The organism is Psychrobacter sp. 219-2-C (assembly GCF_049560815.1).
Taxonomy (GTDB): domain Bacteria; phylum Pseudomonadota; class Gammaproteobacteria; order Pseudomonadales; family Moraxellaceae; genus Psychrobacter; species Psychrobacter faecalis.
Genome location: NZ_CP186933.1, coordinates 807,398 through 865,068, shown reverse-complemented (window position 1 = coordinate 865,068; position 57,671 = coordinate 807,398). Strand labels below are relative to the sequence as shown.

Here is a 57,671-nt window from a genome sequence, read left to right as displayed (position 1 = left end):
TTGATATTTGCTACGGTCATTTTTGTTGCCACTGTATTTTTCTTGCATAATGGCTTTGATTTGTGCCTGCTGAGTCGCTGTCAAACCCAACTGCGCCATAGGGCCTCTCATGCCACCCTCATGCATACCACCTTTGTGCATGCCGTTTTTCATGCCAGCTTTGTGATGTTTTTGCATGTTGGTTGTTGTTGCTGGCGTCGTATCGGTGGTGGCGTTGACACTGGTACAGCCTGTAACCGTTAAGACGCTAGATATCGCGAGTACTGAGCCTATCAATAATTTTTTCATTATCATTACCTTAATAGTTACCTTAAATTATGGAGCAAACGTTAATTATTACGAAAAGAGGTTTTTTATCTGATAAGTAATGATTATCAAGTGTCCCGGATAGCCACTATGAATTATTACTTGCCGTCAGTGCTTGTTACTGATAGCCCCTATCATACGACAGCTAGAAGTTGCGAACATTTATGAAATATTAAGAAAGGTAACGTTTGTGGCGCATTGATAGGCGCTTGCCTGATAATATCAGCCATATTAATATTATGGCATGCTTGGAATCATTTGGCTGAACGGCAATAAAGTAGAGAGGAGTGAGAGGGTGACGATGGCAAATATTTTATTGGGTGATGATGATGAAGAGTTGACCCAACTGCTGCAAGAGTATTTGCATAATCATGGCATCCAAAGTGACTGTGTTTATGATGGCGAGGCGGTCATCGAACGCTTAAAAGCAGCTATGCATGATGGTGCGCCTTATGATTTATTGGTGCTCGATATTATGATGCCAAAGATAGATGGGCTCAGTGTCCTGCGTCAGCTACCAGCGATTAGCGATATTCCAGTGATTATGTTGACGGCAAAAGGTGAGGAGATTGATCGTATTATTGGGCTGGAGCTTGGTGCCGATGATTATATTACCAAACCGTGTAACCCGCGTGAGCTGCTGGCACGTATTAACGCGGTGATTAAACGTAGCCGTATTACCGCATCGGATGCAGCCACCTCAGAACATACCCCTTTGCCAGAGAGTCGCCTGCATTTGGACCAAAATCAGCGTATCTGTCAAATAGATGGCATTGAGCTACAAGTGACTGGAACAGAGTTTGACTTATTGTTAGCCCTACTGAAACAAAAAGGCGAGGTGGTCAGCAAAGCGTGGCTGTCACAACATGTCTTACAGCGTGAGTTGCAGCCGTTTGATCGCAGCCTTGATGTGCATGTGTCGCGCCTGCGTAAAAAACTGCAACCTTTTCATGACGAGCCTATCAAGGCAATTCGTGGTAAAGGTTATCAGCTGGTGCTGTAATGACGGACGCATCGATGCTTACCTCGACATTCAAGCCAAGAATCACGCTATTTTGGCGACTATTTCTCAGTCTGTTATTGACGGTACTCATCACCTCTATCATCTCTGTTATGGTAGAACGTTGGCTCAATGGTAAAGAGCTCAGCGCTCGGATGGACGTGCAAATTGACAGTCTTTTACTCAAGCGCCAAGAAGTGGTTGCGGCGCTACAGGCTGGTGATTTATTAGCAGTCAGGCAACTTTACCGGCAAGACCGACGGCTGATGAGTCAAATCAGGATTTATGATGAGCAGGGCGCTATTATTTTTCCGCGTTATCGTTATAGAGAAGAGCGTCAAACAAACGGTCAGGAAGTGGAGCGTGACTTACCATCGCATGCCATGTCTGACAATCGTAGAGCGCATAATGATAAAAATGACAGCGCCTATCAAAAGCCTTCTTTCATTAATGAAATCCTGCATCCAGCGATGCCCAATAGAGAAGTGATTTTTGACCCTAATAATCGCCCAGAACTGGCAGATTTAACCGTAGATTTGCCGGACGGGCAAACGGCCATTATACAACTGCGCCCGCATTTGCGTTTTGCTGATGTCTTGGCGCTGCAACGCGGTAATTTTACCGTGCGTTTACTGCTGATTATTCTCTTTAGTACTTTGGTTTGCTTTTGGCTCAGTCGTACGCTGACTCGGCGCATCGGTCAGGTGCAACATACCGTGCACCGTATGATTGATGGTGATTACCAAGTCAATCCCTATTTATCAACATTGGGCTCTGACGAGCTAGGTTTATTGGCAAAAGATGTGGCCCAATTATCAACCCGATTGGCGGAGAGTGAGCTTGCGCGCAAGCAGATGTTAAGTGATATCTCGCATGAGCTGCGTTCGCCACTGGCGCGCCTTGATGTGGCTACTGAGCTGACGCGTGACTTTGCGCCCGATGCCAGCCGTTACCTTGACCGTATCGATAAGGAATCGGCACGTATGAATGAGCTGATTGAGCAAATCATTCATATTCAATCCCTGCAAATGCAGCAATATACCATCGATAATCTAGAAAATGATGCCGTAGATATAGTTGAAATCATCACCGAGATTGGTAAAGACGTCTGTTTTGAGTTTCAGCATAAAAACGTACTCTGGCAATGGACGCCGCCCGATGTTTTATTATCGTCATCATCTGATGCGTCTTTGACTGTGCTTGGCAATCAAGAACAGTTGCATAGCGCCCTTGAAAACATCATTCGTAATGCTTTTATGCACACTCCTGCAGGCTCAACTGTCACGGCTGAAGTCACAAAAACACCGTTAGATAATAAAAGAGATGCTATTCAAATTAGCATCACAGATGAGGGTGGCGGGGTAGCAGAAAAAGACTTAGAGCGTATTTTTCAACCCTTTGTACGCCTTGATAGTGCGCGCCATCGGGAAACGGGCGGATACGGATTGGGATTGGCCATCGTTCATGCGGTCATCATCGCTCATAAAGGTCAAATCAATGTCTATAACCGCAAAGACGGTATTCAAGGCTTGGTGGTGCAGATTGTGTTACCTGTTCAATAACAACGATTAGGATATGTCCTCATGTTAAAAACGAGGATGAATATGAGATAAATCGCAGTCGAATAAAGGAAGTAGTACAGATAATCTCGAGATATTATCTAGCCATTTTTAGCCTATGTAGATGATTATTTTTAGCATGGAGGACAAGCTTTAATAAGAAAAAATCAGTAAGAGAAGTTTACCATCTAGTTTATATTCAAAATTATGAATATATTGGACGAACGGTAGTAAATCTCCGACGAACGGCATTGTTACTCTCTCTATATTCATTAATAATCATATACAGAGAGTTATAATGATTTTACAAAACGAGACCTACTATTTCTTAAGTATCGCTCTGAGTAACATTTCTAAATGTATTGTGCGTTCCTATTAATTTATAACCCGTTTTATCTTGTCGTATTAACTCTCTAAACATGGATTTTAACTTTGATTTTCAAATCTGATGAGTCGGTAAGGGAGTACATGCTATGAACCGGAATTATAAAGTGATATGGAATGCGTCTTTAAACTGTTTTATGGCAGTTTCTGAGTACGCCAAAGCGCGCGGTAAGTCATCACAATCTAGCGTGAGCTCAAACGCTACCATTAATACCACATCCACTCTTTCATCTACAAATGCTTTTCGACTCACGGCTATCGGGCTGGGGTTAATGGCGGCTGGACTTACGATGTCACCGCAAGTTTTTGCGGTAACTGGAGTAGGTAATGGCGTCACTATTGGTCTAGGCACTTCTAATTGCTCTACTGCAGCATCAACAGCCGGTACTAGTAGCGTTGCTGTTGGTTGTGGGTCTATTGCAGATACTACTAATACTGGCATTACATTTTACGATAGAGTAAATCCATATAACACCACTGTTGATACAGCGACTGGTCGTTACTATTCTGTTGCTGTTGGTACTCAGGCAAAAGCATTTGAGGCTGGAACTTCAGTTGGCATGCGTGCTGAATCGGGCGAGCTTGGTGTAGCTTTTGGTGCGCAAGCAAAGTCTAGGGATGTAGCAGCTGTGGCTATTGGACCCGCTGCTCTAGCAGACGGGAATACAGCTCTGGCTTTAGGTCGTCAATCTGCAGCGACAGCTGATTTCGCACAAGCGATTGGCAACGTATCTGCTGCTACTGGCATAGGATCTCTTGCCATTGGGCACTCTGCCACAGCGATCGGTAGTCGCTCAATCGCAATTGGAGCAGCAGATATTGGTACTGCTGGTAGCACTGGTGATCAAGCTGGAGTTAAGTATCAAATGGCGGAGCGGACTTACTCAACAGGCAAAGACTCTATCGCGCTTGGTGCTGGAGCTAATTCAACCAAAGATTATGCTCTCGCAATTGGTGCTAAATCAAAAGCTGATGGTAATAATTCAACTGCCATTGGGTTTAGTTCACAAGCAACAGGTATCGGCTCCTTTGCAATTGGTGCGCAGTCTAAAGCTTTGGCTACTAATGCATTAGCTTTAGGTGGTTCAGCGGAAGCTGATAAAGTAAATTCAATTGCAGTCGGTGTAAATGCTAAAGCGAACTTTATCAACAGTGTTGCTTTAGGTACTGGTTCACAAGTCTTGCATAACAACAGTACAGCAATTGGTGATGGCTCTACAACTAATGCTTATAGCCAAACAGCATTTTTATATAATTCGAGTGACACTGGTGCAATAGCAACTGGTGCAGTGTCTGTTGGTAAAGGTACAGGCACAGGTGCTACTAATGAAAGACGTTTACAAAACGTAGCAGCAGGCGCATTAGATACTGATGGTGTAAACGTTTCCCAGTTGAAAAAATATACAGTAATTACTAATGCTGCAATTAAAGCTTCAAAAACCGAAGTTAAAGCTGGTACTAATGTCAACGTTCCACCTGCGGCTACAGGTAATAATGGCCAAAGCATCTACACCGTTAATGCGAATGGCACGACAGTTTCAAGTGCTGACTCTGGCGCTCTAATGGTCACACCTGGCATTAAAGATACCAACAACGTCACTGACTACAAAGTTGACTTAGGTGCTGACACAAAAGCCAGTTTGGATAGTGCGGACAACGCCTTACAAACAGTTATCACTCAGATTGATGGTGTTGCTGTCAAAACCATTACCAAGACCAACAATACTGCCAACTTCCTCAAAGGTGATAACATTCTGTTGACCCCTGAAACCGGTGGTGGTATTAAAGTTGCTTTAGCCAATACGGTTAATTTAGGTCCTACTGGTAGCGTGACTACGGGTAATACCGTGATGAATAATACCGGCTTTACTTTCTTAGGTGGCACTCCAACCACAACAGTCAGCTTGACGAGCAATGGTCTTAACAATGGTGGCAAGCAAATCACGAACGTTGCCAGTGGTGTTGGTAATGTCACCAACGCGGCAAACATCGGTGACATCCAAACCATCGCTGGCGGACTTAAAACAGAAGTGGTTAAAGGTACTAACGTTACTAGTGTGACTAAATCTACCGCACTAAATGGTAAAGATACTTACACCGTTAATGCGAATGGCACGACAGTTTCAAGTGCTGACTCTGGCGCTCTAATGGTCACACCTGGCATTAAAGATACCAACAACGTCACTGACTACAAAGTTGACTTAGGTGCTGACACAAAAGCCAGTTTGGATAGTGCGGACAACGCCTTACAAACAGTTATCACTCAGATTGATGGTGTTGCTGTCAAAACCATTACCAAGACCAACAATACTGCCAACTTCCTCAAAGGTGATAACATTCTGTTGACCCCTGAAACCGGTGGTGGTATTAAAGTTGCTTTAGCCAATACGGTTAATTTAGGTCCTACTGGTAGCGTGACTACGGGTAATACCGTGATGAATAATACCGGCTTTACTTTCTTAGGTGGCACTCCAACCACAACAGTCAGCTTGACGAGCAATGGTCTTAACAATGGTGGCAAGCAAATCACGAACGTTGCCAGTGGTGTTGGTAATGTCACCAACGCGGCAAACATCGGTGACATCCAAACCATCGCTGGCGGACTTAAAACAGAAGTGGTTAAAGGTACTAACGTTACTAGTGTGACTAAATCTACCGCACTAAATGGTAAAGATACTTACACCGTTAATGCGAATGGCACGACAGTTTCAAGTGCTGACTCTGGCGCTCTAATGGTCACACCTGGCATTAAAGATACCAACAACGTCACTGACTACAAAGTTGACTTAGGTGCTGACACAAAAGCCAGTTTGGATAGTGCGGACAACGCCTTACAAACAGTTATCACTCAGATTGATGGTGTTGCTGTCAAAACCATTACCAAGACCAACAATACTGCCAACTTCCTCAAAGGTGATAACATTCTGTTGACCCCTGAAACCGGTGGTGGTATTAAAGTTGCTTTAGCCAATACGGTTAATTTAGGTCCTACTGGTAGCGTGACTACGGGTAATACCGTGATGAATAATACCGGCTTTACTTTCTTAGGTGGCACTCCAACCACAACAGTCAGCTTGACGAGCAATGGTCTTAACAATGGTGGCAAGCAAATCACGAACGTTGCCAGTGGTGTTGGTAATGTCACCAACGCGGCAAACATCGGTGACATCCAAACCATCGCTGGCGGACTTAAAACAGAAGTGGTTAAAGGTACTAACGTTACTAGTGTGACTAAATCTACCGCACTAAATGGTAAAGATACTTACACCGTTAATGCGAATGGCACGACAGTTTCAAGTGCTGACTCTGGCGCTCTAATGGTCACACCTGGCATTAAAGATACCAACAACGTCACTGACTACAAAGTTGACTTAGGTGCTGACACAAAAGCCAGTTTGGATAGTGCGGACAACGCCTTACAAACAGTTATCACTCAGATTGATGGTGTTGCTGTCAAAACCATTACCAAGACCAACAATACTGCCAACTTCCTCAAAGGTGATAACATTCTGTTGACCCCTGAAACCGGTGGTGGTATTAAAGTTGCTTTAGCCAATACGGTTAATTTAGGTCCTACTGGTAGCGTGACTACGGGTAATACCGTGATGAATAATACCGGCTTTACTTTCTTAGGTGGCACTCCAACCACAACAGTCAGCTTGACGAGCAATGGTCTTAACAATGGTGGCAAGCAAATCACGAACGTTGCCAGTGGTGTTGGTAATGTCACCAACGCGGCAAACATCGGTGACATCCAAACCATCGCTGGCGGACTTAAAACAGAAGTGGTTAAAGGTACTAACGTTACTAGTGTGACTAAATCTACCGCACTAAATGGTAAAGATACTTACACCGTTAATGCGAATGGCACGACAGTTTCAAGTGCTGACTCTGGCGCTCTAATGGTCACACCTGGCATTAAAGATACCAACAACGTCACTGACTACAAAGTTGACTTAGGTGCTGACACAAAAGCCAGTTTGGATAGTGCGGACAACGCCTTACAAACAGTTATCACTCAGATTGATGGTGTTGCTGTCAAAACCATTACCAAGACCAACAATACTGCCAACTTCCTCAAAGGTGATAACATTCTGTTGACCCCTGAAACCGGTGGTGGTATTAAAGTTGCGACTGCTCAAGATATGGTACTAAATAGTGTAAAAATGGGTAATACCACAGTCAGCAAAGACGGTATGACCATAGTCGCCCCAACTGTAGCTCGAACAGTCGTACTCAGTAGCGCTGGCCTAAACAATGGCGGTAATAAGATTACGAATGTCCTAGCCGGTACGCAAGATACAGATGCGGTTAACGTTAAACAGTTAAATCTAGCCAATACTACCATTGATAAAGGCTTAAGTTTCGGTGGTGATAGTGGTGACCCTGTTAACCGTAAACTTGGTGAGACTCTCACTGTCAAAGGCGGCGATACTATCAATGCTGATCCAGCAACGAAAAACATTAGTGTCACGGCCAATGGGAAAGATACTTTAACCGTCAGATTGGCCAAGGATATTAATCTTGGTAATACAGGTAGCCTGACTACTGGAAATACACAAGTCAATAATGCTGGTATTACCCTATATCGTGGTGATAATGACCAAGTAGCGCTGACCAACAATGGCTTAAATAACGGCAATAATAAAATTACTAACGTGGCAGAAGGAACCACAGGTAAAGATGCTGTAAACTTTGATCAGCTCTCGTTGACCAATACCAATGTCTCAACCAATGCAGCTGGTATTAAAACCAACAAAGATGCCATCGCCCTCGGCATTAAGATTGGTGATGGCAATAGCGCCAATGATCAACAGTTTGCTTTAGGAAGCACCATCAATGTGACAGGTGATAGTAATATCACTACCACTGCATCGGCAACTGGCGTCCAAGTTAAGCTCAATAATCAGTTGAACTTAGGCGACGACGGCCGGATGCAAATGGGCAATAGTATCATGAATAACACCGGCTTCACCTTTGTAGGTAATGAGCCCGGTAGAACTGTTATTCTAGGCGCTGGTGGTTTGAACAACGGCTTTAATAGAATCACAAACGTCGCTGCTGGTCTTGCTCCTACTGACGCTGCAACTGTTGGACAGTTAAGTGCTGCAACCTTTGCGTTAGATAAAGGTTGGGCTTTAAGTGCACAAGGTGATGAAGCTACTATGGTGAAGCAAGGAAATGCCTTTGATCTAAATAGTAGAGATGGTAATATCAAGATCTCTAGAACGGCCGCTGCTAGCAGTGTTGGTCGAGTATCCCGAGCTGTTGACCCAAATGATATGACCTTTGATTTGAATAGAGATATTGCGATAGATAGTGTACAAACAGGCGATACCACTATAAATAACCAAGGCCTCACTATCGTAGGTGGGCCTAGTGTCACAAAAGCTGGCATTAACGCTGCTGGTACTAAGGTTACAAACGTTGTGAATGGTGAAGTTGCGGCCAATAGCAAGGACGCTATCAACGGCGGTCAGCTCTATGCTCAAGGTGCAGGTATTAGTAGTATCATAGGTGGCAACACGACCTATGATCCTGCAACTGGCACCTTTACCAATAGCAATATCGGAGGTACTGGCCAAGCTAGTATCGATGGTGCGATAGCTTCTATCAAGCGCGGCGAGGCGGTAATGACTGAAAGTATTCAAACCAATACGACCAATATTACAACCAATACCAGCAACATCACCAAAAACACGGCCAATATCGCAACGAATACTGCAAATATCAGCACCAATACCACCAACATAAAAGCCAACAAGGACAAAATCGATGCTGGTCTTAATTTTGGAGCTGATAGCGGTGCTGTCATCAATAAACCAATCGGTGATGGTAGTGTTATGAGCTTCAAAGGCGGTAATAATATTACAACCACCGCGGAAGGCAGTAGCATCAAGTTTGATTTGAACGGTAATATCAATGTAGAAAGCGTCACGACCGGCAATACGACGGTTAATAACAATGGTGTTACTATTAAAAATGGACCAAGTATGACCGCCGCTGGCATCTATGCAGGTAATGCCGAAACAGCACCTAGCATGACGGCTGCCGGTATCAATGCCGCTGGTACCAAGGTGACAAATGTGGCGGATGGCATGGCGCCTAGAGACGCTGTGAACTACGGGCAACTAGAGGCCGTTACTAGAGGCTTAGGCGGCAGCATTAATGAGCTTGGCTATAAAATTGGCGAAGTCGAAGATGACGCCAACGCCGGTATCTCTGCAGCGATGGCCATGTCTTCATTGCCACAAGCGTACCTCATCGGCAAACCTATGATAGGTGGCGGTATCGCAACCTACAATGGTGAAAGCGCCGTCGCGATTGGCTTCTCTAAAATGTCTAACGACGGACGATGGGTCATGAAGTTAAATGGTACTGCAGATACCCAAGGTAACGTAGGGGGTGCAATCGGTGCAGGTTTCCACTTTGATTAGCTAGCCAGATAATCCGGCCAAATTAATCTAAATAAAGCTACATAGTCATTGAATGATTAAAGTAAAAAAGCAAGACACAAGATGTCTTGCTTTTTTTATGAATGAAGTTTGATTAAAACAGAGGAGCATTTAATGAAGTTAATAAAAGTAAAATTAGTGATGTTAAAATTTATGACTTCAACTGTTTAGCGTACCAAAATAACAGGCGCTAAGGTGCTGGCAATGATTTCTGTCGTGGTACTGCCCAGAAATAAATGCTGAAGCTTAGAGCGCCCATAAGCGCCAATGACGATGATATCGATGTTGTTTTCAAATTGAAAGCTGAGTAAACCCTCAACCGCATCAAGTTCTAAGAGCTGATGGGTATCGACGCTAAAACCAGCTGCCTGTAAGTGTGTAGCCGCGTTATCAAGGCTTTTTTTAGAGGCTTCGTTATGATGACCGACCATAACGATATGACCTTGTAAGTCTTTTAACAGGTTGCTCTTTGCAAGCATGTGTATGGCATTTATCGCCGTTTTACTGCCATCAAATGCCACCATATATGACTGCGGCTCTTTAAATTTCTCTGAACAAATCAACACCGGTATGTTCGAGGCGCGGGCGACCGTTTCGATTTGACTGCCGATATTGATACGACTGTTTTTATGGTCCTCACCGCGCCGTCCCATGACTATGGCGCGATTTTTTTCCTGAAAATGCTCAATCGCTGGCAGCAGTTTACCGCGGCGTTGATAAATGCAAACCTTCATATTTTGAAAGCCATTTTGAATATGACTTTTTGCATCTTGTACCAAGGCATTGCTGTAGTTGTTGACCACCTGCGCCCTTTGCTCATCGAGTTCCGATAACTCATCGAGCAAAAACTGGCGACTATTAATGCCAATAGCACCTGATAAATCGCGTCTGACCGAAGCTGCTACGTCGCTCACGTGCAATAAAGCTACTGAGATATCCAGTTTGCTTGCGTACCACGCGGCATAATCACAGACTGAGCCAGTCACCGCTGAACCATCAATACAAGCCAAAACGTGCTCTTCCGTTATCATAATCTGTCCTTAGTTTTGCATTTATCTTTTGATAAGCCGACCTTTTCATCACATTAAAAATGATCTAGTAGGGGTCATCATCTTACCTCAAATATAGTCATGGCAAGATTAAAGCGCTAGGTTTTAAATGCCTTTTTATAAATATAATTTTCTTTAATTATAGAACAATATTTCACTAAAAAATATTGGTTCTACTAGAATTATAATTAAATATCAGGTTTTATGGCTGATATAAAATAATCTTCTATTTAAAAACACGGTCACTTTTTAGAGAGTGTTAAATAAGCACACAAATTACAAACCAACTCTTAATCCCTGAAGATTTATAGTTAATAGTTATACGATTATTAAAGTAAGAAAAATAATATTTATGTTTATTCTTATAATTTTATTTAAAATAAGCGCTATCTTTTAGATGTTTGCATTTGCTAACTCATTAAAAATCAAAGATATAATTCTCTTTAACACCAAGCGCTTATCTAGGTTTCTCATAAGTTTGGCGGTTAAGCACACGCTACCCTTATTAGACTTCCACCAAGACTAAAATTAATCTTAGAGTATTTTTAAAATTTAGTTAATAGTATTTTTAATTACTGTATAGTTATTTGAGTTTTTTTAACTTTATATAGCTAAAAAGCTTCAAGTTATTGCTTTAGAAATAATCAAAAAACAAATCTCATCTCTTGTAATTTTATGAACTATTGTTAATTGATGAAAGTAGTCTTTAAGGACGTAAATTAAAATTTAAGACAAGCAACTTGTCTTTTATACCAAAGTTGTTAATATACTCCATTGTATTTTATTGCTGTTTCGGTATCAAACGTCTCATTATTTTGAGGGTTTGGTGTTAATAGGGAAGTTACTAGGAAAAAAGGTATGAGTGCAATTAGCCACGAAGAGCGCGTTCGTCACGAAGGTTTGCGTGAAAAAATCATGTCAGCAGAGCAAGCAGCAACATTTATCTTGCATGATATGAATGTTGGAATGAGCGGTTTCACAGGGGCAGGCTATCCAAAAGCCGTCCCAGCTGCGTTAGCAGAGCGTATAAAAGCGGCGCAAGCTCGCGGCGAAGAATTCAAAATCGGTTTATTAACCGGCGCATCGACCGCTGCAGAATGCGACGGCGTCTTGGCTGAAGCCAATGGTATCAAGATGCGCACGCCTTATCAGTCAGAGCCTGCGCTACGTAAGCAAATCAACGCTGGTGAAACGCATTATTTTGACATGCATTTATCACACGTCGCTCAGCAAAGCACCTTTGGTTTTTATGGTGACATGCACATGGCGGTGGTTGAAGTGGCCGGTATTTTGCCAGATGGTCGCCTGATTCCATCTACCTCTATCGGTACCAATAACGCATGGTTGCACAATGCCGATCAAATTATTTTAGAAGTAAATAGCCGCCAAAGCTTATTGTTAGAAGGTATGCACGATGTTTTTGATGACATTGGTTTGCCGCCGCATCGTAAACCGATTCCGATTACCACACCGGGTGAGCGTATTGGCGAGCCGTACCTAACTTGTGATTTGGATAAAGTCGTCGCCGTGGTCTTAACCGATTCACCGGACCGCAATAGTAAGTTTGCCGATCCTGATGAGTGCTCAACCAAAATTGCCGGCTACATTATCGACTTTTTCCATGAAGAAGTGAAAAAAGGTCGCATGCCAGCCAACTTATTACCGATTCAATCTGGTGTAGGTAACGTTGCCAATGCAGTATTGGCGGGCTTACAAGCCAGTCCGTTTGAAAACTTAACTGGCTATACCGAAGTATTGCAAGACGGTATGTTAGATTTGATTATGTCAGGCAAAATGACCCAAGCGTCGGCAACGGCGATGTCATTAAGCCCAGAGGCATTAGCACGTTTTAATGCCAATATCGAAGAATTACGCAAACGTATTATTTTGCGCCCACAAGAAATCACCAACCATCCTGAAGTATCGCGTCGTCTTGGCGTGCTCGCTATCAATGCGATGATTGAGTGTGACCTTTATGGTAATGTCAACTCAACCCACGTCATGGGTACCAATATGATGAATGGTTTGGGCGGCTCTGGCGACTTTGCGCGTAATGCCTTTACCTCAATGTTTGTCAGCCCGTCAGTTGCTAAAGGCGGCGCTATTTCATGCATCACGCCCATGGTGTCACACGTTGACCATACTGAGCATGATGTGATGATTATCGTCACTGAGCAAGGTCTGGCGGACTTGCGTGGTTTGTCACCACGTCAACGCGCGCAAAAAATCATTGATAACTGTGCACATCCAGACTATCGTCCAATGCTACAAGATTATTATGATCGTGCTGCACAGACGGCTGGCATGCAAACGCCGCATTTGCTCGATGAATCTTTATCTTGGCATCAGCGTTATGTTGAAACCGGCGATATGCGCGTCAAAAAAGGTTTGGCTTTGGCGGTTTAGGTTTCAGTGCTTAACTAAATACTTACTGAAAGGCTTAACGCCAAAATCAGCGCCGTAGCTGATAACACAATGAAAAACACCGCTTGTCTGTTAGTAGATAAGCGGTGTTTCTTTGTCTTTTAGATACAGGTAAATTTAAAAGTAAAGGTTACAAGTATGATTTTTAAATGCTTAACTATGGCTGTTTAAATACTCAATCAATGGCTCAATGCCAGAGTCGGCAACCCCAACGCCTTGGGCGACCAAACGACCGTCTTTATCTAATACAGATATCAGATTAGAGTGGTTAATATCACCATTATCGGCAAATTGATATTTGATATTTAAGGTGTTGGCAAGCATGCGGGTGCTGGCTTCATCGCTACGAATCAGGCGCCAGTTATCACCAAGATTATTATGCTCAGCAAAGTTTTTCATCACATCAACGGTATCGCGCTCCGTGTCCAAAGTCGCCAGTAAAAACTCCGTTTGCGCACGTGCTTCAGGCGTCATCTCTTTGTACATCTGTTTCATGGATTGCACCAAGATAGGGCAGGTATGCTGACAGCTGGTATAAGCCATCACCACCACTTGATTTTTACCCTCAAGCTTATCAAGCTCAAAGGTATTGCCACGATGATCTGTCCAGTCGCCGCCTGCTTGATAAATAGAATACTCTTGCCCGAGCGCTTCTGCTGGTTCTTGGGCATTCATATCGGCATGATTCATCTGTTGATGATCCTTACCTTTCATGTCGTGATGATTATCTGTCGCGACTTTAGATTCAGAAGTAGTATCAGCTTGACTGTCTTGCGTCGTCGCCGAATTAATCGCGTCAGGATCGCTACAGGCGAGTAAGCCAATACAGAGCCCAGTAGTCAAAGCCAGTTTGATAGCATAAGCCAGATGAGACAATGGCTGAGTTACTGTATTTTTTGAACTTGTATTTTGCATAGTTTTTATTGTTTTCATAAGGCAATCCTTAAATACCATTAAATTTAATTGAGCATAAAAAGTAGGGCGCTGTGTTAAAAGGGTGCTAGGTTAAAGTAGAGCGCTATGTTAGGGCAAGTTAATTACTAGCACAGCGAAAACCTAGGCTGCTGACCGTGTATTTGGCTTCTAAGCTTGAGCGAAAACCATAGCGCATAAAGGCTGCATAATCACTTGGGTCGACCGCACCTGCTGCACCCGAGCCACAAAACATTTCTTGGTTTAGATTGCTGTCTGAACGTGATTCGCCAGTGACCAAGCTATTATTAAAATTCTCTGTCCATTCCCAAATCAAACCGTGCATGTCTTTGACGCCCCAATAGTTGGCAGGGCTTTGTCCGACATCGGCAAGCTGGTCTTTGTTGCCAGCAGACTTACCATACCAATCAAGAATGCGCTGGTTGTAACCGGCCTCCAAGCTGCCATTTTTATTGCTAGTAGAAGCTTGTGCGACATATTCCCACTGTTCAACCGTTGGTAAGCGCTTGTTTTGCGCACGGCAATACTGATTGGCGGCATACCATGACACATTGACTACAGGCTTACGGAAATCCGCCTTTTTAGGCACAGAGATATTTTTGGTATTGATCCAGTGCTTTAGATAACCAGAATCGGCAAAAATAGGTGCAATGGCACGTTGGCGAAACTTTGGATTTTCTTTTATAAATTGATAAAACTGTATATTGGTGACGGGTAGCTCATCAATTTTGAATGTATCGACTGCCACCAATGGTGAATTTTTGCTCAAATATAACGGACGATAAGTGCCGGGCTGAATAGTCAGCTCTTTTGCTTGCGCTTGCGTGCTTATCAACGCAAAGTCGGTTGTCACGCTCAGAGCACTAACGACCAATAACAGTGCGAGCGGGCGAGCGGTTGTATGCACAATATTCCGAGCGTTCATATTTAGAGTGTTGTTTTTTTGAATCTCAATGCTGCGAGTGTTGCTTTTGCGAGTGTTAGTAATGTAAGTCCATAACATAACTAATCTCCTAGTAAACCAAAAAAAGGACGGTGCCAAACGCTTGTTCAATCAGATACAGTATTGAAAATGACTGTTCAATGAGAGTTTTTTCATCGAACAGTCTAATTGCAACCCTATTAACTAGCGTAGCTTTCTAGGTTATTTACGAGCAGCTTTGACCTCTTCTGGCGTCACTTCACCACCTTTATTGCCCCAACTGTTAATAATATAAGTAACGACGTTGGCGATTTTTTCATCATCTAGGGCAACAGCTGGCATGACACTGTCGTACTCCTCGCCGTTGACGGTAATTTTACCCGTCAAGCCATGCAAGATAGCATCGACGGCGCGTTTTGGGTCTTGGTTAAGGTAGTCAGACTTGGCCAATGGTGGGAAGGCTTTTGGTATACCAGCACCATTTAATTGGTGACAAGCCGCGCAGTTACTAGCGTAAATAGACTCACCCATTTTAATTCTTTCTTGCTTGTTGGCAGCGGTCACGACAGGCGCTGGCGCATTGGTTTTACCAAGACTTTGTGCCGCTGAGCCTTCAGGTAAGTAGACGTCTTCACGCACTTTTCCTGAATATATTTTCTTGTCCTCTGCACCTTTGACATCGATGATACCAAGCGCACCTTTGTTAAATGCCCGGAAAATAGAGTGGTCAACCATCACAAGCTCGCCTGGGACATCTACTTTGAACTGGGTAATCGCAGCGCCCCCTGCGGGGATAAGGGTGGTTTGAACATTATGGTTTTCAGCGCTACCGCCTTCCATATTGACCTTGTCAAATATCTCACCAATCACGTGGAATGAGGACACCAAGTTAGGACCACCGTTACCAACGAATAGACGAACCGTTTCACCGACGTTGGCTTTCAATGAGTTTTCACCGGTGAGCGCCCCAACTGAACCGTTAAATAACACGTAATCTGGCTGCTCTTTTACCGCTTTTTCCATATCAAAAGGCTGCAGTCCTTTATCGCCATAGTTGCCTTTGGTATAAAAATCGCCCTGCATGACATAAAATTCACGATCAACCTTTGGTAAACCGCCTTCTGGCTCAACCAAAATTAGGCCATACATACCGTTTGCGATGTGCATACCGACGGGCGCTACCGCACAGTGATAGACATACAAGCCTGGTTTTAAGGCTTTAAAGTTAAACTCTGAGGTATAACCAGGAGAGGTAAACGAAGCAGCAGCGCCGCCCCCTGGACCTGTCACCGCATGTAAGTCAATATTGTGCGGCATTTTTGAATCAGGGTGGTTTGATAAATGGAACTCAATTTCATCGCCTTGACGTACGCGAATAAATTGTCCTGGTACCTGACCGTCAAATGTCCAGAAGTTGTACTCAACGCCATCTGCTAGACGCATGGTTTTTTCTACAGTTTCCATTTTTACGATGACTTTTGCCGCATAGTCACGATCGATGGGTGGTGGTACTTCAGGCGCATGGGTGATAACCGCATCAATCACTGGTAGCTCGCCATTTTTGGTGGTTGGCGCTTTGCTGTCTTTTGTGGTTTGAGTGGTTTCCACGCTGGTTGCTGTGGCCTTATCAGGGGTTGATTTATCACAACCGACCATTCCTACCGTACCAAGAGCAAGAAGACAAGCTAATGCAAGTTTAGAATAGCTGAGGGCTTGAGGCTGAGAGGTTGTAGAGTTAAAAAGACGCATAAGGCTCTCCAAAAATTGAAAATAAGTGGCTCATTTAACAAAGCTCGATTTATATCGGTTCTTATCATCCTAATGTGATAGTTAGATAAAACGAAAATCACTATAGAAATGATCAGATGCGACAATAAAATTATAAAAGCGGTGAGCTTCTAAATTGGCTTCTATAAGATATATATTAAATGAATGTTTATAAATAAGCGAATTATTTGCGCAATATTCGTTCACGCTTTTTATACTGATGAGTTATAAATTTAATTAGGTGTTCTTAAGATTTGATGCACTAGAAAAGAGAGGAGTAAAGACTTTAAGAATTAAGATTTAAACGCTGAGATAAGCATTTTAGGATTTGAAAATTCTGCTCCAAATTAGTGAAGCTAAGTGGTTATTAAACTTAGCTATTATAGTAAGTTGGGTTAGTATTGTAAGAGTGGCAGACAGTTTATATTCAACGCTGATCGGAATTTTTGTCATTATTGCTATTTTTTCGATAAGACAGACGACGCTTGATGAGTAAACCGATAATAACAACCACGATTGATATACCGATGGCCTTAGAATAGGGGGCTAACACGCCTGCGACAGCGTCATAGTTTTGACCCAAGTAATACCCAGCTAGTGCCAATATCGCGGTCCAAATGCTGGCGCCTAAAGCGGTTAGCACCAAAAACGGTAATAACGCCATTTTATTCATACCGGCAGGGATGGAAATTAGCGAACGCACGCCCGGCACCATACGCCCAAAAAACACTGCCATTTTGCCATGTTTGTCAAACCATGCATTGGCATCGGTAATGTCAGTAGGTTTTATAAACACGTATTTGCCGTACTTTTCAGTGAACTCGACCAAGCGCGGCTCATCGAATTTATGACCCAAATAGTATAAGGGTAGCGCACCCAGTACCGCGCCAAGCGTCCCAGTTAAAATGACTAAGACAATGCTCATATCGCCTTTAGAAGCGGCGAAGCCAGCAGCGGGCATGATAACCTCAGATGGAATAGGCGGGAAAACGTTTTCAGCAAACATGGCAAATATAATGCCAAAGTAGCCAAACTTTGCCATGATGCCGAGTACCCATTCACTCATTTGATCCATAGAATTCCTAAATAATTGACAAATTGATGGCTGTCAGCTTATAACAGCCATCAGCTTATAAAAACTATCGACTGGTAAAGGTAATGGTTTTAGTGCCGTTTGTAGACGGCTGGCTAATCGTTACTTTGCTATCCAGAATATCACCGCGCGCATTGATTTTATAGCATTCTGACGAGCTGCCGTTAGGATCGTTACTGAGTAGTAAGTTAGCCGAGGTTTCTATACAAAACCACGCGGTATTATTGCTGTCTCGGCTCAAAGACCAATCTTGATTATAAGTGCCTATTTTTTGTCGCATGCTTCTATCGGCATAGACATCTTCAGTAATCAATTTGCTTGATGAACCAACCGTTGCCATTTTGGGAATGGTTGTGGTCTGATTAGAGATCGAGTATTTACCTGAGCTGTCAGTGAAACCATGGAATACCAATGGATTAAGGGTAAAGTAATTAATGGCGACTGATTGATCAGTGACTTGATTGTTGACTTTATTAATGGTATTTACTTCAGCGCCTTGGACTTGTTTATTGTTAAATACCATGCTGCCTTTGGGCGTGACTTTGATGTCAGCAGAGGCTTTTTGATTGCCGACGTTCGCCACTAGGCTTTGACTGCGGGCTTTGGTGTAAATATTGAGCATGGCTGCTTCGACGGGATATTGAGTGACAATATTATTTGAATTGCCCGGCGTACTGCCACCGCTCATACCACCTGCACAAGCGCTTAAGCCCACCGATACCGCGACAAGTAATCCTAATTTTTTCATGGTGTATTCCCTCGATTTATTTGAGTTTTTTTATTTAAATAATTATTACCTGCCTACTATAATCGAATTTTTAAGCGCTGACAGCTGCCGTGTATCCTTGTACCTGCTATCCTTACATCATTATAACAACCGATGATTTTGTAGAAATTTATTGAATAAGTACGTAGTAAAAATTTCTAGCCAATTAAAATAGGATAAATCGCTGTTTTTTCTGCTCATACCTCTTTAGTCTGTTATCATTTCGTCCTGTAAAAACGCTAGTTTTACTCTATAAGTACCAATTATAAGCATCATTCGTTAGGACGTTAAAATGATCGTCAAGCAAAAGCCAAGCGCCATCAAACTGCTTTTTACCTTGCGTGGCTCCATTCTGCCCAAGGTCTATCCGCAGATTTTGCTCATTAGCCTGATTAGTGCCTTTATCACCAATATCCAGCACGGATTTCCCAGCTCTTTTTCTTCTTATAGCGTCGCGCCGTTTACCTTGCTTGGGATAGCCTTATCGCTGTTTCTAGGTTTTCGCAATAACGCCAGTTATCAGCGCTGGTGGGAAGCTCGAGGACTATGGGGGCAATTGGTCTATGATACGCGCAGCTTTACTCGTCAAGTGCTGTCTTATATAGATGATGAGAGTGAGAAAGGGCACGATAGCCAACGCCGACTGGTATATTTAAGCATCGCTTTTACTCATGCGCTGCGTCATCGATTGCGTGACAGTGCGCCTTGGCAAGATGTGGAGCGTTTTGTTGAGCCCGTTTATCATGCCAGCATGCAACAGGCGCAAAATTTGCCGGATTATCTGCTGCGTCTGCTCGGTAAAGAGCTTGGCTATTGTCGGCATCAGCGCTTGACGTCAGATCTTATGCTGCAAAATATGGACGAGCGCATCAATTCGATGACGGTGGTTTTATCCGCCTGTGAGCGTATTCATAGCACGCCATTACCGTTTGCTTATACGCTGCTGGTGCATCGCACGACGTATTTGTACTGCTTTATGCTGCCTTTTGGTCTGGTTTCTTCTTTAGGCTGGGTGACGCCTTTGATTTGCGGCGTTATTGCTTATACCTTTTTTGGTTTAGACGCGCTCAGTGAAGAGTTGGAAGAGCCTTTTGGGCTGGCAGCCAACCAATTACCGCTGACCGCTTTATCAAGGAATATCGAGATTAATTTGCTAGAAGCCTTGGGCGAAACTGAGTTGCCGCCAAACATCATGGCTAAAAACGGCTATTTGCAATAATCTTTTTATCATAAAATGAGTATGGCAACAAAATTTATGCTATTAACATTTACGTCATAAAAAAGACCACTCTAGCGGTCTTTTTTATTTCACCTTGTCATAATGATTATTAAATGCCGTTTAAAAAACTTAGCAGCGTTTGTTGTTGCGTGGCAGGTAATTGTCTAAAACGTGTCTTAGTACTTTCTGCTTCACCGCCATGCCAAAGTATCGCTTCTGTCAAGCTGCTGGCGCGACCATCATGCAAAAACCGTGCTTCTGGGTCACGTGCGACAATACCGATGCCCCATAATGGCGGTGTACGCCACTCATAGCTTTCGGCATTTTTTTCTTTAACGCCGTCATCTAAACCTTTGCCCATATCATGCAGCAATAAATCGGTATAAGGATAAATAGTTTGCTGGGCGAGCAGCGGAAAGCGCCCGCTAGCGCCCGTTTTTTGTTTTGGCGTATGACAGCTCGCGCAGCCCACTTGGGTAAAGAGCTGCGCGCCTTTATTAAAGGTCGATAAATCAGCCACTCGGCGCTCAGGCACTGCCAAGGCGGCCATAAAATCGGTCACCGCATCCAAGCTGCTGTCTGAAACCTCAGGCGTGCCGCCATTGGGCGCTGTCCAACAAATCGGCTGATTGGCTGTACAATTGGGATCCATAAATACGGAAGTGGTCAAACCCATATCTTGTGACATGGCATTGGCGTTTTGGGTGCGTAGGCTTGAGTTAATCGCCTTCCAGCCAAAGCGGCCAATGCGCCGCTGTTTGCCATCCTGTACCCAATGTACGCGCCCACTAATGCCGTCTTGATTGTTATCGTCAGGGTCAGCTGCCGCAATGATATCCGCCTCAGGAATTAGGTCGAGCAAACCCATGCCGACCAATTGCGGTGAGATGCGCCCACTGATAGCGGTATCTCCCAGCGGCTGATTGGGGTCGGTTGCGCTAAAGTTAAACTGGATACCGGTAGGTTGGTTGCCATTACTCGCTGTGATGGTGTAGCGCATTTTACCTTCGGCTGCGATGCTGGCATCGATACTTTGATGTTGCATTTGCTCGCCGTAATAAGTGTGCGCAAGCCCTTGTTTATTGCCGAGCCTAAATAATATAGCGTCACTTAGCTCGCCATCTGCCGCATAAATGGGTTTGCGTCCTTCAGCACTATGGCACTGGGTGCAGGCATTGGCGTTAAATAAGGGGCCAACGCCATCAAAGAGCACGCGACCCTGGTTGGCTGGCGTCCATTCGGTGATAAAGAGCTCACGACCTGGCGATACGCCGCCCAAGGCACTGCTTGGCAGATTGGGCATAATCTGTAAAAATGGCCTTGAGATATCGGCAGCGATGGTCGCGTTGCCACCGGCTGGTAGCCAATTGATATCAGTTGCAGGATTGTTTGGGCTGTCTGGGTTTTCAGGTATAGTTGGCGGCGTAGGCTGGCTAGGTAAATTCGGGGTGTTAGAGCTGTCATTGTTTGAGTTATCGGAACCGTCCGAGCCGCCACAAGCGCTTAGTAGTAAAGTTACCGTTAAACAAAATAGCGCACGGCGTATGACAGGGAATAAAAGAGTAGAGAGAGGATTTGAAAGGTTTGGTGAGCAGTGATTTGGTGAATGAGGTAGTAGAGACATGGTAAGACCTAAAATGGCTAAAAATATCATTTATTAAATTATGAAAAAAAATACCAAAGATGAGTAAGCAGAAATTAACAAAACCATAATTTAACAAGGGCAACATGAATTTGGCTGCCCTTGTTCACTACATTTGCTATTGCATACTCATGTTAAAGATAAGTCGCGTTTATAGCTGGCTTGGTAAATTGACTGGCATAGGAGTGTTATACATCCAAACGTGGGTAGTGTCTTTATTACCGAGTGAGCCCTCAAAGCTCCAACCCCATGTAAAGAGTTGACCGTCTCTATGCGAGGTATTGGTATTAGTATTGGTATTTTGCTGCAGAGGTTTTTCATGGGCGATCAAGTGCATGACGCCCATCGCCATATTGTCGATATTTTTTAAGTTAGGTAATTTATTGGTCGGCTCATCTAAATCCTTATAGACAGTTTTGCCTGCGCTATTTGTTTCCCCAAACATACCCCACGCATAAAGGATACCGTCTGTCGCTGAGCCATTTTCTGTTGTTCCATTGTTCGATGGCACATCGTCCAGCAGCGCATAGCTGGCATTGCCATTGGCATAGATACGGCGAATATTTTTATCAGTAAACCATGGAAGTTTGGTTGGCTTAACAATGGTGCTTTTCCAAGCGCTTTGAGTGCCTTTGAAATGCTTACCGTTATAACCTATTTGGCTACTGGCATTAAGCCCCCAAGCGTAGATCGCTTCCTTATTGGTTAGCGCCAATACATGGTCGCGTCCAGCGGCAAGTTGGGTCACTTTTTCAGTGCCAATGCTTGGGTCAGAGGCAAGCTGAGGAGTAGGGACAATAGCGTTAGTAGTATGAACGTCAACATTGGTATGAGCGTTGGTATTGCCGCTCAGAACATCAATACGAATCGGCCTTGCATTAACATTGATACAGTTATTGGCTTGGTTACATTCTTGCCCGCGACCTAGATTGGCATAGGCGTCGCTGCCCCAGCCCCAAACTTGACCTTTATCATCTAAGGCGTACGAGCTATTGGCACTGGCCACCACTTGCACGATATGCCCGATGTCAGAGGCTGCTGAAAAATCAACCTTTACTGGTGTGCTGCTCTCTATCGTTGTCGCATTACCAAGCTGTCCTTGGGTGTTAGCACCAAACGCCCACACGCTGCCGTCTTTGGTCAGTACCAAGTTATGATTGTAACCTGCTGCTACCATCAGCGCATTATCAATACCAGCGATAGCGCCAATATCTAGGCGGCAGTCTTCTGTTTTACTACAGTCATTGCGACCAGTCTCGCCGCGTCCTAATTGCCCAGAAATATCTTCGCCCCAACTATAAACCTGACCTTTAGCATCTAGCGCCAGCGAATGATTTTGATTAAATTTAATAGACACCAGGTCTTTTGGCGCACTGTGCATCAGCATGGGAGTATTTGGATGACCCATAGCGTCGGCAATTTTCGTCGTCATTCCCAGACCTGTTTGCCCATAATTATTGCGCCCCCAACCATACAGTTTTCCATCGCGCAGAGCAGCAGTATGTGAGCCACCCGCCGCGACAGTATCGCCTAGATAGACAGTTTTGGTCGAGCGCATGATGTTGCCGTTATTATCTGTGGCTTCTAAAGTGATTTTATTGCTACCCAATGCCAATAAAATACGCGCGTCAAAATTCCCGTTTGTATCAAAGTCTAAGCTTTGCACTGGCTCTTCGTTGCGCTTATATGTCAACGATTTGATGCCACTGCTATCTTGCACTTGCCCAGAAACAAATATTGCCGCCACCGCGCTATAGCCATCGGTAAAATTGCTATCAGTGGTCAAAAGTGGCGGCGTTCCATCAATGATTGTGGTGTCATCAGAATCATTGCCACAAGCAGTTAGCATCAAAGTCGCGCTGATAAGTGCCACTGCTTGGCTAAGACGGGATAAGCGCATAAAAACCTCAATAAATGATCAATAAAAGAATAGGTGTTTAAATATAGGAAATAGCAACATAGCGTAAAATGGGTGTAACTATGGATGCGAATAATATTACAAATGATAATTATTATCAATATATAAATAAAAATGTTGATTTGATGGATTGAAGATAAGTGTTTTTTATATAAGGGTAGTTAAGGGTTTTAGAAAATGAGTTTTAAGGTAAATAGTCAATACAATACAATGAATATTATTTTTGGATAGGCTTTTATCTATGAAAAAGTGAGGTATATTAAGGTAGAAAGGTAAGTCATTTATACAGACTTGAGTTTTTGAAAATTTGTTCGATAACAAATTATTAATATCGCAATAACCAGCCCCTAATTATGAGGATAATTTGAATAAAATAAGCAAAGAAGCCGCCGCATTTACAGCCTTGCCACTCAACATCCAAAACGCGTTAAAGCAAAATAAACGTATCGTCTTTATCGCCAATAACCCTTCTATTAGCACTGATAAACTTGAGCAGTTATTACGTCCTGACGATGTTTTGGTGCTATTTAACCATTTTATTAATGCTGATTTTTTTGCCAACCACCCGCTTGCCAGTAGCCTGCCTAAATTGTTGTTTTTTCGCCAGATTGGCGATAGTAAACTGCATTTTGGTTTGCCACCAAGGAGCAACAATGTCGCGGTGATGAAGCGCATGGCAAAAGCGGCACCATTAGGTATTTTACTGAGCAATCGGCCTTATCAATTTCCTTTGCCCAGTGATGACCCAAGTCCCGATGATGACCCGATTGATGATGATCGCATACTGACGTTACCACCGGCGGTGCAAGTGTTGTTGCAGGATGCGGCGCATCATAGCGTGTTATCGGAGCGCCATCCGGTCGTTGAGGACTATCCTTACTTTACAGATATTCACTCTTCAGCCCCTTCTTCAGGCTTTTTGTTGTATCGCTTGTTGCTAGCGGCGCGAGAGCATGTGCAGCTGCTGCAAAAAGCACCGCTACCGCTGCAATTATTAATGATAGGTTTTAATGACAACGATAAAACCGCGCATTTTTGGCAAGGGCATAATTGGGAATTTGAGCGCCGTGAAATGAGTTCGCCGCCGCCAGAGGTGGAGATCATACGCCAGTATTAGGCAAGGGGAGATTGGTAATTTAAACGTAGGCGGCATCGGGACAATAAGCCAACTCTATCTCCTTACTGCTAGGCTGGCGTAACAGCGTAATCGAATTTGATTGCTCGTTCGTCCAATCAATCAATCCCATTTTGCAGAACTGTTCAAGCCAGCCGCCCATAGGCCAGCATTGCCATTTTTGATAAAAACGATTGGCATTGACGATAATGCTTTCCAAATGATTGAGAGGCGGGCGATAGACAGCGTGCTGCTGATGATAAATAAGGTCGGCGGTCAGATAAAAATCAATATCTAACTGAAAGGCAGTAAAGGCAAAGTCGGTATCTTCTGCGCCATAACCAGTGTACTGCGTATCAAAACCCCCTATTTGCTCAAACTGTTCACGTTTAATCGCAAAGCATAAACTCCAAAAAGCGCCGTAATCATTTGTTTTTTTAATAGCTGTCGGTGCTGCCTCAGTAGAAATCGATTGTTTCGCATCGAAGTTATCACGATAAGGATTATAAACAGATAGATGGTTTAAGTAATTATTAGTCAGCGCGCCCTTTTGCAACGCCAAGCTTTCCTCGTTTGATAAAGGTCGCGTCAAATAGAGCGGTTGTCCCATCAGTAGAGCATTTGGATACTGGCTTAACTTTGCGCTTAGTTGTTCAATAAAGCTCGGCGCTACGATGCAGTCAACGTCCAAAAATATCAGCGTGTCATGGCTGGCACGCGCGGCGCCAATATTGCGATTATGACCGATATCAAATTCCGTTTTGTCCGATTTTTCTAACGTTTGATGTTCTAACGTTTGATGGTCTGCGCTGTCCACTAAACCTGCGCTCGTCGGAATCTTGACAATGTTTAAAGCAAAATCAGCCAGACGTTTAGGGTCGGCATCATCATTGACAATAATAACTTCATCGGGCTGAACGCTGCCATTTGCGAGGCTACTGAGCAGATTATATAGGTGACGATTGCGTCCATAACAAGTCGTGATCACCGTTACCGGCATATGCTCAGAAACCGCATTGGAATTGGTGATGGGTTTTACGGTCATTGTTTGTCAGTGCCTCTCGTATTAATTTGGCTTTTATATTTTTGCTGTGACGTTATTGATAGTCATTGCTTTTAACGTTCAGGCTTTAAGGCAAGCTGCGGCAGCAACCATTGTTCAAACCAAGCTTTAGTCGTTGGGTACTCGGCCATACTCTGCATAAACGCTTGAGCTGTCTGTACAGATTTTTGCTTAAGTGTTGCATTATCAGGCTTTGATAAGGATTGGATTCGTGCAGATTGATTGACAGTTTTGCCACTTAGCTTGTGTGTGACGCTTGCTATCATTAAGTCTTTAAATTGCTGCCAACTGAATGCGCGTCCTTGGGCTATCAACGCCTCTGCCATTACCTCTTGCTCTTGGTGAGGACGGTCGTCAGGTAGGACGACCAGTGGCGTCGCATAATCATAGGCTTGGGCGACGGCATTTAGACCGCACGCCATCAGTAGATAATCGCTATGTTCGATGAATGGCGTTACATCACTTACGTCGACTGCGATGTCAACATAATGTCGTTTATCCTCGTCGATAGGACCAAGCGATATAATAAAGGCACGTGGCAAAAGCTGCCGCAGCTCGGGCAGTTTTGCATCAATAGCTTGATGCCCACCGTAGCCTTTAATGACGGTAACGATAGTTGGCGTATCTTTATCCTTATCATTTAGCATCAAAGAGAGTGCTTTTTTATCAGTGATCAGCTGCATTAAGTCTTTTATAAAATCTTGGTAAGTTTGCGCATTTTTTTGCTGAGTGTTGATAAAATCAAGATAGAGGGTTTTTTGACTTATCCATTCAGGAGTTTTAGTAGATTCTAATGTGCGAGGATAGGGGGCAAGCAAAGCAAGCGCACCAGCGAAAGCGTTTAGGTGCGGCACATCATCGCGAATACCTGGCAGTCTGACATAAAGGTAAGGAACACTGGCGGCGCGGCATAGCATGGCGACTTCAACGCTGACATCAATAATCATCAAATCAATGCGGCGCTGATAAATCGTATCGAGTATTTTATGGCTGCGCTGCTGAATATCGCTATTACCCACGGGCGAATAATGCAGGCTGGCTGGTTGCCAATTTTGTCCTGCGCGCCCAGCGAGTACATCATCTGCACGTTCATCTTCGGCGGGTAGTCGTACAACTTGCGCTTCATCTATAGCGGCAAACATATAAGCATCAGAGGTTACGCTAGTAAATACCGTTAATTGCTGTCTTGCTTCAGTGGGTAATAAGGCAGCAAGCTTATCGATTTGGCGGCAATGCCCTGAGCCGTGATGATGAGCGTAATAACCAAGCCGCATTAACCTCGCTCCATTATGTTATTTAAGCCACTGCTTGAACCGATTATTGACTCTGCTTTTTTGTTTTTGCCATTTCTGTGGATAAATGGATTCAGTTTTAAATGTGCATCTGTTGGAGCTTCAACGCCTTTTTTCTGCTGAATCTTTTTCTGCTCGCTTTCTGCTACTGCTGCTTTATACAAGTCTAAATAGCCTGCTACCATGGCTGCTACGGAACAAAACTGTAAGGCGCGTTCTCGGCAGGCTTGGCGTGAGATGCTCTTAATCTTAGTAAAGCCTTTGATAAAAGCGTCTTTATCTTCCTTAGCGACGATAACGCCAGTGTTTGGTGTAACAATCTCAGCGCTAGCACCGACATCAAAGCCAATCACTGGCGTACCGCAGGCTAGGCTCTCAGCCAGTGTCAAACCATACGGCTCATCCCATGTGCTGGTAAATAGCATGGCAGTCGCTTGACAAAGGTAGCGATTTACCTCGTCTTTAGTGACATGACCGACATAATCAAACAGTCTTTGCGCGCCATTTTCACCATCTTTAGCCAATAGTGGTGCGACTTGCTCATCAAAATACGCTTCGTTGCTTTTGGGACCAGCAATGATGAGTTTTTTCCCAGCTTCCATACAGTATTGCATGGCCAAATGCGTGCCTTTTTCAGGGCAAATACGTCCGAACCAAAAATAAATTTCACCATTTTCACGGGTAAAATCATTTGCAGATTTAATATTGGCGTCAAAGGATTTTACATCAATGCCGTTATAAACCACTTCTGATGGCACAAACTCAGAAAATAGCTGCTGTTGGTGTTTACTAATAGCGGTAAACTGAGTGGTTGTACCGTGACGCAAGGTCAATAGCGCCAAACGCAACTGCGGGAAAATAGGTGTATGAAAGGTAGTAAAGAACCGCGAGCCAAACGCTTGACCGGTCATCATCGGGATATGATGCAGGCTGTGATTATGCACGATGTCAATCTCACCATGTTCATCGCGCTCGATGATATCGCGTAGCACATCTTGATAGACCAGATACTGATACATCTCCTCGCGGCTCATGCCTAAAGTCTCATGCTCATTCCGATAGACCATCTTATCAAATGCTTCTCGGGTTAGCATCGGGACGAGGCGGGCCTGCGTTTGACTGTCTTTATGCGCATAAAGCAAAACCTCGTGACCTTGGGCGACAAGCTCATCACATATAAGCTGGGTAATCATCTCAAGCCCGCCAGCAAAGGGCTGCGCAATAGGATATAAACAATGAGCAATCATCGCAATGCGTAAAGGTTTCTCCACTAACAGGGCAGGGCGTTCAGCAGTATTATCAATAGCCTCTATAAAATTAACAGGGTCAGCAACGGGCATAAGTACCTCAAAGTAAAACGAGCGATTATGGTAAATAAGTAAAAAAGGATTTAATAAAATCAATGCCTAAAGCCAACCATTAAGAATTAATAATCTTTTTGTCTTCAAATGTCGTATGCATTTTGGGTTGCAATGGTTTTAGACTTTTGGTTGGTTTACGAGGCTGACTAGTAGCCAAGGCTACCGTAGGTTTAGACTTAATACTAATAGTGGACAGATTTTTCTCAGAGACCCTAAAGTTATCAAATGCCACTTTTGCGGCGCCGATTTTTAACGTACAAATGATCAAAGCACAGATAAATAATAACGGAGAATAAAGCGGCGAAAACGGTGCCACTATAACGGCAGTGATGATATTAAGCAGCAAAATCAGCTTGGGTAACGCCACCATATTGGCGCGACGTAATGAGCTTTGAGTGCGAATGTATGCTTGCTTTGGCGTACAGACAAAAGGTTTTTCACTTCCCCATAACACAGGCAACCACGATAGCGCGCCAAGTTCCCAAAAGTTCAGATGCATCAGCCATGCTCTGACACGCATTTTGATACTAGACTGATGGTTTTGATTGAGTTGTTTGTTCAGTGGCGCTTTATCCTGTAAATATGCCCATAATCGCCTTATGGTAAAAATGCCATAGCTTGCATAGACTAAGTACAAAGGTGTGAGTAGCGACATATCGAGCGTGACGTCCGAAAGTTGAGCTTTTAGAAGTGCGTAGCCAAGGATAAATAAGGTCGCTAGCTGCAAAAATACAAATAAACCCGTAAAGTTTATCCAAGCACTGAGCTGCGAGAGGTGCGCGCGCGTATACGCTAAACGGTTACCCAGACTTTTCGTATCTTGGATTTTAGTGGGCAAGGCTATTGAAAAATAGTTGCTTAACACCTGCATATTGCCATAGATCCAGCGCCGACGCTGACACATCAAATCATTTAACGAGGTAGGTAAGAGACCTGTCGCAATGACTTCTGGTATGAACTGACTGCGAAACCCTCTTTTATGCATCAAGACGCCCATTTGCGCATCTTCGGTAATCGAGACACCTGACCAACCGCCTAAGCTCAAAAGATCTGCGCGGCGTATCACTGCATAAGTGCCTGTTGATAGGGCACGCTTACGATTAAAGGGGCGGTATAAATGATGATTAAAATAATGGTTAAGCTCGCTGTGCGTGTCCACTTGCCCAGCACTGCGGTAAAACTGTGGAAACTGCAAAAGCGTATGGTTTGGATATTGCTTAATAGCATTGGCAATAGATATTCTTGCATGCGGAAGTGCTTGATAATCACTATCGACCACCACAATGTGTGAGCAGTCTGGATTCATCAGCCCCAACGCCAAGTTTAACGCGCCTGCCTTAAAGCCTTCTACCGCATCAATATGATAAAATCGGACATTAAGGGCTGAATCTAGACTGGCGCAAAAAGCGGCCAAAGGCTGATATAGTGAGGTGTCTGTATTGTTGTTATCAATAATAAGTATCTCATCAGTCGCCTGTTTAACAGCCAGCAAAGACTGGATAGTCGCAATCACCAGTTCTGGTGGCTCAGACCGTGTCATTAACTGAAAGCTGAGAGACGCAGGAGCTAAAAGATTCTTTTTATGAATTGTCATGGCTTATCCTTAGGCACATACGACGGACGAGAATAGGGGGAAAAAGCATGAATGAAAGGCACATGCGAAAAACGAATGTATTAATAGTTATAATGTAGTATTTATTATTGTCTTTTTGATTACCCGTTAAATAGTAATATAAAACTCAGTAACCTTAAGACTGTTAAGTGTTGGTAAATATTTAAGAGTGTAATACTACGTAATTTATACAGCTAATTTCATAGCTGTCAGTACGTAAAACACGATTTAGAAGAGGTTTGTGTTACTGGACGAGTAGCAAAATCCCCGAAATATAGTGACTTAATAATTTCAGAAAATCTTTAGGAAAAAATGACGAGGGTTTAAGAAAAGGAAAAGAGAAGTAAGGGAAATTCGACGAAGAGGGTAGTGTTAAATCATAATCGGCTATAAATTAATTAAAGATAATGAGCCTTAACGATAAAAGCGCATTAGACACTTATAGGTAAAAACCCACCATGCCCAATACGCTTTATCATCAATAACTAATAAGTCTTAAATGATGTTTAAATCTTAAAATTAATCTTAAAATCTAAGACTAGTAGTTATTACTGCTGCGCCAATCGTCAACTTCACGTTCGGCATCTTCTTTACTATGACCATAACGTTCTTGGACGCGGCCAACCAATTTATCGCGGCTGCCTTCGATGTGCGTGAGATCGTCATCGGTCAAGTCGGCCCATTTCTGTTTTACTGAGCCTTTAAGTTGGTTCCAATCACCTTTTAGAGTATGTTCATTCATAGTGGTATTCCTTTTCCTATTATTAGATTGCATTGATTTTTCTAAAACCCATCAATTTGCTTTGTTATATTTCTCACTTATGGGTTATCAGCAGGCATAAATCCTTAGCTGACAAATCTAATATAAACATGGATAATTGCCTTGTCTGTAGCCCCGATGTGTAGAGTGTTACCCAACTCTTAGCGATAGATTCATTGTGTTAGCAAGGTATACACCGTGTCATAAGTGCACTATTTTCATAAAATCTGTCGCACTTTTTAAAATGAATTACTGTGAATTGCTGGTTTCTAAGTTTGCTAAAAATGCGGCAAACCCTTCTGCCGCTCGCGCTTGTAAGCGGCTGCTAGTAATGACCCGAACGCGATTGCTCCAAGTGATAGCAAAATTTTGCTTCTCAAATTTTTTAACCAAATCGACATCTTCATGGCAAGGCAGGGCAGCAAAACCGCCAACAGCGAGATACGCTGCACTACTAAAGCTCAAATTTGCCCCATGAATATGGCGATGTCCCATCTTATCTTGATAGTGAGCGATATAGTCTTGGCGGGTTTGGGGCGTTAAATGCGCCCAGTCATCAACGCTCACAACGCCGCATATCATAGCAGTCGGCTGATGATTAATATGAGCGATTTGCTGCGTTAGCCAATCTGCTGTGACAAGCGAATCAGCGTCGGTACAGGCAAGCCAAGTCGCGCCAGAGGCAATCGCATGACGAATGCCCAAATCTCGCACTTGCCCCACGCACCGGTAATCACAGCATAAATAATCCACGCCAGCGTGCTTGACCAATGTGAGTGTGTCATCGCTACAACTGTCGAGCACCACGAGCACAGTGGCGGTAATGGTAGAGGGCAGCTGCTCAATGGCCGTCTGCACTGATGCCAAGCATTTAGAGATGGTCAGCGCTTCGTTATGAGCAGGAATGACGATAGCGATATTTGTAGTATTCATGCATTTTATTCGGCGGATTTAACGTTAAACCAAGTTTTCTTGCATAGCCACCGTTTCTACCGAACGTTGCCACACATCCAATAAAAAATCGCTATCGACGACTTTACTTTGATGGGTAAAGGTAGGGTTTTGACTATCAACTTGCTGTATTTGCGCAGAGTTTACCTCATTACTTATTCTATTAAATGCGTGGTGCAGACGTTGGTGTACCGTTTCACCCGTCATGGTAAAGCCATCAATGTTATAGCGCCAATGGCAGCATAGTAATGTGCCACCTACCGCAAGATTTTGCTGAATCCAAGCGATGACGGTATCAATATCATTTGGCGATAAGTAATATAAAATTTCACTAATCACAATTAAATCAAAATGCGATTTCGCAGTCGGTAATATTTCAGGAATGATACCCTGTATAACCTTTACATGTCCGACCTCTGCCAAACGCTGCTTAGCCAGTTGCACGGCCTGTTTATTACCATCGATACTGACCAAAGTCTGACAACGGTTGGCAAGTAGAGCACTGAACACGCCATTACCACACCCTAATTCAATAGCGCTGGTATATTTTGCTTGTGGCAACACCGCTAGACACATATCGCGTTTACGCTTTTCATACCAGCGGGTCTGATACTGCCACGGATCGCTATTGTCGTTGTATAACGCATCAAAATAGCTTTCTGAATAAGCAGTGGCTGTCGTCTCTTTTTTACCATTCGACAAATCAGTATGAACAGTATGTAAGTCGGTTGTAGATACCTGCAAATTACCGACCTCATGCATTGGCGGTGTCAATTTAAGATTGTGGCTCATATAAATAAACTTCCCAAGGTTGGCTGATTCTAGCGATGGTTTGAGCCGATAAAATAGGCGGGTTGCCTGTACTTTCATCAACGGTTATTTGGCTTTTGAAACAGGCGATAGCCTCGGTTTTGCGCTGTAACTGCTCGGGCGTTAAGTCCACCCTGAGCGTGCAGTGCCAAGGAATACGACTATCGGCAGGTTTTGCCCAATGCCATGCCCAAATCAACACTTGATAACAGGCGAGTTGGTGTTGCTTAGCGAAAGCGGCGACTACTTGTCCTGTCGCTTCATGATCGGGATGACCATCATGTACAAAAGGCGTGATTAAAATATCATCAGGTTGAATAATTGCTGCTAATTTTTGGTGAAACTGTGCCCGCTCAGCAAAAACGTCACCATCGGTTAGGGCTAAAGACATACAGGTCACCTGCTGAGCAATGCCTAACACTTCTAATGCCGCTAAGCTTTCTTGCGGACGGATAGTATCAAGCAGGCGCGGCGGATAAATCTGCGAGTCAGGGTGGCTTTGCGTGCCGTTGGTCACGTGCACAAGGACGATAGGATTGCCGTTGGCGGCCAATTGTTGCAGCAGTCCGCCGCAGCCCAATATTTCGTCATCAGGATGAGGCGCAAATACGCAAACGCGTTGCTGCGGCGGGAAGTTTTTCGCTATATCTAGTCGAGGTAAATCGTGCAGTCCCTGCCAGTTTTGCCAAGCATCGGCGCTAGTACCATCGCCTTCAATGACGCGGTCACCGACAATCGGATGATCAGGCTTGACTAAGTGCGCTAAGTGCGTCGACATCACATTATGGTCTGTTAAGGCTTGAGTATTATTTTCTGCCTGATACACATAAAGATCAGAAGAGTCTCGTGCCACATTTACTTTGGGGTTTACAGTTGCCATATATTGTCCTGCCTGTCTGTCAAATCGCTGATTGCGGCGCGGTCGAAAGCGCTAGATAGCTCGCCGATTTTTTGTAAATCAAAGGCACCATGACTTTGACGAATAAATACCGCCAAATCTGCGGTTAACCTCGCAAAATGGGCATTGCCACAAAATGGCGCGGCCCCTAATGCTTGTCCGACTTTTTCCATCACTTGGCGTGCTACTTGCTCTACATTGGCGCGTAATTGACGGATAGCAAGTTCATGGTTTTGCAGCGGTTCACCCTCTATTAAGTCAGCAATATGATAAAAATACTGCTGAGTAACGGCCAATGCTGTGCTAATTTGACCTAAATACATGGCTTTATAGTCATTGGGTTTATGTTGATAAGCAGTTATTAAATAAATGGCAATGCGAGCGGCCGCACCGTACCAGCAAGCCGCAACGCCTGCCGCGCCATGCCAAAATCCTACCCGTTCTAGATACGTATTTGGCGCACCAACGTTATCGGCGTCTACGTCATGGAACTGTATGGTTGCCGTATCAGTGGCTTGCATGCCGACGGCCTGCCAAGCATTGTTATCAATATCAATGCCAGATTGGTGCATATCCACCATCAATAGTTGCGCTTGTCCCTGCTCATCGCGATAAGTCATCAGCCCATAATCCACGAGGTTGGCGCCTGAGCACCATGCTTTGCTACCACTGATTTTTCCCTCTGTATAACGTATCGGGTCGGGGTGTCCTTCTGCTGCCCAAACCGCCCATAAGCCTTGAGGCGCTTTATCGTAGCCGACTTCATGCAAAATACTTAACGCATCTAAATGCGATTCAAACCATTTCGCAAGCGTTAAATCTAGGCTCGACACGTATGCCAAGACTTGCCATCGAATCAAGGTGTTAGACTGATTTGGCTTGCTTGCTTGTTTATTGTTTTGAGCGTTCGTCGTATCGCCTTCGCTTATAACATTTTCAGCACCGGCAATAGCCCTAGCACCACTAGCAGGGTGAGGGATTTCGTCGCTATAACCGACTAGAATCGTTAATATTTCACGGCGCAACTTATCGGTCATAGCCAAACTGCCGATAGTTTGGTTTTCTGCTTGTATAACTTCTTCTATAGCAGATTTTATATTTATTAATAAAGCGTTTTTGGCATCGGGCACTTGCATACAGTCTCCTAATTATTGTTATGAATCAGACATTTGAATGGCATCAAAAGCGCCATCATCTGCTGACCGTTTTTTATTATCATATCGGCCATCTAAATACAAATCGTCTAAAAAGCGTTGCTGCCAAGCGTATAAGTCATCTTGATGTAGCCCTTGTAGCAATACTTGATAGCGTAACTGTCGCTCTTTTAATGGCATTGTCAATGCCGTCCTTAGTCCTTCTATCATACTCGTGGGTTGATGCGGATCGACAATGACCGCTGCTTGCATTTGCTCAGCGGCTCCTGCGTAACGCGAGAGCATGAGCACGCCCGGATCATCAGGATTTTGCGCGGCGATATATTCTTTAGCCACCAGATTCATACCGTCTTTTAAGGAGTTGACCCAGCCGATATCACTTTGCCAAAATGCGGCCATCAAGGGCTCATGGTTTAAGACGTTTTCGCTATATTTAATCGCTTGCCAAGCACCGTTGTCAGTTGAAAATTGCTGATTTATATCACTGACTGTTTGTTTAACTTCCTGATAAAGCTGTTGATAAGTTGGCAAATCTAAGCGACTAGGACAAGCGATTTGTAATAATTGCAGCTGATTTTGATAGCTTGGATAATGCTCTAAAAAATTACGATAGGCTGAAAAACGTCTTAATAAGCCTTTTGAATAGTCAATTCTATCTACCGCGATAATTTGTTGTGTCGTCGTCTTGTCGGTTTTTTTATATACATTATGCTGCGCCAAATGTGCAGGTAGAGGCGAGGCTAACTGACTGACCTGCTGCTGGATTCTTGCGACATTAATACCGATCGGATAGGCGTTAATCAATAAACAATGCTGAGGTTTAAAGTCTAAATTAAGCGTTAGTGCTGTCCCAGATGAGTGGTAAGGGTAAGCATGAGTAAAAGATTGGTTTTTTTGTAAGACATTGATGGGTGTAAGTCCGACATCGCTGTTTTCTGCTAAGCTGTTTGCTAGCACGTCTTCTTTATCTACACTTTCTTTTTCCGCTCTCTCTTCGTTCAAACGATTTTCTGACAACCTGTCTTTTAAATAATGCTGAAAAACGTCAACGCAATTGGTGCATCCTTGCTGGGTTTGGGTACCGAGCACATCATAATGCGCCAGATGATGAATGAGCTCAGCGCTTTGCTTAAGCTGTTGCCAAAAATCCAGCGCCACAAAGGGAATGTGTAAAAAAAGCCCAATACGATTGTTGATGCCAAGCTTTCGGCAATGATACGCCACACTTAAAAAATGATAATCATGGACCCAAATGACATCGTCAGGCTGAATGATACTTTTTAATTGGCGCGCAAATAGACAGTTGACCGCCTGATAACCCGCATAATCATCTGTAGCTTGGCTGATAAGCGCTGTTTGCTCATGCAGTAGAGGCCACAATACATTATTGGCAAAACCGCAGTAGAAATGCTGATATTGCTGGGTGGTAAAAGCGGTGGTTATATAAGTGATTTGTGTGGCGCGGGTTTTTGCCTTGTTGCTCGCCATAAAGCGTTGTTGAATACTGCTAAATGTATTGGCGGCGTCGGTGTTATTGGCGTTGTTGTCATTGACGACTTCGCCATTCCAGCCCATCCAGACGACTGATTTGCCGATTAAGACGTCTTGCAATGCGACAGCAAGCCCGCCCGCCATAGGGTGGTTATCGGGCATCTTTACGCGGTTAGATAAGACAATTAAGCGGCTCATGTCAGTGGTCTCGCTGTATTTTTTAATGGGCGTCGGTTAGTGTCTATTAGCGGCGGTGCCACTTGCTCTTGCTCTGTTAAACCAGATAACTTGGGAGATAAGGTTGGGCGCTGTTGGCAAAACTTTAAAAAGCTCTCAAGCAATACCGTGACCTCAAAAATATTATTGACATAATAATGCGCACACGTTGGCTCAGTGCCGTCATAACCTACTTTCATACCCATACCTTTTATGGGTGGTTTAGAATCCTCTCGTGGTTCGTTATTTTGTATAAAGCGACTTCTTTCTGTCATGTGCTTGTCGCCTTGTACTGCCATAAATCCTGTTTCATCGGTGATGTCGTCGCCAATAAAGATAGGACAAAGCCTATTGTTAGCCTGAAATTTTTTTAGTAAGGTCAAAATCGCACTGCCTTTATCGGCGTCTTTGGGCGCGATTTCCCAGACATATTTACCTTGTTTTACTATCCAATCGCCATGGTTTTTTATGATTGTGGTTATAATGCGATAAGCGATATCGGCTAAGGCGGGATTTTGACGATAATGGAGGGCAACGGAGTAGGACTTGTCTTCTATGATAAAATCGTCATAGCGCAAGCAAGAGCGGATAAGCGCTTGTTTTATAGCAGCAAGCTCAGCGCTGTCGACGGATGAAACGCTCATATTATTATTAGATTCGTTATCTTCAAAGTCTATTTCTAGTCCATGCGTTGCAGCGATGGGTAAGCTTAGCGGCGCCAGCATTCGCTTTGCTTCGGCTAGACTGCGCCCAGTAACAGCGGCGATTTTGACGCCATAATTTTGTATGTTTTGTAAAAGTGTTAAAGTGGTAGCGGGGATAAAGCTGTCTTTCGGGTTCAAGGTAAAGTCAGCAAGCGTGCCGTCGATATCTAAAAACAAGCAGTAGCGCTGCTGATGAGAGAGACAATCAGCGAAGTGATTTGGCGCAATATATATAGGACATCTGATAGGGGCGCTATTTGCTGGGACGCTTCTTCCTGAAGTCACATGTTATCCTTATTTTAATGTGTTATATGATGCTCTAAAACGGGTATTGTTTAATCGAAGTTAAGCAATTAAACCTAAGCAATCAAGGCTAAGCCATTAAAGTTAAGTAAATAAAAATTATTAACGAAGCTTAGTAATTAAGCTTCCTCATAAGTTTGCCATAAAGTCCATCCTACTACGATGGACAAAATATGGTATTTAGTATAAGTTTTTTTAGTATCTGTCTTTTAATTTACAAAAACCATTAGGAAAAGATTATGCATATCAGCGCAAATTTCGATGCCGGTAATATTGAGGTTATCAATGCAGAAGATCAAACCAACATTCAATTGGCAATTCGTCCAGACGTGGGCGGAGAGTTTTTTCAGTGGTTTAACTTTCGTCTATCAGGCGAAGTTGGCGAGCAGTACGTACTCAACATTATGAATGCAGGGAAGGCGTCTTACCTTGCAGGCTGGGAGGATTATCAAGCGGTGGCTTCCTATGATCGCGAGTATTGGTTCCGTCTGCCATCCTCTTATAAGGAGGGTAAGTTAACGATAACGGCAGAGCTTGCGTGCGAAAGTATTCAAATTGCGTATTTCGCTCCCTATAGCTATGAGCGTCATCAAGACCTGTTAGCGGCGGTGCAAGTGCATCCGCTCGCGTGTTTAGAGCATTTGGGCGAAACGCTTGATAAACGCGACTTAACCTTAGTAAAAGTAGGTAATGGTGATAGCAAGAAGCGCAGTATCTGGATTACGGCGCGCCAGCATCCGGGTGAGACAATGGCTGAATGGCTGGTTGAGGGGCTATTGAACAGTTTGTTAGACGAGGATAATGCCACGGCTAAGTTGTTATTAGAAAAAGCCAATTTTTATATCGTACCGAATATGAATCCTGATGGCAGTGTACGCGGGCACCTGCGTACCAATGCGGTAGGGACGAATCTAAACCGTGAATGGGCAAACCCAAGCTTAGAAAAAAGCCCTGAAGTGTTTCATGTCATCAATAAAATGGAAGAAACGGGTGTTGACTTATTTTATGACGTGCATGGCGATGAAGCGCTGCCTTATGTGTTCCTTGCCGGCTCGCAGGGCACGCCAAGCTATAACGACCGCCTTGCCCATCTACGTGATAAATTCTCAGAAGTCTTAAAATTGGCCAGCGCCGACTTTCAATCTGAATTTGGTTATGATATTGACGCACCCGGCACAGCAAACATGACGATTGCTACCCACTGGGTAGCCGAGCGCTTTGATTGTCTTGCCAACACTTTAGAGATGCCATTTAAAGAGAATGCCAATTTACCTTTTGAAGATACAGGTTGGTCACCTGAGCGCTCTATTAAATTAGGGGAAGCCTCGTTAGTCGCTATGCTGGCGGTCGTTGATGAGTTGCGTTAGTCATAAACTTTTTGTGAGTTAATCAGATGGTTTCATGACAATAATTTAATAGTGATGGTTTAATTGGCAGGGTTGAATTGCTTAGAGCAGCGGCTTAAACACTCAGTTTTTAGCTTTTGCTCTAGGCAATTATAAGGTTATTAAATGGCGGGTAGCAGTAATTTTGCATTCTTATTTATAAAATATAACACCGATTATTTTCTATAGACTACATCAGATAATGATTTTGCACATAGTCAATGCATAGCTCATAAAAAGCTTGAGCAGCCACAGAGATGGTTTTGTCCGCACGTTTAAAAATACCAATTTGTCTGTCTAAAGATGGCTCCAGCAACTTTATCCAGACCAGCTCGGGCTCATTAGCTGGGAAAGCCAGTTTTGGTAGGGTAGTGATGCCCAAATCATTCCTTAATAATGAAAACAAGGAGGTAATATTTTCTACTGTATAGCGCGCTTTACGATTTAGGGCTTCAGCAGGCGTGTTTTCAAGTAATCTACAAGTGCCATTATAAATAAAGGGCTGCGACATCAGTTGTTGCCAATGTAATCCTGATGTTTGGTTTGACTCGCCGTTTTCGTTTAACTGGTTTAACTCATTGCTTTTTAAGCAAACCACGCCGATAGGGTCTGATATAAGCGGCGTAAAATCAATGTCAGTTTGGTCGATACTGGTGCAATTGCCCAATGCCAAATCTACTTCTCCCGTCAGTAAGCGATTCGCCACCCCCACCGCATTATCGTCTATCAAGACAATTTCGATATCAGGATATTTTTTAGAATAAGCAACCAAAACGCTTGGCAGCAGTTTTGTGACCAGTGATGGCACGCTTGCAATCCTAATCTTACCTTTTTCACCAGCTGCAATCGCTTGCAAATCATCTTCTAACGTTTGATAAATGCTCAGGAACTGCTGAATTTTGGGCACACAGCTTTCACCAAACGGCGTCAATGTCGCTTTATTGCCAACTTCAAATAAGCTTTGGTTCAATGTTTTTTCTAGCTCTTTAATTGACGCTGATATAGCCGCTTGCGAGCGATTGGCGCGACTGGCAGCTGCACGAAAACCGCCTTCTTCTACCACGATTAAAAAATGACGTAATTGTTGTAATTTCATAATGTTGGCTACCTTTATAAGCGCTGCTGACTGTTTAATTTTATGCACTTTCATAACGTCATGAACCGTTAAATTAATACAAATCTAAGTGATAGATTAAATCTATCATATTTAATATTTAATTAGTTAGATTTATCGTATGTAAATGGGTAGCATAAGGATTAGAAATAAAGGATTGATAAAGCCATCTAAGAAAAGGATTAAAAAAATGAGCACTCACTCAACCAAACAAGCGGTTAATACCGCACTTTATGCCTCAAAATCGCCACTTGAGTGGGCAATCACCAATAATGGCACGTTATACACCGCGCAAATTCCTATTGATGGAAACGGTGAGGTAGTCGCAGGTGGCGACGCTCAAAAAAAGCGCGGCGGCAATATTGGTCGAAGATAATGAGACGTCAAATAAAGGGGCTGGGGGTGTATAAGAGATAAAGTCCAGTCTATATAAATAATCGCTGCTTATTCTATTAATGGAGGATAAGCAGTGACGCAGTCCTCAATCCTTTCTCTATATCCTATGCAAGATCTCATCGCTTTTCTTATCAAGAGCACTGTTATAGCCGCTGCTTTAAATATTGTTATTTGCAGATTGTTTTTAGGGCGTGTCTTCAATTCAATCGATGGACATCTAAATGGGCTAAAAATGGCTAAATTTTGCCAAACTTCATCAAATAGCTAGGTAATATCCCGATATTAACGGCGCTATTTTCCTTGTTTGACTGCAATTTATCTCATTTTTATCACCATTTTTAAAATGAAGACACGCCCTAGTACTGCCCTTTTGTTTTTTCTTAAAAATTGTCAAATAAATTATCTGTGAAAATTTCAAAGTGGGAGAATGACAATATTGTAATCTTAACGTCATCTGTTAGTCAGAAGGATTCATGTATCATGCATGTATGATGATAGTGTCGTGATATCGGGTCAAACGCTTAACGTATTGCTCCAAATTTAAAAATGAAAGACAGCTCTTTTTGATTATAAATATCACATGCGACATTAAACAATAAATGACGAGAGGGTATGTATGAAACCTGATAACCATAACTTAACTTTTAAGCAGCATAAATTGTTTGGTGCGCTTATCCTACTGACAGTGACATCGTCGTTATTTGCTTGTAACGACACCAATACCACTGCTGCAACCACAGCGCCTGTAGAGACGGCAACAGACAGCCAGAATTCAAAAGCCCAAACGTCTAAAACTGAGTCGACGAGCTCTAGCAGTAACAGTGATGCGCTGAGAAACGTCTCTGCGACGGTTTATAAAGATGCCAATTGTGGCTGCTGTAAGGAGTGGATTAGCCATGCCGAACATCACGGTATGACTGCGGCGGGACAAGATGTCGCCGACTTAGCAGTTTTTAAAGAACGCTATGGTGTCCCGAGCAATATGCGCTCTTGTCACACGGCGGTCACGAGCGACGGTTATGTATTCGAAGGTCATGTGCCTGCCAAGTATATAGCCCAGTTTTTAGCCAATCCGCCAAGCGAGGCTATTGGTCTTGCCGTACCCGGTATGCCAATGGGTAGCCCCGGGATGGAGTACCAAAATAAATTTTCACCTTATCAAGTGATGCAAATCAACAAAGACGGTAGCACAGCGGTATATGCTGAGGTTGATAGCGCCAATGCCCAGTTATAGCTGAAAAGGATGATTTTTACTGTCCATCGCTAACTTATTAATAATAAGGAAATTATGTAAAGAGAAAGTATTTACATCAGAAAATTCTTATACCACCTGAGAAAAGATAGGATTAAACCATTATAGATCTCTATTTATGAGGCCTATAATGGCTTTTTTGAATAAGTATGAGAGCGTGGCAAACTCTTGACTAGAAAAGATAGGCATAAACTGTTTTTAATACAAGTAACGGCGCTTAAGAAAGATGTATAACTAAGTATATATAAAGGCCTTGAAGAGGGGTTAATTGAGAAAATTTTTTTGTCTATTTATTAATATTATTACTCATGCCGGCCAGCATCAGTTGTTTGCTGGACGATTTGTTCGACTTGCATAAAATCTGTATGCCGCACATCTTTGCCGCTGGTGTAAAAAATGACCAGTTCAGCAATGTTTTTAGCGTGATCGCCCACCCGTTCTAAGGCGCGTAATACCCAAAGTATGTTAATCACTTTGGACACATGGCGGCTGTCTTCCATAATATAGGTCATCAAGGCTCGAGTGGCAGATTGGTACTCTTCATTAACCACTGTATCACTTTGCAATACCGAAAACGCTTGCTGAGGATTCATATGCGAAAAGGCGTCAATCGCATCAAGCAGCATCAGGCGCACCTGATTGGATAAATGCTGAACCTCTGAATAGCCTCTTGGAGATGCACCATTTTTAATCAATTTGCAGGCCATACGGGCAATTTTTTCTGCTTCGTCACCGACACGCTCAAAATCAACAATGCCTTTACTAAGCGCCATGACTAAACGCAAATCATTGGCAGCTGGTTGGCGTTTGGCGACCAACAAAATGATTTGCTCATCGATTTTAATCTCTAGCTGATTGATCAGATGATCATCTTCAATCACTTTTTTCGCGGTCGCCTCATCTGCAGCTATCAAGGCGCGTGTCGCAACCATGACTTGCTCTGCTGCCATGTGACCCATTTGCATAAACAGCTCAATCACGTCATGTAAGTCATTATCAAAACTCTTTGATAAATGCTTTGCCGTTATCGCCATGCTTGCTTCCTTAATCGTATTGGTGTTGCTCATAAAAATATTGCCAAAATGAGTAGCGTGATAAATGACTGCTAGAAATGATTGCTTTAAGCGAACAGCGACTTAGCCATAACGACCGGTAATATAATCTTCAGTCGCTTTTTGTGCTGGGTTGGTGAATATTTGATCTGTTTCCCCCATTTCTACCATGTCCCCCAAATACATATAAGCGGTGTAGTCGGAGACGCGCGCGGCCTGCTGCATATTGTGGGTGACGATAGCAATGGTATAGTCGTTTTTTAAATCGGTAATCAAATCTTCAATCGCGCCAGTGGATATAGGGTCAAGCGCGGACGTTGGCTCATCTAATAGCAAGACTTCAGGTTTCGTTGCTACTCCGCGGGCAATACAAAGTCGCTGCTGTTGACCGCCAGATAATGACAATCCTGACGCTTTGAGTTTATCTTTGACTTCCAGCCATAACGCCGCCTTTTTGAGTGCCCACTCGACACGTTCATCCAATTCTACTCTGCTGAGCTTTTCATAGAGACGGACGCCAAATGCGACGTTGTCATAAATGGACATCGGGAAAGGGGTGGGCTTTTGAAAGACCATACCGACACGCGCACGCAGCAAATTAACATCGGTATCTTTTGCCAAAATATTTTGGCCATCAAGGGTAATTTGACCTTCAGCATGCATACTCGGATACAAGTCATACATACGGTTAAAGGTACGTAGCAGCGTTGATTTACCGCAGCCTGAGGGACCAATAAAAGCGGTGACCTTTTTTTCTGGAATATCGATATTGATGTTTTTTAATGCTTGAAAATCGCCATAATAAAAGTCTAAATCGCGAATGGTAATCTTGGCAGGCGGCATATTGTCGGGCATGTCCGCCATGGTTTGCTTGATAAGATGGGCAATATCTGGCTGTTTATGCTGACCATTGTTAAACATAGCGTCATCCAGTAAACGGCGTTTGCTGCTGGTATCTGTCATCGGCTTAGTCGCTTTTCTCTCTAATAAATCAGTCATAATGGTATCCATCTGTTTTAAAGTTTTATTAAATGGGGGTGTTTTTTTACTATTAGCTGTGCTTCTGTTAGCCTTGAATTATCTGCTATGGTCTTTGCCACCGATAAAGCGCGCCGCAATATTTAAGAATAATACTGTCGCGGTAATGAGTAGCGCCGCCGCCCAAGCCAGTGCATGCCAGTTATCATAAGGGCTCATCGCAAACTGATAAATCGTGTTGGGTAAGTTGGCCATTGGCTCACTCATATCGGTACTAAAGTATTGGTTGTTTAGCGCGGTAAATAGCAAGGGCGCGGTTTCACCGGTAATACGCGCAAAAGCGAGCAGCACACCTGTGGTTAGACCAGCTTTGGCAGCTTTCAGCGTCACTGTACTGACCAGCTTCCATTTTGGCGTACCCAATGCATAAGCCGCTTCGCGCAGTGTATTAGGTACAAGGTTTAGCATGTTTTCCGTCGTACGCACGACAATAGGAATCACAATTAGCGCCAACGCTAATGCACCAGCCCAACCCGAAAAGCTCTGTCCTTTGACCATCAAGGCATAAATAAACAAACCAATCACAATGGATGGGGCAGACAATAAAATATCATTTAAAAATCGGGTGACTTTACCCAACATACTGCCCTGTGAAAATTCTGCTAAATAAATGCCCGCCATCATGCCGATTGGCGCACCAATCGCTAAGCCCGAAAAAGCCAACATTGCTGAGCCAACAATGGCATTACGTAGACCACCTTCGCCCATCGGTGGCGGGGTATCTGCCATAAAGACAGGCATCTCGATTAAACCTTGCATGCCTTCAACAAACAACGTCATCAAAATCCAAATCAGCCAAACCAAACCAAATACAAGCGCTGATAAAGCAAAACCAAGTCCCAGTCTATTGATAAAACGGCGCTTGTTATAAAGACGCTTGTTGTAGCGGTCTTCAAAGCGTACAGAAGGCTGGCTTGGCTGGGTCGTTTGAGTAGTGACTGGTGCTAAAGTCATGAAGTGTTTGTCCTTCTTGAGTCAAATAATGGCGGCAAATAGCGTGTTTTAGTTTGTTTAGGCTTGTTTTGATTTGATTGGTTTTGTTGGCTTTTAAAATAGTATGTTTAATTACCTGCTTTTTGGTCAATACGCATGAGCATCAGCTTAGATATCGACAAAACGATAAAGGTAATGACAAACAGGATTAACCCTAAATGTAGTAATGACGCTAAGTGCAGCTCACTTGACGCTTCGGCAAACTCGTTGGCCAGCGCTGAGGTAATAGTCACCCCAGAGGTAAATAGGCTTGGGCTGATATTGAAAGCATTACCAATTAAAAAGGTAACAGCCATCGTCTCGCCAAGCGCTCGACCCAGTCCCAAAATCACGCCACCAACCACACCTGCTTTGGTATAAGGTAAGATGATTTTAAACATCACCTCCCACGTAGTGGCGCCCATACCGTATGCGGATTCTTTTAGCAGGTCTGGCACCACAGAGAAAACATCGCGCATGGTAGCGGCGATAAAGGGAATAATCATAATTGCCAGTATTAATGAGGCGGTAAACATCCCCAATCCCATCGGCGCACCGGTAAAAACCTTGCCAATGATAGGTAGGGGACCAATATTTTCAATAAACCAAGGCTGAATGTGATCACCAAAAAACGGCGCAAAGACAAACAAGCCCCACATGCCGTAGATGATAGAAGGGATACCTGCCAGCAGCTCGATAGCAATACCCAATGGCTTTTTCAAAAAATTGGGACAAAGTTCCGTTAAAAAGATAGCAATCCCAAAGCTGACTGGTACGGCGATACAGATAGCGATGAGCGAGGTGACCACCGTCCCGTAAATGGGGGCAAGTGCACCGTATTGATCGTTTACCGTATCCCAGTTATTGCTGGTATAAAACCCCAAGCCAAACTCAGTGATACTTGGCCACGCACCGACAATCAATGACAGCATGATGCCGCCAAGCGACAAGAGCACCAAGATTGCAAATGCTTTAGTGGCATTAACAAAAACCGCGTCAAAGCGTTTTTGTTTTGCCAGTTGGGATTTTAGGTCTGCCATAAAAGCCTCTGTTGTTTATCGCTCTAACTTTTCATTATGTTAATGATTAACTGTGTTAACGCTTGCTAGTGTGAAAGCTTGATTGTAAAAAACCTTAGGGGTTTTAGCTTTAGCGTCTTACCGTAATAAACTGTATCATCTAACGACCGAATCTTAAGTTCACTACGGCTAAGACGTCACCAAGCAAACACGCTTTTCAGTATTTGCTTGATGGCATTAGTTAGCTTATTCTCGACTGGCTTCTTCTCGAATTAATAAGCTTCGAATTAAAAAGCTTCGAGCTACTGTGCTGAGGTATAGACAGGCTTACCTTCGCTGTCTACCACCTCATTCCATTTCGCCTTAAATAAAGCCACGGCCGTATCTGAAAAAGGCACATAATCAAGACTCATCGCGTCATCATCGCCTTGAGCATAAGCCCAGTCAAAGAAGTTAAGGACACCTGCCACTTGTTTGGCATCTTGCGGTTGTTTATGGACTAAGATAAAGGTCGCAGCAGCGATAGGCCATGCTTGATCGGTCTCAGAGTTGGTGATGACTTTATAAAAGCCTTCTTGCTTTGACCAATCGATGTCACCAGCGGCGGCGAATGTCTGCGCAGATGGTTGCACGACGTTGCCAGCGGCATTTTTTAGAGCAACGTGTGCCATGCTGTTTTGCTTAGCATAAGCGTATTCAACGTAGCCGATAGAGTTTTTCATACGCGTCACATAGCTTGACACGCCTTCGTTACCTTTACCGCCAGCACCGGTTGCCGAGGTTGGCCATTTCACGGTTTTATCGACGCCAACGCTGTCTTTCCAATCGTTTGACACTTTGGCTAAATAATCGGTAAAGTTAAAGGTTGTGCCCGAACCGTCTGAGCGGAACACTGTGGTAATGGCGGCGTCAGGAAGGCTTAAGTCAGGATTCATAGCTTTGATGGCAGGGTCATCCCATTTGCTGATTTTACCAAGATAGATGTCAGCGAGCATTTTTCCATCGAGCTTCAATTGACCAGGCGCAACGCCATCGATATTGACGATAGGTACCACGCCGCCGATAACGGTCGGGAATTGAATCAGACCGGCTTCCTCTAATTCCGCTGGCGTCATCGGCGCATCGGACGCGCCAAAATCCACCGTTTTTGCGACGATTTGTTTGATACCGCCCGATGAACCAATCGACTGATAGTTCACTTGACCGCCAGTTGCTTTATGATAGGCATCTGACCATTTAGCATAGATAGGCTGCGGGAAAGAGGCGCCAGCGCCGGTGATATTCATCGACACATTGTCTGTTGATTGGACGTCTGTCGACTGAACGTTTGCGGTGTCGGTAGGCGCGGTGGTTGATTGCGCCGAAGTAGCGGGCTCATTGCTTTCATTACTATTGGGGGGTTGATTACAAGCAGCTAAGGTAAAGGTACTCGCGACTGCTAAAGCCATTAATGAATAACGCATTGTTTCTCCTAGAAAGTAATCAGATTTAAGTATGGGGCGTTTATGAATAACAATGTCGCTGCCCAGGTTTTTAGTAATGTATTGCTAACGATGTTTGGTTAGCAAGGTTTTGCTACAAAGACGCTCGGTAGTCAATGAGCACATTGTGCCGAGCAAATATGACAGTTTGATGAAATAAGACATTTTTATGAAAAAAGTTGGTCAATTAAAAACGCAGCCCAATAAAGCAGTCGTTTAAGGGGATTGCGGCTGCTATCTAGCGCAAAATTCGTTATGATGAGCCGTTGGTTTTTTTTGGGGCGTAAGGGTTTAAGGCTAAGCGTTCAAAGCACAGCGCTTAAAGTATAGGGCTGAAAGTACAGTGTTTGAGCTGCAATGTTTAAGGCGCAGCATTTAACGTATCGAGTCACTGTGTCATCAAACTGTCATAATTAAGCCGTTTAATGGGCAGACGTTGATAAGGGCTTAGTATTTTTGTTTTCCAATTTTTTGTCTTTCAATAATGAGGCGATGGTATGCGCAATGAGCAGATTTTGATTGTCGAAGATGAACCTGCAATTCGTGAGATGGTGGTAATGACGCTAGAGATGGCGGGCTTTGAGAGTTTACAAGCGGCTGACGTCGCAGAAGCGCATCAACAAGTGGTGGATCATAGACCCGCGTTGATTTTGCTAGATTGGATGTTACCGGGTGATAAAAGTGGTATTGATTTTTGCCGTATGCTTAAAAATGATGAGATGTTGGCTGAGATACCCGTGATTATGCTGACGGCCAAAAGTGAGGAAGATAGTAAGGTTCATGGGCTTGATGCGGGCGCTGATGACTATATGACCAAACCCTTTTCAACGCGTGAATTAATCTCCAGAATCAAAGCCGTATTACGCCGTAGTCGTGCGCTTAGTAGCGATAAGCCAATTGAAATAGGCAAGCTTAGCCTCGATCCTAAAAGCCAGCGTATCACCGCTGATAATAAAGTCATTGATATCGGACCGACAGAATATCGCTTGCTGGCGTTTTTTATGAGTCATCCCGAGCGTGCTTATACGCGCACCCAGCTGCTAGATCAGGTCTGGGGCGGCAATGTCTATATCGAAGATCGTACGATTGATGTGCACATCCGGCGTTTACGCAAATTACTACAGCCTTATGGTTGCAGTGCCTTGATTCAAACGGTTCGCGGTACCGGTTATCGGTTTTCGAGTCTGGTTGAATAACGCTATCGATTTTGAAAAATAGCCCATTATTTACAAGGCAGCTTACGAGGCAGGAAACCAGCGTTAAGAACATTCAGTGCTCAGAGGCATAAATATTTAGAATATTGAGTACTGAGAAGCATAAGTACTGAGAATATTTGGTGCTAAGAATAGTCAGTGCTAATAATAAGTGCTAAGCATCATACTGGTAATAAAAAAGAGAGAAACACATGATAACGCCAAGGGATATTGAGCAACAGGACATCGAGCAATACTCCACCGATCAGCTGAAAAAAATCAGAAGTGCCTTACGCGCACTGCGAGATGCGGTTATTTTGCTAAACGACGATGATGGTTTGGAGTGGTGGAATCAGGCCGCCGAGGATTTGTTATTGTTGCAGTCAGCGGATCATGGCAAAAGTATTTTTGACTTTATTAACGTCCCTGAGTTTCGGCAATACTATCAGAGCATGGTGACACCCAATGATGGTGTACATATGAAGTCATGGCAAGATCCTAACCGTTATCTTAAATGTGAGCTCACGCCTTTTGGCGATGAAAAGCTGCTGATTATTTATGATGTGACCCGCTTACAACACTTAGAGCAAATGCGCCGCGACTTTGTGGCAAATGTCTCGCATGAGTTACGAACGCCATTGACTGTACTGATGGGCTATCTGGAAAATTTCTCAGATCAGGAAGACATGCCGCGGCAATGGCGACGCGGCTTTGAATTAATGACGCAGCAGACCGCGCGCATGAATAGAGTGGTCAATGACTTGCTGCTGCTGTCTCGGATTGAAATCGAAGAGACACATGAGCTGCATTATATTGATATGACCAAGCTGCTCACGCATGTCTATGATGATGCGCAGGCTTACAACCAAGGATATGGCCATACGCTGCATTTACAGATAGATACCTATGATGGTCTTTACGGCTCGGAGATGTATTTGAACAGTGCGTTATCCAATTTGGTGATTAATGCGATTAAATACACGCCAAAAGCAGGTAATATCGTCATCAGCTGGGCAAAGACTGCAGAAGGCTGTCGGTTTGCCGTCAGTGATGATGGTATTGGTATTGCGCCACAACATGTCGCACGGTTGACCGAGCGTTTTTATCGAGTGGATAGCGGGCGCAGTCGTGCGACAGGTGGTACGGGGCTGGGGCTGGCGATTGTAAAGCATGTGTTATATCAATATGACACGACTTTGCAAATTGAATCGTCAGAAGGCAAAGGCTCGACATTTAGCGCCGTTTTCCCCGCCGCTCATATTCGTTCAGCTGTTATAGATTGAGTTTCTTACCTTTTAGCTTTTAGCCTTTAGGTTTATTATCGTTTACCTTCCTCGGTCAATTCAACATAGCGATTATGATAATTTAACAATACCTTTTAGGATGTGTATAGAATTCAAATGAGTGGCAACCAGATAAAGACACAAGCAAGCATTACCGCTGCTGCATAGCTATCTTTGAGCTTATGATATCGCGTGGCAATGCCCCTAAAATGTTTCAACCTAGCAAAAGCGTTTTCTACCAAGTGACGGCAACGATACAAATACCAGTCTAGTGTGTCATTGTTGCTGTTTTTAGAGTTCGACTTAACGGGTATGACTGATACCACCATGAACGCCAGATATTTGCTCAGGACGCAAGTTCTCTTTAAGCTTGTCTGTCACCCATGCCCAGAGGTCAGCCACAATAGTTGTGGCGTTGTTAGCCCGTCTGTCACAAGCCTTGTTATTAGCATACTTTGCTCGGTAACCTCGTAGGCTTTTATTACGCCTAAGCTCTCTTGATATGGTACTGGGACTTCTGTTTAACGCCCTCGCTATAAAATTAATACTATGTTTTGCCCCTTTAAGGGCATAAATCTGGTATCGTTCACCTAGGCTTAGATGTGTATAGCTCATGGTTGCAATCTCACTTTGGTCGGTGGATAAAAACTTTGATGCTAGCGCATCTAGGTCTTTTTTTCACCTTGCATTTGGTATTGCACTTCATGTGTTAATCTAAGTGATTATTTTCATGAGCTTTTGCCATTTACCGGTTTTACGCCAATAACGGTATTGATGATATATGCGAGACCAATGACCGAAATAAGAAGGTAAGTCTCGCCATGGACAGCCTACTCTTATGCGGTACAGCATGCCTTCAACGGTACGTCTTAGATTGGGCTTGTTATATACGTTAATTTGTCGCAATATAATAAATAGCTTGTGCCAAAGTTCATCGTTGAGCTTGGTGCGAGTCATAAGTGATGCCTTATTTCTTTGTTGTGGTAAACAGTAGAGTAAGGCGTTGCTTATGTTTTTCAATGGTTCCTCAATTCTATACAGCCCCTAGATTTTTTGCATCTTTCTGCTTCTCAACTTTATGCTGGTCTTCTGTGCTATCGACTTTCCAATAGCTGGATATGTATAAATGCGTTTTTGGTATTGAAAAATATGTTTTAAAGTGATGGCGCAGGGCGCGCATACTATGAAATTCACATGCTGCCCACACCGCAGGCTGGCCTGCTAGCCACGTAAGCGTTTTGACCCTTTCAAGTAATGGGCTGCTTTCGGTATTTGGATGTGAGTTGATCACCCAGTGAATGTCAACGTTGTCTGGTTTTTTGAGTAGTTGCTTATCCGCTTCACTGGTGACCTCAAGGACTGCATAGCCGCAGGCATCAGCAGGTAGCTGGGCAAGATTAACGCTAATGGCTGGTAGCGCTGTCATATCACCAACCAATAAAAACCAATCTGCCTCATTATTAATCAGCTTCTTTGGCCCTGGGCCGCCGACCAATATTTGCTCACCCACTTGGGCGTTACGTGCCCACATTGAAGCAGGCCCTTCAGCGTCATGCAAAGCAAAATCCACATCTATTTCATCCTCACGTTGTCCGCTAATGGTATAAGTGCGCATCAGTGGCCGAGCCCCATGGTCTTGAGGAAATATGAGTTTAATATAAGCGCTTTCTTGATCTTTTGGAAAGTCAAGCAGGCCAGTACCGCCAAGCGTGACGCGGTACATCTGTGGCGTGATGTATTTGGTACGAACAACATTCAATGTTCTTGGAGCGGGTTTTGCCATTTTAATGCCTTTCTTAATTTAAGTGTTTCATTTTTTAAGTTATCAGTTTAGATAGCGCCAGTATATAAAACGGACATTCTCTAGTAATGATAAGCTCTATATTGTTTAAAAGTTGGTCTTTAGACTGACGGACATCTGGCGCTCGGGTCCCATCCAGCAGTTATTACTATCGTAGCAAGTACCGACATAGGTTTTATCAAACAAATTATTGATACTAGCGCCAACGGTGAGCATCGGATGGATTTGATAGCTGCCACCAATATCTACCAAGGTCACACTTGGCAGCTCGTCTGAATTTTGCTTATCAAGTTGCATGCCGTCTTCATATCGAACCCCTGCATTGAGAGTAAGCTTATCTGTGGCGTAATAGTCTGCCCACAGTGTTGCTTTGTGTTTAGCGGTTTGTGCTGGCGTATTGCCGACCACGTCAGGGTTGAATTCATCTTCGGTAATCTCAGCATCGGTATAGCTGTAGCTTGCAGCAATATCTACCCAATCACTTAGCATGTGGCTGCCTGAAACCTCGAAGCCTTTAGAGGTGATTTCACCCGTTTGAACTTTCTGTTGAGAATTAGCGGGGTTCGTTACTATGACGTTTTTTTGGGTAATATCAAACACCGCCAACGTTCCTTGTGTGGCGCGATCTGGGGACAGATATTTGATACCAGCCTCTAACTGGTCAGCGGTGGTGGGCTCAAATGCCTTATTAGTAATGAAGTTGCTACCGACAACAGGCTGAAACGACTGGGAATAGCTGGCATAGGGTGATAGACCATTATCAAAATCATAAATAGCAGCAAGACGACCACTGGTTTTTGAGGCATCATTAAAAACAGTTTCTTCACTAGGTGAACCTAGATAGCTTGATTTTTGCTCATTGGTACTTTCAAAATCGTCATGGCGTAATCCTGCGACCACTGTCAGATCTTGCCACTGCATCTCATCTTGTATATAAAACCCCAGCTGGCTTTGTTCGATATCATCTTTCTGATAATAGGTATCCAATGGTAGCATGTCAGTACTAACTTGAGTAAAACTAGGTTTAGATAGATCAATAGGTAAATCTTCGCTGGCGAGCGTATCTCGATAAGTCGCCCTACTATCAGTTTCTTGATATTCCACACCGAATAATAAATTATGCGAGGTGTTGGCAGTATCTAACTGATAAGCCAGCTGATTGTCGGTGGTCCAGTTGGTCATCGCCTCATCAGTGGTGTAGGCGCTACGCTTCAAAACCTTATCACTACCATCAATGAACCCTCTATTATAGATATTACGTTGCTCTGCTTCGGCATCGGTATAGCGTAGGATATGCTTAAAAGTTAATTTGTCATTGATAGCCCAGTTGACAGTCACACTTGGCATCAGAACTTCTTTGCTAAAATGATTCCATTCGTCTCCTGCGTAGGCATCACTATCTAGCTTGCCATAGCTAGCATTGTAAACTGTCCCAACAGCCGGCAGCGGGGTAGAAGGCACCATCTCTGGATCGTCTTGATAAAAAAGATTGGCAAGAACGGAAACATCTTCTGTCGGTCGCCATTCAAGTGACGGATTAATTAAAGTGCGTTCTTCTTCTGTGGTCTGCATCTGACCCTCTTTTTTACGTTTTAATGCCACCAAGCGATAATTAAGCGTATCTGAGATAGGGCCGGTCGTATCGACTGCCACTTCTTTGAGGTTTTGATTGCCAAAGCGCAACTGTACTTCAGACTCTTGAGTGCTTTTTGGTGTTTTGGCGACCTGATTGACCATGCCACCTGGTGCCGCGTAGCCGTAAAGTGAAGATGCTGGGCCTTTTAACACTTCTACCGCTTCAGTCGCATAAATGTCTACTTGCGGCATCAGGTTCCAAGCGCCGTCGTAGGGGAGGCGCAATCCATCATAAAAATTGGAATAAGTCTTAAAACCACGAATGTTGTATTCATCAAAAATAGATACCGTACCGCGGCTCTCAGTACTCACCCCAGGCTCATAACGTAACGCCGCATTAACGCTATCTGCTTGACGTTTTTGTAATAGTTCTTGATTGATTCTGCTATAGCTCATTGGGGCATCACTAGGGTCTAATGCAGTTTTAGTACCCGTACTACGGTAGCTGTCAGCGTAAATCGTGATGGTATCTAAGGTCGTCGCTGGTGTCGAACTAACCGTAGCAATATTCTCTTTTTTATTTTGGTCATTTTCAATACTATTTGCCGTTTCTTCAGCGTATGCAGCATGGCTAATACTCATTAATAAGCCAATATTGACTGCCATTCTTAATTGTTTTTTTTGGGCAGATTCGGAACGTGAAAGAGACGGCATCGTATTTCCTTTCAGATAGAAGTAGTTGAGGGTTTTGAGTTAAAAGATGTGGATGCTAAATACGAAAATAATTATAACACTAATGATTATTATTATCATTAAAAAATTAAACTAAGAGTTATTATAGACATATTAGAAGTGGTCATTGGCGACACTTACATGAGATACATCAGTCGTGCATTAAATACGGGCAGTACCAAAGAGGTACCTTGGGTGCTAGAACTGTCGCCAATGCTGCTGTCAGGGTCAACCAAAGGTGAGAACGGTAACGCGTCTAATATTCCCATTATGATTGTTACGGTAGATAGGTTTGCTCGTGAGATTGGCTTTGAAGGGTGTTATCAGCTGAATCTACCACAAGGCGCGACAGAAGTGTGGACGATTAGCAAAATTCTATGAGCTATGATATGAAAAGTCCAACGGCTGACCGTACGGTACATATCGACCGCTATTCGGGGAAGATATTGGCTGATATCCGCTTTGAGGATTACAATGATTTCGGCAAATTTATGGCAGCGGGTTCGGCTATTCATATGGGAACGCTAGGATTATGGAGCGTCTTAGCCAATGTGCTGTTTTGCTTGCTTATCTGTGATTGCAATTTGTGTGAGCGGTTATGTCATGTGGTGGCAACGTCGTCCTCGTAATACCAACGAAATCACTGGACTAAATCCACCAGCATGTGAACAAGATTTTTCTATATGGTGGCCGTTTGCCATTCCATTGCTTGTGGTGGCTATTATATTCCCAGCAGCAATCGTTGTGATTTTGGCTATTGCGTTATTGGATCTCCTTCTGCTCTCCTGTGTCGAGTTCTTACAGAAGCTATTTAAGTAATCAATACTGTTAAATTTAGTCCGTAATAGTTAACGTCTGATAGATACTGGGCTTAATTGAGGCGACCTTTAGAAGGTAGCCTTTTTTGCTGTGCTATTTTTATTTATAGTGCTTTCTATCAAAAATATTTCAATACTGTATTGATAATCATTATTATTATCTTTATCATGTACAAACTCTAATGTAACAAACCATATATTTACTTACCAATACTTTAATAAATAGCTCATTTTTTATAGCGTTTTATTAAGCTGACAAGTAATCGTGAGCATTGTTGCTTTGAATAACTGCCTTCCCTCAAATCCTCCTCACTTTCATTGAGATATCATTGATGTTTATGATTACACAAAGTAGAAAACAGCATAAACCTAACCTTTTAAGTTGGTTTGTTAAGCGAACCATGCACCTTTCAGCCATTGCTTCGTTGGCAGTAAGCTCATCTATGATTCATGCTGAAGTATCACAGCAACCAAACGATGACAACGGCATTGAAATCAATAGTGATGACAATAGGTCAGAACCAAGTACCACGCTACCAACTATCGTGGTTATGGCAGAGACCAATAAACAAGTCACGGAAAATACTGACAGCTATACAATCCCTGTCACCAGTAGCGCCACGGGTATGGACTTGTCGGCCAAAGAAACCCCGCAAGCGGTCAGTGTGGTTACCAACCAGCAAATCAAAGATCAAAACTCAAACACCCTAATAGATGTGCTTAAACGCACGCCTGCTATCCAAGTAAGTAGCGTTGATGGCGCGCGTAATGGTCTTTCATCAAGAGGCTTTGCTATCAATAGCTTCCAAATTGACGGCTTAAATACCGATTTTGTCCAGCAAGCTGCCATGGGCGAATACTCTGCCAATACCGCGATGTTTGACCATGTTGAAATCGTACGCGGCGCGACTGGTTTGATGAGTGGCTCAGGCGACCCTTCTGCCAATGTCAACTTGATACGCAAGCGGGCTGATAGTAGCGTTCCAAAAACAGAGCTATCCGCCAATGTTGATCGTTACGGGCAGTATGGTCTCAGTGTTGACCGTAGTCAGCCATTAAGCGAAAGCGGGGCGATACGAGGCCGAGTGGTGGCTAGCTACCAAGATGGTGATACCTTTATCGACCGTCAAGAATTGGGTCAAAGTCTGCTTTATGCCACAGTAGATGCGGACCTGGGCGACAGCACCACGGTCAGTGTGGGCGCTAGCCGTCAACACAATAAATCAAAATCAACCATGTGGGGCGGTTTGCCAAACTACCTAAGTGATGGCTCAAAAGCGGATTGGGATACCAGTAAAAATGGCAGCGCAGATTGGACAAACTGGGATTCTGATAATACCTATTACTTTGCAGATATTGACCATGATTTTAATGCCGATTGGAACTTGACCACCAATGCTAGCTATAACGAGAGTGACAGTAGTCCAAAGCTGCTTTATATGTATGCCAATGGCGACCAAGTCGTGAATCCTGATACCGGACTGATTTTTAACCTAAACCCATTTCATGCCGATACCGAACGCAAACAGTTCAATGTTAAAAGCAAGTTAACTGGTAATTTTGATGCATTGGGAAAGACGCATAAGCTCATCGTAGGCGGCTCTTATAGCAAAAGTGATCTTGATACTTTTACTTATAAGTCACCGCCTGATGGTATATTGCCGCTCCCAGATTTTTCTGACTGGGATGGCAGTTATCCTGAACCAGAATGGGGAGCGCGCAATCGCAGCTCTGATGTCACAACCAAAGAAAAAGCTATCTTTGCGGCAACTCAGCTCAAACTATCGGATCCTTTAGCCGTTATTTTAGGCACGCGTGTGTCTGATTTTGAACGCTCAGGTGTGCAGTATGGCCGTAACGTCAACACGGAAGCCAAACATATCTGGACTCCGTACGCAGGGATTACCTATGCGGTTAATGACAATCACAGTCTTTATACCAGCTACAGTGATATCTTCAAACCTCAAACTCAGCGTGATATAAACGGTAAATTCCTCGATCCTATCGAAGGTAAAAACTATGAAATCGGCCTAAAAAGTGAGTCAGATAACGGCACATTACAAAGCCAAGTGAGTATTTTCAGAATCGAGCAGGACAACCTTGCTCAACTCGATGGCGGTCAAATAATACCCGGCACCGATCTCGAGAAAGCCTACTACGGAGCAGAAGGTGCCACCAGTCAGGGCGTAGAAGTACAAGTGTCTGGTCAAATCAGCGACCAACTGCAAGCGAGTGTTGGTTATACGCATTTTAATGCTGAAGACAACAAGGGCAAAACCATCAATACTGGCTTTGCTGATACCACGCTGAATCTGTTTGCCACTTATAATCTTGATCATATCATTCCTAATTTAACCATTGGCGGCGGCGTTGACTGGTCAAATGGATACTATGGCATTGTCAAAAACCCTGTGACGAAACAATCTGAAAAGTACGGTCAAGATGACGTGACGCTTGCCAATATCATGGCAAGATATAGCTTTAACGACAATCTTGAAGCGCAGGTTAATGTGAATAATTTGTTCAATCAAAAGTATCTTGCGGGCAGCACTTTTAGTGAATTGACTTACGGTGAGCCTTTGAATGTAGTCGGCAGATTAACCTATCGCTTTTAATCGATCGCTTTCACTTTTATGCCGATCAAGACCTTTCACTTTCACACGCAGGCAGTCACATGAGTAAGCGCCGTAGCAGTCATGGTTTTTATCTACCTGAGTTTAAAGTCCTCAGTCGTATTTTTTTAGCGATTATTGGTAGCTATGGCATCGCGGTGCTTACGAGTTTGACGTTTTTGGCCTTACCTATAGATGAGATTTCTGCCATCTATTGGGGTCAAATTGCTAGCGTTGTTGTATGCGCGCTCATTCTTGTCTTAGTATTTTTTTTGCGACGTTTATGGCTGGCATGGACGCTGGTCGTCGGTATTGCAGGGATATTAGGGATGTTTGATTATGTCGCTATTTAGATTTTTCTTACCATCAGGCTGTTATTATGCCATCAGACACTACTAAGATCCAAACTGCCACAATCAGTAATATTCAGACAAAAAATAAAACTAAAGTGAAGGGCTATCGAGTCATTTTGTCTGACGTCCATACTTGGTTTGGCCTGTTGTTAGGTTGGTTGCTATTCACCATTTTTCTGATGGGCACAGTCAGTTATTTTAATAATGAGCTGACGGCATGGATGCAACCTGAAATTCCGGCACGCTCTCAGCAAACGCCATTCACGTCTTCAACATTTACGCACAACCAAAATCTGACGTATCTAGAAGACAAGTCAGATGGTTTTGCTATGGCAATCACTCACTTACAGCAAACCCAAGCCCATGCCAAAAACTGGTTTATTGCTAAAGATATTGATAGCGATAATATTGCTCAACGTCTGCATATTA

Annotated in this window: 44 protein-coding genes and 1 pseudogene (2 of these 45 running past the window's edge); 16 read left to right on the top strand and 29 right to left on the bottom strand. The window is 43.6% G+C overall.

The window, feature by feature from the left end:
• Positions 1 to 288, bottom strand: the 5' portion of a protein-coding gene (locus ACPEGP_RS03460) for a Spy/CpxP family protein refolding chaperone (RefSeq protein ID WP_423813945.1). It extends 264 nt beyond the left edge of the window; only the first 288 of its 552 coding nucleotides appear in the window; it begins with the start codon at positions 286 to 288; the stop codon falls past the left edge of the window.
• Between the two features lie 319 nt (positions 289 to 607).
• Between ACPEGP_RS03460 and ACPEGP_RS03455 the strand changes: the two genes are divergently transcribed.
• The 3 genes from ACPEGP_RS03455 to ACPEGP_RS03445 all read left to right on the top strand — a co-directional run bounded on the left by ACPEGP_RS03455 (position 608) and on the right by ACPEGP_RS03445 (position 9,686).
• The gene (locus tag ACPEGP_RS03455; RefSeq protein ID WP_423813944.1) at positions 608 to 1,309 is read left to right on the top strand and encodes a response regulator; all 702 of its coding nucleotides are present in this window, start codon (positions 608 to 610) and stop codon (positions 1,307 to 1,309) included.
• 14 nt (positions 1,310 to 1,323) lie between these two features.
• Positions 1,324 to 2,868 (top strand): sensor histidine kinase, encoded by a 1,545-nt coding sequence (locus ACPEGP_RS03450; RefSeq protein ID WP_423813942.1) that lies wholly within the window; start codon positions 1,324 to 1,326, stop codon positions 2,866 to 2,868.
• A 470-nt stretch (positions 2,869 to 3,338) separates the two neighbouring features.
• Positions 3,339 to 9,686: an ESPR-type extended signal peptide-containing protein gene (locus tag ACPEGP_RS03445; protein WP_423813941.1), complete on the top strand. Its 6,348-nt coding sequence runs from the start codon at positions 3,339 to 3,341 to the stop codon at positions 9,684 to 9,686.
• Positions 9,687 to 9,871: 185 nt separating this feature from the next.
• On the opposite strand, the gene ACPEGP_RS03440 is transcribed toward ACPEGP_RS03445, so the two are convergent.
• Positions 9,872 to 10,735 (bottom strand): universal stress protein, encoded by an 864-nt coding sequence (locus tag ACPEGP_RS03440; RefSeq protein WP_423813939.1) that lies wholly within the window; start codon positions 10,733 to 10,735, stop codon positions 9,872 to 9,874.
• 876 nt (positions 10,736 to 11,611) lie between these two features.
• Between ACPEGP_RS03440 and ACPEGP_RS03435 the strand changes: the two genes are divergently transcribed.
• Positions 11,612 to 13,159, top strand: coding sequence for an acetyl-CoA hydrolase/transferase family protein (locus tag ACPEGP_RS03435; RefSeq protein WP_102076275.1), 1,548 nt, complete (start codon positions 11,612 to 11,614; stop codon positions 13,157 to 13,159).
• Between the two features lie 171 nt (positions 13,160 to 13,330).
• Here ACPEGP_RS03435 and ACPEGP_RS03430 read toward each other — a convergent pair whose 3' ends face one another.
• The 5 genes from ACPEGP_RS03430 to ACPEGP_RS03410 form a co-directional block, all read right to left on the bottom strand.
• Positions 13,331 to 14,110, bottom strand: a complete 780-nt coding sequence (locus tag ACPEGP_RS03430; protein ID WP_423813938.1) for an SCO family protein — start codon at positions 14,108 to 14,110, stop codon at positions 13,331 to 13,333.
• Positions 14,111 to 14,210: 100 nt separating this feature from the next.
• On the bottom strand, positions 14,211 to 15,113 hold the full coding sequence (locus ACPEGP_RS03425; RefSeq protein WP_423813937.1) for a formylglycine-generating enzyme family protein: 903 nt from the start codon (positions 15,111 to 15,113) through the stop codon (positions 14,211 to 14,213).
• Positions 15,114 to 15,254: 141 nt separating this feature from the next.
• Positions 15,255 to 16,781 carry a copper-containing nitrite reductase gene (gene nirK, locus ACPEGP_RS03420; RefSeq protein ID WP_423813936.1) on the bottom strand — a complete coding sequence of 509 codons (1,527 nt, stop codon included), beginning with the start codon at positions 16,779 to 16,781 and terminating at the stop codon, positions 15,255 to 15,257.
• A 445-nt stretch (positions 16,782 to 17,226) separates the two neighbouring features.
• A complete protein-coding gene (locus ACPEGP_RS03415; RefSeq protein WP_423813935.1) occupies positions 17,227 to 17,874 on the bottom strand; it encodes a DedA family protein in 648 nt (215 codons plus the stop codon).
• Positions 17,875 to 17,938: 64 nt separating this feature from the next.
• On the bottom strand, positions 17,939 to 18,640 hold the full coding sequence (locus ACPEGP_RS03410) for a hypothetical protein (protein WP_068404911.1): 702 nt from the start codon (positions 18,638 to 18,640) through the stop codon (positions 17,939 to 17,941).
• Positions 18,641 to 18,950: 310 nt separating this feature from the next.
• On the opposite strand from ACPEGP_RS03410, the gene ACPEGP_RS03405 reads away from it, so the two are divergent.
• Positions 18,951 to 19,877 (top strand): bestrophin family protein, encoded by a 927-nt coding sequence (locus ACPEGP_RS03405; protein WP_102076288.1) that lies wholly within the window; start codon positions 18,951 to 18,953, stop codon positions 19,875 to 19,877.
• A gap of 109 nt (positions 19,878 to 19,986) precedes the next feature.
• Here ACPEGP_RS03405 and ACPEGP_RS03400 read toward each other — a convergent pair whose 3' ends face one another.
• Positions 19,987 to 21,501, bottom strand: a complete 1,515-nt coding sequence (locus tag ACPEGP_RS03400) for a di-heme oxidoredictase family protein (protein ID WP_289050175.1) — start codon at positions 21,499 to 21,501, stop codon at positions 19,987 to 19,989.
• A gap of 169 nt (positions 21,502 to 21,670) precedes the next feature.
• Positions 21,671 to 23,419 carry a chromosome condensation regulator RCC1 gene (locus ACPEGP_RS03395; protein WP_423813934.1) on the bottom strand — a complete coding sequence of 583 codons (1,749 nt, stop codon included), beginning with the start codon at positions 23,417 to 23,419 and terminating at the stop codon, positions 21,671 to 21,673.
• A 382-nt stretch (positions 23,420 to 23,801) separates the two neighbouring features.
• On the opposite strand from ACPEGP_RS03395, the gene ACPEGP_RS03390 reads away from it, so the two are divergent.
• Positions 23,802 to 24,554: a hypothetical protein gene (locus tag ACPEGP_RS03390; RefSeq protein ID WP_423813933.1), complete on the top strand. Its 753-nt coding sequence runs from the start codon at positions 23,802 to 23,804 to the stop codon at positions 24,552 to 24,554.
• A 19-nt stretch (positions 24,555 to 24,573) separates the two neighbouring features.
• On the opposite strand, the gene ACPEGP_RS03385 is transcribed toward ACPEGP_RS03390, so the two are convergent.
• The 11 genes from ACPEGP_RS03385 to otsB all read right to left on the bottom strand — a co-directional run bounded on the left by ACPEGP_RS03385 (position 24,574) and on the right by otsB (position 37,148).
• Positions 24,574 to 25,596, bottom strand: a complete 1,023-nt coding sequence (locus ACPEGP_RS03385; protein ID WP_423813932.1) for a glycosyltransferase family 2 protein — start codon at positions 25,594 to 25,596, stop codon at positions 24,574 to 24,576.
• 71 nt (positions 25,597 to 25,667) lie between these two features.
• On the bottom strand, positions 25,668 to 26,888 hold the full coding sequence (locus tag ACPEGP_RS03380; RefSeq protein WP_423813931.1) for a hypothetical protein: 1,221 nt from the start codon (positions 26,886 to 26,888) through the stop codon (positions 25,668 to 25,670).
• Positions 26,888 to 28,246, bottom strand: a complete 1,359-nt coding sequence (locus tag ACPEGP_RS03375; protein WP_423813930.1) for a glycosyltransferase — start codon at positions 28,244 to 28,246, stop codon at positions 26,888 to 26,890. Before ACPEGP_RS03375 ends, ACPEGP_RS03380 begins: the two co-directional genes overlap by 1 nt.
• Before the next feature lie 79 nt (positions 28,247 to 28,325).
• Positions 28,326 to 29,861: a glycosyltransferase family 2 protein gene (locus tag ACPEGP_RS03370; RefSeq protein WP_423813929.1), complete on the bottom strand. Its 1,536-nt coding sequence runs from the start codon at positions 29,859 to 29,861 to the stop codon at positions 28,326 to 28,328.
• Between the two features lie 556 nt (positions 29,862 to 30,417).
• Positions 30,418 to 30,621 (bottom strand): CsbD family protein, encoded by a 204-nt coding sequence (locus ACPEGP_RS03365; protein ID WP_068404893.1) that lies wholly within the window; start codon positions 30,619 to 30,621, stop codon positions 30,418 to 30,420.
• 267 nt (positions 30,622 to 30,888) lie between these two features.
• Positions 30,889 to 31,572, bottom strand: a complete 684-nt coding sequence (locus ACPEGP_RS03360) for a glycosyltransferase (RefSeq protein WP_423813928.1) — start codon at positions 31,570 to 31,572, stop codon at positions 30,889 to 30,891.
• A 24-nt stretch (positions 31,573 to 31,596) separates the two neighbouring features.
• Positions 31,597 to 32,382, bottom strand: coding sequence for a class I SAM-dependent DNA methyltransferase (locus ACPEGP_RS03355; RefSeq protein ID WP_423813927.1), 786 nt, complete (start codon positions 32,380 to 32,382; stop codon positions 31,597 to 31,599).
• On the bottom strand, positions 32,366 to 33,178 hold the full coding sequence (locus tag ACPEGP_RS03350; protein ID WP_423814237.1) for a PIG-L deacetylase family protein: 813 nt from the start codon (positions 33,176 to 33,178) through the stop codon (positions 32,366 to 32,368). Before ACPEGP_RS03350 ends, ACPEGP_RS03355 begins: the two co-directional genes overlap by 17 nt.
• A gap of 89 nt (positions 33,179 to 33,267) precedes the next feature.
• A complete protein-coding gene (locus ACPEGP_RS03345; RefSeq protein WP_423813926.1) occupies positions 33,268 to 34,434 on the bottom strand; it encodes an acyl-CoA dehydrogenase in 1,167 nt (388 codons plus the stop codon).
• An 18-nt stretch (positions 34,435 to 34,452) separates the two neighbouring features.
• The gene (locus tag ACPEGP_RS03340) at positions 34,453 to 36,141 is read right to left on the bottom strand and encodes an alpha,alpha-trehalose-phosphate synthase (UDP-forming) (protein ID WP_423813925.1); all 1,689 of its coding nucleotides are present in this window, start codon (positions 36,139 to 36,141) and stop codon (positions 34,453 to 34,455) included.
• The gene (otsB, locus tag ACPEGP_RS03335; RefSeq protein ID WP_423813924.1) at positions 36,138 to 37,148 is read right to left on the bottom strand and encodes a trehalose-phosphatase; all 1,011 of its coding nucleotides are present in this window, start codon (positions 37,146 to 37,148) and stop codon (positions 36,138 to 36,140) included. Before otsB ends, ACPEGP_RS03340 begins: the two co-directional genes overlap by 4 nt.
• A gap of 257 nt (positions 37,149 to 37,405) precedes the next feature.
• Here otsB and ACPEGP_RS03330 point away from each other — a divergent pair, with 257 nt between their 5' ends.
• A complete protein-coding gene (locus tag ACPEGP_RS03330) occupies positions 37,406 to 38,533 on the top strand; it encodes a M14 family metallopeptidase (RefSeq protein WP_423813923.1) in 1,128 nt (375 codons plus the stop codon).
• A 208-nt stretch (positions 38,534 to 38,741) separates the two neighbouring features.
• On the opposite strand, the gene ACPEGP_RS03325 is transcribed toward ACPEGP_RS03330, so the two are convergent.
• Complete coding sequence (locus ACPEGP_RS03325) at positions 38,742 to 39,647, bottom strand: LysR family transcriptional regulator (protein ID WP_423813922.1); 906 nt, start codon at positions 39,645 to 39,647, stop codon at positions 38,742 to 38,744.
• Between the two features lie 208 nt (positions 39,648 to 39,855).
• On the opposite strand from ACPEGP_RS03325, the gene ACPEGP_RS03320 reads away from it, so the two are divergent.
• Both ACPEGP_RS03320 and ACPEGP_RS03315 read left to right on the top strand, forming a co-directional pair.
• Positions 39,856 to 40,041: a hypothetical protein gene (locus tag ACPEGP_RS03320; RefSeq protein ID WP_423813921.1), complete on the top strand. Its 186-nt coding sequence runs from the start codon at positions 39,856 to 39,858 to the stop codon at positions 40,039 to 40,041.
• Between the two features lie 636 nt (positions 40,042 to 40,677).
• Entirely contained in the window at positions 40,678 to 41,295 is a 618-nt protein-coding gene (locus tag ACPEGP_RS03315) for a DUF411 domain-containing protein (RefSeq protein ID WP_423813920.1), read from the top strand.
• A gap of 320 nt (positions 41,296 to 41,615) precedes the next feature.
• Here the strand turns inward: ACPEGP_RS03315 and phoU are convergent, their stop codons facing one another.
• The 5 genes from phoU to pstS form a co-directional block, all read right to left on the bottom strand.
• Positions 41,616 to 42,347 (bottom strand): phosphate signaling complex protein PhoU, encoded by a 732-nt coding sequence (gene phoU / locus ACPEGP_RS03310; RefSeq protein WP_198329171.1) that lies wholly within the window; start codon positions 42,345 to 42,347, stop codon positions 41,616 to 41,618.
• 102 nt (positions 42,348 to 42,449) lie between these two features.
• Positions 42,450 to 43,229 (bottom strand): phosphate ABC transporter ATP-binding protein PstB, encoded by a 780-nt coding sequence (gene pstB / locus ACPEGP_RS03305; protein WP_423814236.1) that lies wholly within the window; start codon positions 43,227 to 43,229, stop codon positions 42,450 to 42,452.
• Positions 43,230 to 43,442: 213 nt separating this feature from the next.
• Entirely contained in the window at positions 43,443 to 44,357 is a 915-nt protein-coding gene (gene pstA, locus ACPEGP_RS03300; RefSeq protein ID WP_313973660.1) for a phosphate ABC transporter permease PstA, read from the bottom strand.
• A gap of 107 nt (positions 44,358 to 44,464) precedes the next feature.
• Complete coding sequence (gene pstC / locus ACPEGP_RS03295; RefSeq protein ID WP_281491399.1) at positions 44,465 to 45,415, bottom strand: phosphate ABC transporter permease subunit PstC; 951 nt, start codon at positions 45,413 to 45,415, stop codon at positions 44,465 to 44,467.
• A 281-nt stretch (positions 45,416 to 45,696) separates the two neighbouring features.
• Positions 45,697 to 46,857, bottom strand: coding sequence for a phosphate ABC transporter substrate-binding protein PstS (gene pstS / locus ACPEGP_RS03290; protein WP_423813919.1), 1,161 nt, complete (start codon positions 46,855 to 46,857; stop codon positions 45,697 to 45,699).
• Positions 46,858 to 47,372: 515 nt separating this feature from the next.
• Here pstS and phoB point away from each other — a divergent pair.
• Positions 47,373 to 48,071, top strand: coding sequence for a phosphate regulon transcriptional regulator PhoB (phoB, locus tag ACPEGP_RS03285; protein WP_102076460.1), 699 nt, complete (start codon positions 47,373 to 47,375; stop codon positions 48,069 to 48,071).
• Positions 48,072 to 48,280: 209 nt separating this feature from the next.
• Entirely contained in the window at positions 48,281 to 49,351 is a 1,071-nt protein-coding gene (gene phoR / locus ACPEGP_RS03280; protein WP_102076459.1) for a phosphate regulon sensor histidine kinase PhoR, read from the top strand.
• A 113-nt stretch (positions 49,352 to 49,464) separates the two neighbouring features.
• On the opposite strand, the pseudogene ACPEGP_RS03275 reads toward phoR, so the two are convergent.
• From ACPEGP_RS03275 to ACPEGP_RS03265, 3 genes and pseudogenes are all read right to left on the bottom strand, one after another.
• A pseudogene (locus ACPEGP_RS03275) lies at positions 49,465 to 50,308 on the bottom strand (transposase).
• A gap of 76 nt (positions 50,309 to 50,384) precedes the next feature.
• Complete coding sequence (locus ACPEGP_RS03270; RefSeq protein WP_102076457.1) at positions 50,385 to 51,134, bottom strand: siderophore-interacting protein; 750 nt, start codon at positions 51,132 to 51,134, stop codon at positions 50,385 to 50,387.
• Positions 51,135 to 51,239: 105 nt separating this feature from the next.
• Entirely contained in the window at positions 51,240 to 53,441 is a 2,202-nt protein-coding gene (locus ACPEGP_RS03265) for a TonB-dependent siderophore receptor (protein WP_423813918.1), read from the bottom strand.
• Positions 53,442 to 53,600: 159 nt separating this feature from the next.
• On the opposite strand from ACPEGP_RS03265, the gene ACPEGP_RS03260 reads away from it, so the two are divergent.
• From ACPEGP_RS03260 to ACPEGP_RS03240, 5 genes are all read left to right on the top strand, one after another.
• Positions 53,601 to 53,840 carry a hypothetical protein gene (locus ACPEGP_RS03260; protein ID WP_265089129.1) on the top strand — a complete coding sequence of 80 codons (240 nt, stop codon included), beginning with the start codon at positions 53,601 to 53,603 and terminating at the stop codon, positions 53,838 to 53,840.
• Positions 53,841 to 53,848: 8 nt separating this feature from the next.
• Positions 53,849 to 54,088 (top strand): hypothetical protein, encoded by a 240-nt coding sequence (locus ACPEGP_RS03255; protein WP_423813917.1) that lies wholly within the window; start codon positions 53,849 to 53,851, stop codon positions 54,086 to 54,088.
• 632 nt (positions 54,089 to 54,720) lie between these two features.
• Entirely contained in the window at positions 54,721 to 56,892 is a 2,172-nt protein-coding gene (locus tag ACPEGP_RS03250; RefSeq protein ID WP_423813916.1) for a TonB-dependent siderophore receptor, read from the top strand.
• A 59-nt stretch (positions 56,893 to 56,951) separates the two neighbouring features.
• Positions 56,952 to 57,242, top strand: coding sequence for a hypothetical protein (locus ACPEGP_RS03245; protein WP_201590689.1), 291 nt, complete (start codon positions 56,952 to 56,954; stop codon positions 57,240 to 57,242).
• Positions 57,243 to 57,268: 26 nt separating this feature from the next.
• Positions 57,269 to 57,671, top strand: the 5' portion of a protein-coding gene (locus ACPEGP_RS03240; protein ID WP_423813915.1) for a PepSY-associated TM helix domain-containing protein. Its footprint extends 1,298 nt past the window's final position; only the first 403 of its 1,701 coding nucleotides appear in the window; the start codon lies at positions 57,269 to 57,271; its stop codon lies beyond the right edge, outside the window.

Bases quoted from the DNA above. Each gene is read 5' to 3' on its own strand.
- ACPEGP_RS03430 (WP_423813938.1), bottom strand. From the start codon at position 14,110: ATGAAAACAATAAAAACTATGCAAAATACAAGTTCAAAAAATACAGTA.
- ACPEGP_RS03250 (WP_423813916.1), top strand. From the start codon at position 54,721: ATGATTCATGCTGAAGTATCACAGCAACCAAACGATGACAACGGCATT.
- ACPEGP_RS03345 (WP_423813926.1), bottom strand. From the start codon at position 34,434: ATGCAAGTGCCCGATGCCAAAAACGCTTTATTAATAAATATAAAATCT.
- ACPEGP_RS03375 (WP_423813930.1), bottom strand. From the start codon at position 28,246: ATGCCCGTTGCTGACCCTGTTAATTTTATAGAGGCTATTGATAATACT.
- pstB (WP_423814236.1), bottom strand. From the start codon at position 43,229: ATGGCGGACATGCCCGACAATATGCCGCCTGCCAAGATTACCATTCGC.
- ACPEGP_RS03270 (WP_102076457.1), bottom strand. From the start codon at position 51,134: ATGGCAAAACCCGCTCCAAGAACATTGAATGTTGTTCGTACCAAATAC.
- ACPEGP_RS03315 (WP_423813920.1), top strand. From the start codon at position 40,678: ATGAAACCTGATAACCATAACTTAACTTTTAAGCAGCATAAATTGTTT.
- ACPEGP_RS03340 (WP_423813925.1), bottom strand. From the start codon at position 36,141: ATGAGCCGCTTAATTGTCTTATCTAACCGCGTAAAGATGCCCGATAAC.
- phoR (WP_102076459.1), top strand. From the start codon at position 48,281: ATGATAACGCCAAGGGATATTGAGCAACAGGACATCGAGCAATACTCC.
- ACPEGP_RS03405 (WP_102076288.1), top strand. From the start codon at position 18,951: ATGATCGTCAAGCAAAAGCCAAGCGCCATCAAACTGCTTTTTACCTTG.
- ACPEGP_RS03255 (WP_423813917.1), top strand. From the start codon at position 53,849: ATGAAAAGTCCAACGGCTGACCGTACGGTACATATCGACCGCTATTCG.
- ACPEGP_RS03455 (WP_423813944.1), top strand. From the start codon at position 608: ATGGCAAATATTTTATTGGGTGATGATGATGAAGAGTTGACCCAACTG.
- phoU (WP_198329171.1), bottom strand. From the start codon at position 42,347: ATGGCGATAACGGCAAAGCATTTATCAAAGAGTTTTGATAATGACTTA.
- pstA (WP_313973660.1), bottom strand. From the start codon at position 44,357: ATGACTTTAGCACCAGTCACTACTCAAACGACCCAGCCAAGCCAGCCT.
- ACPEGP_RS03365 (WP_068404893.1), bottom strand. From the start codon at position 30,621: ATGAATGAACATACTCTAAAAGGTGATTGGAACCAACTTAAAGGCTCA.
- ACPEGP_RS03325 (WP_423813922.1), bottom strand. From the start codon at position 39,647: ATGAAATTACAACAATTACGTCATTTTTTAATCGTGGTAGAAGAAGGC.
- ACPEGP_RS03320 (WP_423813921.1), top strand. From the start codon at position 39,856: ATGAGCACTCACTCAACCAAACAAGCGGTTAATACCGCACTTTATGCC.
- nirK (WP_423813936.1), bottom strand. From the start codon at position 16,781: ATGCGTCTTTTTAACTCTACAACCTCTCAGCCTCAAGCCCTCAGCTAT.
- phoB (WP_102076460.1), top strand. From the start codon at position 47,373: ATGCGCAATGAGCAGATTTTGATTGTCGAAGATGAACCTGCAATTCGT.
- ACPEGP_RS03355 (WP_423813927.1), bottom strand. From the start codon at position 32,382: ATGAGCCACAATCTTAAATTGACACCGCCAATGCATGAGGTCGGTAAT.
- pstS (WP_423813919.1), bottom strand. From the start codon at position 46,857: ATGCGTTATTCATTAATGGCTTTAGCAGTCGCGAGTACCTTTACCTTA.
- ACPEGP_RS03360 (WP_423813928.1), bottom strand. From the start codon at position 31,572: ATGAATACTACAAATATCGCTATCGTCATTCCTGCTCATAACGAAGCG.
- ACPEGP_RS03445 (WP_423813941.1), top strand. From the start codon at position 3,339: ATGAACCGGAATTATAAAGTGATATGGAATGCGTCTTTAAACTGTTTT.
- ACPEGP_RS03425 (WP_423813937.1), bottom strand. From the start codon at position 15,113: ATGTTATGGACTTACATTACTAACACTCGCAAAAGCAACACTCGCAGC.
- ACPEGP_RS03260 (WP_265089129.1), top strand. From the start codon at position 53,601: ATGAGATACATCAGTCGTGCATTAAATACGGGCAGTACCAAAGAGGTA.
- ACPEGP_RS03380 (WP_423813931.1), bottom strand. From the start codon at position 26,888: ATGCGGCTTGGTTATTACGCTCATCATCACGGCTCAGGGCATTGCCGC.
- ACPEGP_RS03245 (WP_201590689.1), top strand. From the start codon at position 56,952: ATGAGTAAGCGCCGTAGCAGTCATGGTTTTTATCTACCTGAGTTTAAA.
- ACPEGP_RS03330 (WP_423813923.1), top strand. From the start codon at position 37,406: ATGCATATCAGCGCAAATTTCGATGCCGGTAATATTGAGGTTATCAAT.
- ACPEGP_RS03350 (WP_423814237.1), bottom strand. From the start codon at position 33,178: ATGTCGACGCACTTAGCGCACTTAGTCAAGCCTGATCATCCGATTGTC.
- ACPEGP_RS03400 (WP_289050175.1), bottom strand. From the start codon at position 21,501: ATGTCTCTACTACCTCATTCACCAAATCACTGCTCACCAAACCTTTCA.
- ACPEGP_RS03435 (WP_102076275.1), top strand. From the start codon at position 11,612: ATGAGTGCAATTAGCCACGAAGAGCGCGTTCGTCACGAAGGTTTGCGT.
- ACPEGP_RS03415 (WP_423813935.1), bottom strand. From the start codon at position 17,874: ATGGATCAAATGAGTGAATGGGTACTCGGCATCATGGCAAAGTTTGGC.
- ACPEGP_RS03385 (WP_423813932.1), bottom strand. From the start codon at position 25,596: ATGACCGTAAAACCCATCACCAATTCCAATGCGGTTTCTGAGCATATG.
- ACPEGP_RS03395 (WP_423813934.1), bottom strand. From the start codon at position 23,419: ATGCGCTTATCCCGTCTTAGCCAAGCAGTGGCACTTATCAGCGCGACT.
- ACPEGP_RS03450 (WP_423813942.1), top strand. From the start codon at position 1,324: ATGCTTACCTCGACATTCAAGCCAAGAATCACGCTATTTTGGCGACTA.
- ACPEGP_RS03410 (WP_068404911.1), bottom strand. From the start codon at position 18,640: ATGAAAAAATTAGGATTACTTGTCGCGGTATCGGTGGGCTTAAGCGCT.
- ACPEGP_RS03370 (WP_423813929.1), bottom strand. From the start codon at position 29,861: ATGACAATTCATAAAAAGAATCTTTTAGCTCCTGCGTCTCTCAGCTTT.
- ACPEGP_RS03265 (WP_423813918.1), bottom strand. From the start codon at position 53,441: ATGCCGTCTCTTTCACGTTCCGAATCTGCCCAAAAAAAACAATTAAGA.
- ACPEGP_RS03440 (WP_423813939.1), bottom strand. From the start codon at position 10,735: ATGATAACGGAAGAGCACGTTTTGGCTTGTATTGATGGTTCAGCGGTG.
- pstC (WP_281491399.1), bottom strand. From the start codon at position 45,415: ATGGCAGACCTAAAATCCCAACTGGCAAAACAAAAACGCTTTGACGCG.